Here is a 56,017-nt window from a genome sequence, read left to right on the forward strand (position 1 = left end):
TCATGCCGTAGCAGCCGAGCAGTCGCATCACCTCGCCCATCTCCGCCAGGAGCGCGCGCAGCGTGCGCGTGCGTTGGGTCAGCTGCGCGACAGCCTCGGCGCGCCGGTGCTGCGTCTCGGGCAGCGCGGTGAGCCGCGCCGCGGCGGCACGCAGCTCGGTCACGGCGGCGCCCGCGCGTTCGGGCGCGAGCGCGCGCTGCACCTCGTCGAGCGCGCCCGCCATGCGGTCGATCGTGTCGATCGCGTCGGCGAGCGTTTCCCCGACGCCGCGGAAACGCTCCTCCAGCCCGTGGGCGAGCGCGTTGAGCCCGTCGACGAGCTGCTCGATCGGTGTAAGATCGCGGTCAGGCGTGATCGGGGCCACCAGCATCCTTCCTCTCCTCGCTCAGCGCGCCGTGGCCTGAAGCAGCTCGCGCGCGATCCGCCCCAGCGGCACCACGCGATCGGCGGCACCGCGCGCGATCGCTTCTTTGGGCATGCCGAACACCACCGACGTCGCCTCGTCCTGCGCGATCGTGCGCGCGCCGGCCTGCTTCATCTCGAGCAGCCCGCGCGCGCCGTCGTCGCCCATGCCGGTCATGATCACGCCCACCGCGTTCGCGCCGGCGTTGCGCGCGGCGGAGCGGAACAGCACGTCGACCGAGGGACGGTGGCGCGCCACCAGTGGTCCGTCGCGCACCGCGACGACGTAGCGGGCGCCGTGCCGTTCCAGCAGCGTGTGGCGCAGCCCGCCGGGGGCGATCAGGACACGGCCGCGCATCACCGTGTCGCCGTCCGCCGCCTCGCGCACGTCGACCGCGCACAGGGCGTCGAGCCGCTGCGCGAACGCGCGCGTGAAGCGCTCGGGCATGTGCTGCACCACCACCATGCCGGGTGCGTTGGCGGGCAGCACCTCCATCACCGCACGCAGCGCCTCGGTGCCGCCGGTCGAGGCGCCGACGCAGACGACCATCTCGGTGGTGCGGCTCATCGCGTTGCCGCCGGGCGGGGGCAGCACCGCGTCGGCGGAGAGCTTGCGCGACGGCATCTCGCGCGGCGTCCTTGCGCTCAGCTTCGCGCGCGCCGCACCTTTGATCGTCTCGCGGATCTGCACGTGCGCGTCGGCGAGATGCTCGACGACCCCGATGCGCGGCTTGAGGATGACGTCGACCGCGCCCGCTTCCAGCGCCTGCAGCAGTGTCTCCGACCCCTCCTCCACCAGCGACGAGCACATCACCACGGGGATCGGCCGCTGCGCCATCAGCTTGCGCAGGAAGGTCAGGCCATCCATGCGGGGCATCTCGACGTCGAGCGTGATCACGTCGGGCAGCGACTCCTGGATGCGCCGCGCCGCCACGAACGGGTCGCTCGCGGTCGTCACCTCCAGCTCGGGATCGGCGGTGAGGATCGCGGTCATCGCCTGGCGCACGCTCGCGCTGTCGTCGATCACCAGCACGCGGGTCCTGCGCATCGCGCTCACGCCCGGGCGAACACGGTGCCCGCGACGGACACCAGGGGGAGATCGAGCCCGGCGATCGACTCGCTGTGCCCGAGGAACAGCAGGCCGCCGGGCGCGAGGCACTCGGCGAGCCGCCGCACCACCGCGCCTTGCATGTCGCGCTCGAAATAGATCAGCACGTTGCGGCAGAAGATCAGGTGCATCGGCGCGCCCACCGGATAATGTTGGTCGATCAGGTTCAGCGGCGCGAAGCCGATCGCGGCGCGCAGCTCGGGCACCACGCGCAGCTCGTCGCGTCGCCCGTCGAGCGCGCGGCGGAGATAGCGCTGGCGGAGCAGCGGCGGCACGGGATCGAGCTGCACGCTGGGGAAGACGCCGCGTCGTGCCACTGCCAGCGCCTCGGTATCGAGGTCCGTCGCGAGGATGCCATAGTCGGGCCCGCCGTGATCGAGCGCGAAGGAGTCGAGCAGCATCGCCAGCGTGTAGGGTTCAGCGCCGGTCGAGCAACCCGCGCTCCAGGCGCGGAGACGCGGCACGCCGGCGTCGCGCAGCCGCGGCAGTACCTCCGCCAGCAGATAATCGAAGTGGCGCGGCCCGCGGAAGAAGTCGGTCTTGTTGGTGGTCACCGCGTTGAGCAGGTGCTCGCGCTCGCCGGCGAGCCCGCCGCGCTCGAACAAGGTGGCGCAATAATCGGCCAGGCTCGCGTGACCGGTCGCGCGGACGCGCCGGCGTAGTCTGCCCTCCAGCATCGTCGCCTTCACATCAGGCAGGCGGATACCCGATTGCTCGAGGATATAGCCGCTCAGCCGGACGAAGTCGCGCCGCGACAGGCGATCCTCCGGCTCGGGCAGGCCGGCATAGTGCACCGGAAGATCGGGCGACCAGGGGATCATCGCTGGCGCGCGCCGTGGGGACGGTCAGGTCCGTCGCTCACGCCTCGGGCTCCCTGGCCAGCTTGTCGCGCCGCGGTGATGCCTCGACAACGAGGTCGATCGCCGCGCCGCGCTGCTGCCGAAGGCGGTCGCGCACGGTGGTCGCACTGATCGACCGCTTGAGCCGTGTCGAACGCAGCCGCGTCGGCGCGGCGCCGGGGTGAGTCGGGGCGACCGCCGATGCCGCCACCCCGGACAGGTCGAGCCGGAAAAAGCCGATCCGCTGCCGCAGCTCTTCCGCTTCGTCCGCGAGCGAGTCGGCGGTCGCCGCGATCTGCCCGCCCGCCTCGGCGCTCTGGTGCGCCACCTGATCGAGCTGCTGGATCGCGACGTTGACGTGCCCGGCGCCGAGGTCCTGCTCGCGGCACGCCGCGCTGATCTCGGCGACGAGCTCGGCGGTGCGGCGAATGTCCGGCACCAGTCGCGCGAGCATCTCGCCCGCGGTCGCGGCCGCCTCGCTGGTCTCCGCCGACAAGGCGCCGATCTCCGCCGCGGCGTCCTGGCTGCGCTCCGCCAGCTTGCGCACCTCGGCCGCCACCACCGCGAAGCCGCGGCCGTGCTCGCCCGCGCGCGCCGCTTCCACCGCGGCGTTGAGCGCGAGCAGATCGGTCTGGCGCGCGATCTCCTGCACGATCCCGATCTTCTCCGCGATGGCGCGCATCGCCCGGACCGCGGCCTGCACCGCGGCGCCGCTCGCCTCGGCGTCGCGCGACGACTGGCGCGCGATCGACTCGGTCTGCGCCGCATTATGTGCGTTCTGGCGCGTGTTGCTCGCCATCTGCTCCATCGCGGCGGACGCCTGCTCCGCCGCGGCGGCCTGTTCGGTCGCACCCTGCGATACTTGATCGGCCGCGGCGGACAGCTGCTGGCTACCCTGTGCGACGCGCTCCGTCGCCGCGGCGGCGTGGCCGATCGTGGCGCGCAATCGCTCGATCATGGTCGCGAGCGCGCGCCCGAGCTGGTCCCGGTCCGAGCGGGCGCGATGTTCGACGGTGAGATCGCCCGCGGCGACCGCCTCCGCCAACGCCGCGGTGGCGCGCAGGCTGAGCAGCATGGTGACCAGCGCGCGGCTGAGCAGATCCGCGTCCGACTGCGGGACCGGCTGCGCCGATAGATCTCCGGCCGCGACCTGTTCGGCGATACGGCCGATCGCCTGCATATTGCGGCGCATCAGGTCGATGTCATCGGCGAGCCGGTCGCTGAGCCCACCGTAACGCCGCGCCACGGCGGCGGTGGCGTCCCCGATCGACACCGCGCGCAGGGCCGCCGAAACGGCGCCGATCGCGTCGCGCACGGCGCGCACGCTGCCCTGCATCTGGCCGACCTCGTCGCGCCGTTCGGCGTCGACCGGGTCCGCGATCGTCGTCAGCTCCACCGCCACGGCGGCCACCGGCCGCGCCAGCGTGCGCGACAGCAGCGCGACGATCAGCAGCGCCGCCGCTGCGCTGGCGAGGGCGCCGGCGACGAGCTCGACCGGGACGAGACCGAAGATGGCATCCTGGCGGCGCCGCCGCTCCGCGCGGACGGCCGAGATCGCGGCCAATGCCGCGGCATGGCGCGCGCGCAGCTCGTCGAACAGATGTTTGCCCGCCCCCGTCCGCTCGATCTCGCGTGCGCGCTCGCGTGTGCGCTGGTCCGCCATCAGCCTGATCGCCGGCTCCGCCACCGCGCCGCGCCAGCGCAGCGCGGCGAGGTGCACCGCCTCGGCCTGCGCGCGGAGCGTCGCGTCGGCGCCCGCGTCAGTCGCCGCCGCGAGCGCGGCGCGCTCCAGCGCCGCGCCGCCGCGCTGATAGGCGTCGAGGAACACCGGCTCGGCCGCGAGCAGGTAGCCGCGATAGCCGGTCTCCTGGTCGGTGGCCGCCTGCATCATCGCGGCGACGTCGATGATCAGCTTGGAGTAGAGCCGGTTCTCGTCGCCGATGTGGCGCGCGCGGTCCGTCTGGACGAGCACGGCGCCGTCGCTGACGAGCGCCAGCAGCAGGATCGCCGCGACGCCGAACAGCAGTTTTCGCGCGATAGGAAGATCATCGATCAGTCGCATCATTCGATCGGCTCCGCGGGAGAGGCGGCCGGCGGTTCGCCGGCATGCTCCCATGATAGAGGACCGCCCCGCCCCGCCCGGCGCCCCGCGCGCGAAGTCGCGCTCTGTCTCAGCCGGGCGCGTCCGCTGAGGTGACCAGCAGCACCGCCTCCGCCTCGCCCGAGAAGATGCTGGCGAGGTCGAGCAGGATGGCGAAGCCTTGCTCCCCCCGCAGTACGCCCCGGATATGCTCGGCATGCCACCGCACCCCCAGCTCGGGCGGAGGCTCGATCGCCGCGGCGGCGTAGACGCGCACGTCGAGCACGCGGTCCACCATCAACCCCAGCGTCACCGACGCGGAGCGGTTCGGGATCCCTACCTCCACCATCAGCATCCGCGTCATCGGCGTCACCGCGATCGCGCTGAGCCCGAGTCTCAGCCGCAGGTCGATCACCGGGACCGAGGTGCCGCGCACGTCGATCAGGCCGCTCAGCCAGGTCGGTGCGTTGGGCACACGAAAGGGTGCGCGATGATCGAGGATCTCGCGCACCTCTTCCACCGGCAGCGCGAACTGCTCGTCTCCCAGCGCGAAGACGACCGCCTGGAGCGCCGCGCCGCTCATGCCGCGCGGCCGAAGTCAGCGTCCTCGCGATCCGGGCCGCCGCTGGTGAGATCAAGCGCGAAGCCCCGCACGCGCGCCGACTCGGGCGCGCGACGCACGGGCGCGGGCGCGCGGGGTGACGCCGATACCGACCGCGCGCCGCGGCGTGGCGCCGCGGTCGGCGCCGCCGCGCCGTCGACCTGGAAGAAGCTCATGCTCTGTTGCAGCTCCTCGGCCTGAGCGGCGAGCTCGTCGGAGGTGGTGGAGATCTGCGCGGCCGCGCCGGCGTTCTGCTGCGTCACCTGGTCGAGCTGCTGGATCGCCAGGTTGATCTGCCCGGCGCCGAGGTCCTGCTCGCGGCATGCTGCGCTGATCTCGGCGACCAGCTCGGCGGTGCGGCGGATGTCGGGCACCAGCCTGACCAGCATCTCGCCGGCCTCGCCCGCCGCCGCCACGGTGTCGCTCGACATGGTGCCGATCTCCGCGGCGGCGGCCTGGCTGCGCTCGGCGAGCTTGCGCACCTCGGCCGCCACCACCGCGAAACCGCGGCCGTGCTCGCCAGCGCGCGCCGCCTCCACCGCGGCGTTGAGCGCGAGCAGGTCGGTCTGGCGCGCGATCTCCTGGACGATGCCGATCTTCTCCGCGATCGTCCGCATCGCCCCCACGGCCCTCTGCACCGCCGCGCCGCTGCGCTCGGCGTCCTGCGACGATCGGTGCGCGATCTTCTCGGTCTGCGCGGCATTGTCGGCGTTCTGTTTGATGTTGGCGGCCATCTGCTCCATCGAGGCGGAGGCTTCCTCGGCCCCGGCGGCCTGCTCGGTGGCACCCTGCGACACCTGCTCCGACGCGGAGGACAGCTGCTGGCTGCCACCCGCGACCTGCCCCGCCGCCTGGCTCACCTCGCCGACCACGCCGCGCAGCCGCGCCACCATCGCCACCATCGCGTGTCCGAGCCGGTCGCGCTCGGACAGCGGCGTGTGCGCCACCGTGAGGTCCCCCCGCGCGATCGCGTCCGCCATCGCCGCGGTGCCGCGCAAGTTCGCGGTCATGCGATTGACCGCGTCGAGGAGGTCACGGATCTCGTCGTTGCCGCTGACCCGCACCTCCTGGTCGAGGTCGCCCAGCGCCACCGCCCCGATCGCGGCCGAGGCGGCGCGCAGCCCACGCGACACCAGCAGCGCGATCCACACCGCACCCGCGACGGCCACCAACAGCGCCACCCCCGCCGTGACCAGCAGCACCCAGCGCGACTGCGCGTAGAGATCGTTTGTTTCCCGGTCGGCCCGCTGCATCGCGGCTTTGTCGGTGTCGACGATCTGGTCGATCGTCGCGCTGATCTGGTCGCCCAGCTTGAGCCCCGGCCCGAGCGACAGCCGCGCCGCCTCCTCGTTCTGGTTGGCTACCCCGAGCGTGCGGATGCGGTCGTTGATCGACTTATACGCGACCCACTCGTCCTGCAGCTGCGCCCAGCGAGCCTTGTTCTCCGCGGAGGTGTCGACGATCCCCTCCTCCAGCAGGCGCTCGACGCGCGCTCGATCCTGACCGAGCCGGTCGTCGAACAACCGTGTCAAGGCGTCGTCGCTCGTCATCGCCATGTTCTTCTCCATGCGCATGACGTCGCCGAGCGCGTCGCTGAGCGTGAGCGAGCGCAGCGCGCGCTGCGTCGGGCCCGCGATCACCTGGGAGATGGCGGTGTTGAGCGTCCCCATCCGCGAGATCGCCACGCCGACGACGGCGAGCAGCAGCAGCGTGAGAGCGGCGAACGTGGTGACGAGCTTGAGCTTGATCGTGGCACGCATCTTCAGGATCCTCGGCGGGAGGGCGTCGCGGTGGTAGGTCAGCTGATCACGCCGCCTCGCGGGGTGGCATCGCACGTCGCGCTCAATCGGTCGCGACAGCGACGCCGAGTGCCGGGGCGAGGATCGCGGCGAGGTCGGGCAGCACGATCACGTCGTCGCGCCAGCGCACCAGGCGACGGACGTGGGCCTGCGGCCAGCGCATCCCCAGAGCAGGTGGGTCCTCGCTGCTCGCCTCGGCGAGTGTGACCACCTCGTGCGCGCGGTCGGCGCGCAACCCGAGCAGCGACGCCGCGACGCCGAGCGTGAGTTCGACCACGACGATGCGGCGGTCCGCCGTCACCGCGGAGGGCGGCATCGCGAAGGCGGCGCGCAGATCGACCAGCGGGACGATCCGTCCCCGGACGTTCACCAGCGCGTCGACCAGCGGGAGCGCGCCGGGCACCCGCGTCTCGGGCAGCGGGTCGACGATCTCGCGCACCAGCATCGCCTCGACAGCGAACGTCTCGCCGCCGACCGCGAAGGTGAGCACCTCGGGATTGCCGCGCGAGTCCCAGGCGAGATCGGCGGCGTCGTTCTCCGCCGCGACGGGGGCGATCGCGCTCATGCCGCCTCTCCCATCGCGCCCCGGCCGTGCTGCCCCCGTGCGATCAATCGTGGAACATCCAGGATAAGCGCGACGCCACCGTCACCCAGGATCGTCGCGCCCGAGAAGGTACCGAGGCTCAGGTGGAAGGGTGGGAGCGCCTTCACTACGGTCTGGTGGCTGCCGATGATCTGATCGACCACCAGGCCGATGCGCTCGCGCCGGTTCGCTACCACGACGATTTTCTGATGCGGGTCGGGCGCCGTATCGGTGGCGAACAGCTCGCGCAGCCGCAGGAAGGGGACGAGCCGATCGCGCAGCGTGATCAGGCAGCGCCCGACCGAGCGTCGGTCCGCCTCCGTGCTCAACTCGAGGCACTCCTCGACCGCCGCCAGCGGGATCACGTATCGTCCGGTTCCGACACGGACGAGCAGCCCGTCGATGATCGCGAGCGTCAGCGGCAGGCGCAGGGTGACCGTGGTGCCCTCGCCCTCGACGCTCGCGAGTTCGATCGTGCCGCGCAGCCGCTCGATCTCGCGCTTGACGACGTCCATACCGACGCCGCGACCGGAGAGCGTCGTCACCGCGCCGGCGGTAGAGAAGCCGGGATGGAAGATCAGGGCGAGCAGCTCGGCGTCGGCGAGCGTCTCGCCCGGCGCGACCAGCCCGCTCGTCTCGGCTTTGGCGCGCACGCGCTCGCGACTGATCCCGCGTCCGTCGTCGCTGATGGTGATGATCGCGGCGCCACCTGCCTGCGATGCGGTGAGCCGCACCGTGCCCGTGGCCGGCTTGCCGGCGGCAAGGCGCTCGTGCGCCGGCTCCAGCCCATGGTCGCAGGCGTTGCGCAGCGTATGGACGAGCGGGTCGAACAGTCGCTCGCCGACCGTCTTGTCGATCTCGGTCGCTTCCCCCTCGGTCTCGAGCGCGATCACCTTGCCGGTCTCGCGCGCGAGATCGTGGATCAGTCGCCGAAACCGTCCGAACAGGCTCGCCACCGGTACCATCCGCAGCACCATCATCGTGTCGCGCAGCTCGGCGGCGAGCCGCTCGATCTCCTCCGCGACCGAGCGCAGCAGCAGGTCGTGGCGGTCGCCCGCGATCTCGGTGAGCCGGCTCTGCGCGATAACCAGCTCGCCGACCCGGTCCATCAGCGTGTCGAGCCGCGCGGCGGGGACGCGGACCAGCTCTGCCTGCGCCCCGCGCGCGGCCCGAGCCGCCGCCCCGTTCGCGCCCGGGGCGACGGGCACCGCGGCGGGACGAGCCCCCGCCTCCGAGGGGACAAGCGGCGCGACGCTCAGCTCCATGTCGTCGAGCAGGAACAGGAAGACCTCGTCGATCGCCGCGCGGGGCACGTTCCCGCGCAGGAGCGCTTCCCATCCGACATAACAGTCGCGCTCGGCGAGCCGGTCGAGCGGAGGGATCGTCTCGCGTCGCGCCACCAGCGTGCAGTCGCCCAGCGACCGCAGCTCGTCGAGCAGCGCGAGCGCGTTGGTCCCGTGTGCCAGCGCCTGGCGCGGCAGCCGGAACGACAGTCGCCACGCACCGGTCGCGACGCTTGCCGCGGCGTGCCGCGACGCGACCAGCGCGGGATCGGGCACGTCGGCCGGCGTCGCGAGCCGCGCCAGGATCGCCTCGCCCGCGGCGGGTGCGGCATCGCCCTCGACCAGGGCGCGCATATGATCGCGCGCGGAGAGCACGGTGGCAACCAGCTCGGGCGTCGCGCGCGCGTGGCCCTTGCGGACACGGTCGAACACGCTCTCGATCTGGTGGGTGAAGGCGGCGAGCGCGTCGAAGCCGAACATCGCGCCCGAGCCCTTGAGCGTGTGCAGCCCGCGGAACACCGAGTCGATCAGCGCGGCGTCATCGGGCCGTTGGGTGAGGTCGAGCAGCGCCTGCTCGACCTGGTCGAGCAACTCGCTCGCCTCGGCGCGGAAGACGCCGGTGGGGTCCTCCGTGCTCACCGCCCCAGCACCTTCTGCACGACCCGGATCAGCTGCTCGGGCTGGAACGGCTTGACTAGCCAACCGGTGGCACCGGCGGCCTTGGCCTGTGCCTTGGCCTCCGCGTCCGACTCGGTGCTGAGGAAGATGATGGGCACGCCCGCCTGCGCGGGCTGCGCGCGCAGCGCGCGGATCATGCTCAACCCGTCCATGTTGGGCATGTTGAGATCGGTGACGATCAGGTCGAAGCGACTTTGCTCTGCCTTAACCAGTCCGTCGATGCCGTCGCAGGCCTCGGTCACGGCATAGCCAGCGCCGGTGAGGGCGATGCGGATCGCCATGCGCAGGCTGGCGCTGTCGTCGACGGTCAGGATCGAGGCACTCATCGCGGCAGTTCTCCGTGGAACCAGAAAACATGATCGTCGGCGTCGAAGCCGGCCGTGAAGCCCGAGCGCGCGAGCGCATCCGCGAGCGTCGCGCCGGCGGGTGCGGACAAGGCGAGGTCGGTGCCGTCGCGCGTGGCCTGGTGCCGCGCCGCCTCGACGAGCTGGAGCAGCGCGAGATCGGGTGCCGCCACCGCGGAGAGATCGAGACGGGTCAGCGCGCCGCGCGCGAGCGACTCACGCAGGGCGGCGGCGAGACGGTCGACGCTCGCCAGCGACACATCGCGCTCCGCCACGATCGTGGTGGTCATGCCGATCAGATCCTTTCCCAGGCGGCGCGCCGCCTCGACCCTCGACGGGCTCGAAGCGGCGCATGCGTCATCGACCCGCCCTGACGGACGAGAGCAACAAAGCGGCATCCGGCGCGAAAGCCTGGCTGGCGACCTGTCATCGGCGCGTCGCTGCGGGTCATCCTCACGACCGATCATTACCCTGTTTCTTCGACGAGCGCCGCTATCCCGCGTGATCGATGAAGCAGAGGCTGACAAACGTGCTGAGCACATGCCGTTTACGGCATCTTAGCAAGAAATTAGACGCCAGCGATGAACCTCGTCACCACTTCGGGTCAGCGTCGGGGAAGAGCGCCGATCTACGCGACCGTGATCGCGATGCTCCTAGATAGGGGAGTCACATCGCCAAATTGGGTTAGGTCATTTCGGCGACTTGGCCGATGTCGTCGAGCGGCACCGCCGCCTCCACAAGCAGCACCGCCACGCCGTCGCGCACCGGATAGCCGCGCCGTGCCGCGTCCGACACCAGCAGCCCGCGCGCGGCGTCGTAGCGCAGCGGCGTGCGCGTGGCCGGGCACACCAGCCGCACCAGCAGCCAGTCGTCGAGCATCGGCGGCACCGCCCCGCTCACTGCAGCGTCACCCGGTCCTCACCGTCGTGGCGGCCGAAGAACTGCATCAGCTGCACCAACAGCTCGGCGCGATCGGCGATGCCGTCGGCCTCGAGCAGCGCCTGTTTGGCCGCCACGTCGAACGGCGCGATCTGCGCGATGCCGTTGACGAGGCTGGTGTCGTCGAGCCGGCTCACGGCTTTCCAGTCGACCGCATAGCCCTGCGCAGCAGCGAAGCGCCGCGCCTCCAGCTCGAGCGACGAGCGCGCGCCGAGCGACAGCGTCTCGTCCGGCGGTGACGGCAGCAGCGCCGCCTCGATCTGGCGGAAGGGCGTGGTCACCTCGATCTCGCGCACGAGGCGGAACAGCGCGAGGCCCTGCAGGATCAGGTTGTAGCGCCCGTCCTCGAGCGCCTCGACCTCGGCGATGCGACCGACGCACCCTACCTCGAACAGCCCGGGCTTGCCGCGATCCTCGCTGTCCGGGCGCGGCTGGATCATCGCGATACGGCGGTCGCGCGCCATCGCGTCGGACACCATCGCGCGGTAGCGCGGCTCGAAGATATGCAGCGGCAGGTGCAGCTGCGGGAACAGCAGCGCTCCCGGCAGCGGGAAGATCGAGAGCCGCGTCGTCTCGCTCATCCGAACAGCGTCGCCGACAGCTTGCGCCGCTGCGCCGAGACCCAGGGGTCCTCGAGCCCCACCACCTCGAACAGCTTGAGCAGCTGCTGCCGCGCGGTGCCCTCGTTCCAGTCGCGCTCGCGCGCGACGATCGAGAGGAAGCCATCCGCCGCGGCGTCGCGATCACCCGCGGCCATACGTGCGTTGGCGAGATCGTAGCGCGCCTGAAGGTCGTCCGGGTCGGCCGCGACCGCCGCCTCGAGCGGTGCGAGATCGTCCACCGCGGGCGCCGAGCGTGCCAGTGCCAGCGCGGAGCGCGCGCGGGCGACGTCGGGCAGCGCCGCGACCTCCTCCGGCAGCGCGGCGATCGCTGCCTCGGCCTCGTCCACCTCACCCGCCGCGACCAGGGCGCGGATCCGGCCCGACAGCACGCCGGGATGCTCGGGCGCCATGTCGGAGAGCTGGTCGAAGATCGACAGCGCTCGCGCCGCGTCGCCCTCGACGAGCACCTGCTCGCCCATCGCGATCAGCGGCTCGAGCTCGGCCTCCTGCTCCTGCGCCTCGCCCCCGACGGGCAGCTGGCGGAGCAGCTGGTCGAGGATGGTACGAAGCTGGGACTCGGTGCGCGCGCTGGTCAGGTCGGCGACGAGCTGCCCCTGGAACATCGCGTAGACCGTCGGGATCGAGCGGATCTGGAACTGCGCCGCGATGAATTGGTCCTTGTCGGTATCGACCTTGACCAGCGCCACGCCCTTGTCGGCGTAATCGGCGGCGACCTTCTCCAGCACCGGCCCCAGCGCCTTGCAGGGTCCGCACCACTCGGCCCAGAAATCGATGATGACGAGGCTGGTCATCGAGGGCTCGACGACCTCGGACCGGAAGCGCTGCACGGCCTCCTTCTCTGCCGATGACATTCCTAGCGTGGCCAAGGGGCGCTCCTGCGATTGCTGGCAGCCCTTATGTGGGAAGGCCGCGGGGGATACAAACCCCCCCGGTCCGGCGCTGCGTCGAGCGGCGCTGGTCCAGCGGCAGCGAGCCTGAGCTTGATCACACGAAGGCTCGGCGTCCGACCCTTCCCGATGTGACATCCTGAACTCGCCTCAGGATCCACGGTGCCGCGAGCGCCTCGCGGTGCGAGTGCGCGAGACGATGGATCCTGAGACAGGTTCAGGATGGCGCCATTGATCGAGGCGAGACGCCGTCCTCAGAACGCCGCGGTGAGCGAGACCACCACGGTGCTGCCCGCGATCGTGCCGGTGCCGTCCTGCCCCTTGCTGAAGCTGGGCTGGAGATAGGCCGCCTCGCGCTCGGAGATGTTGGTGTCGATATAAGCGACGCCGAGCGTCAGCGGCGTGGTGGGGATCGCATAGTCGGCGCCGAGCATCCAGTCGACATACTCGCCCGTCGGCGCGACGCTGGTGGCGAATGGCCCCAGCCCCTTGTTGCCCTTCGAGGCGCCGATATGCCCCTTGGCGGTGAGCCCGGTGTTCGGGATCGCCGCGGCGACGTCGCCCCAGACGTAGAGGTTGTCGTTCTTGTCGCCGGGGCGGTCATAGACACCGTTCGCGGCCGAGGTGCCGTTGAGATACCAGTTGCCGAGCGCCTCCTGCTTGGGCGCGTAGGCGACGCCGGCGGTCAGCGAGGCGGGGCCGAGCGTACCCGACAGCTTGGCATAGGGCTCGATGAAGTCGGTGTTGTCGAAGCCGCCTGGGTACATGTACCACGTCGCGCCGACGTCGAGCGTGCCGCCGCCGACCGGGAACTTGTAGCCCGCGATCAGGTCGAGCTCCATGTTGGCGCCGCCGAACGTGCCCCAGCCGGCCAGGTTCGACCCCCAGGTGCCGATGTAGATCCCACTCTCATGCGCGATCGTGAAGCCGCCCTGCACCGCGAGGTTCTCGTCGGACTGCGAGACGCCGCGGAAGCGATAGTCGCTGACGAGGCCGACCGAGCCGGAGACGGTGATGGGCTTGGGTGGAGAAGTGTCCTGCGCGGCGGCGGGGACGGCGAGGCCGGCGGCGAGCAGCGCCGCTGCGAGACGAAGACGATACTTCATGGAACCTCCCTTGTGGCAGAGGCTCCTCCTGCTCGTGACCCGGGCTCGCTCTCCCCCGCGCCTGCGACAGGCGTCGGAAGGGCAGCCGCTTAGCCACCCTCCCGACCTATTCCAGCATTATTGCCAAATTGTTTCTGCTCGGTGTCAAAAGATGCTGCTGCACCCGCTCAGTGACGATGCTCCGCGAGTGTGGCGATCCTGCCACGCGCGCCGGTGATCTCCACTGTGGCGCCGGCGGCGCGGCGGCGCTGGAACCAGTCGCGCAGCATCTCCGCGCTGGTATGATCGACCGCGTCGAGCCGCGACGCGTCGATCCGCACGTTGGTGCCGGCGGGCACGCGGTCGAGCGTCTCGGATAGCTTGGGCAGGGTCACGAACGTGGCGGTGCCGTCGAGCGTGATCGCGTGCGACTCGCCGTCGCTCGCCTCGAACACCTTGAGGCGCAGCCGGCGCAGGTGCGGCACCAACTCGAGCATCGTCAGACCGATGCCGACCAGCACGCCGGTCAGCAGGTCGGTCGTCACCACTGTCACCAGCGTCGCCGCCCAGATCAGCACCGGCAAGGCGCCATAGTCGCGGAACAGGTGGGTGGCATGCTTGACGCTCACCAGTCGCATGCCGGTCACCACCAGCACCGCGCCCAGCGCGGCCATGGGAATGGCGGTCAGCACGAAGGGGAGCGCGGCGACGAAGCCGAGGATCCAGACCCCATGCAGGATCGACGACAGCCGCGTCGCCGCCTGCGCCTGGACGTTGGCCGAGCTGCGCACGATCACGCCGGTCATCGGCAGCGCTCCCGCGAGGCCGCACAGCAGGTTGCCGACGCCCTGCGCGCGCAGCTCCTTGTTATAGTCGGTGCGCACGCCGTCGTGCATCTTGTCGACCGCGGCGGCCGAGAGCAGCGTCTCGGCCGAGGCGATGAAGGCGATCGCCAGACCGGCAGCGAGGATCGAGGGGTTGAGCCAGCTCGCCAGTGCCGAGGCGCTCGGCGGCGCGATCGCACCGACGATCGATGCCGGAACCTGGACGCGCGCGACGTCGAGCCCCAGCGTCAGCGCCAGCAACGTTCCGACGACGACGCCGACGAGCGCGCCCGGCAGCAGCCGCAGCGACGTCGGGCGGAACTTCTCCCAGCCGATCATGGCCAGGATGGTCGCGACGCCGATCGCGAAGGCGAACTCGGTCGCCTGCAGGTTGCTCGACAGGCCGAACAGCCGTCCCGGCGCGGCGGCGAGGTTCTGCAGCCCGCTCGGCAGCGGTCGGTGATCGAAGAGGACGTGGAACTGGCCGACGACGATCAGCACGCCGATACCCGCTAGCATGCCGTGCACCACCGCGGGCGAGATCGCCTTGAACCAGCCGCCCAGCCGGAACACGCCCGCGACGAACTGGACGAGACCGGCGAGGATCAGGATCGGGCCGAGTGCGCCGATGCCCTGATCACGCACCAGCTCGTAGACGATCACCGCGAGGCCCGCGGCGGGCCCGCTGACCTGGAGCGGCGAGCCGGCGATCGCGCCGACGACGATGCCGCCGATGATGCCGGTGATCAGGCCCTTCTCGGCCGGGACACCCGAGGCGATCGCGATCCCCATGCACAAGGGCATCGCGACGAGGAAGACGACGATCGAGGCGGTGAGGTCGCGTCCGAGGAAGCGCACCGCTGGGATCGAGACGCCGGGACGCGCGGCCGCGGCGGTCGGCGAGGCGAGGCTGGCCATCAGGCCGCGAGCCGGCGCTGGGCGGGGAGGAGGACCGGCTGACACGCCGCGACCTCTCGACTGAACACGCGTCCGCTGGCGTCGTTCACGGCGGCAACCTCCTGGTGACTAATCGTCCAGGGGGTAGCGCCGCGCGGTGTCCCGCGTTCGGCCGGGGCGTGTCGTTGTGTTGCTCGACATGTGGCGGAGCACCGCACAGCGGTTCGCCAAGCATCGCGCCGCTCTCCTCCCGGCGTCATCCTGAGCTCGTTTCAGGATCCACCGAGCCGCCTGCCCACGCGCTGCGGCACCGGCGGGACAGTGGGTTTCTTCACCGGGGTCGGAGTGACGCCGATCCCCAAGGTCCACTCGGCCGCGACTCACCGGCCCGCTGCGCAGCGACGCCTCAGCGCCGCGGCAGCGCGATCTCCGCACGCAGTCCGCCCTCTGGACGGTTCGACAGCGTCAGCGTCCCGCCCTCGCCGGCGACCGCGGACTGGACGATCGACAGGCCCAGCCCGAACCCTACCGTGTCGCGCCCGCGCGCCGGATCGAGCCGGACGAAGGGCTCGAGCACGCGCGTGAGCTGGTCGTCGGGGATGCCCGGACCGTCGTCCTCGACGCGGATCGTCAGCGCCGCGGCACCGGGCACCAGCGTCAGCCGCACGCGCTCGCCGTAGTGGAGCGCGTTCTCGACCAGGTTGACCAGCGCGCGCTTGAAGCCGAGCCGGCGCACGCTCCACTCGCAGTGATCCGGCCCGTCATATTCGGCGTCGGCGCCGCGATCCTGCGCGTCGTCGATCACCGTCGCGCACATCACCGCCAGGTCGACCACGCTGGCCGGCTCGGGCTCGGCCTCGCCGCCGAGGAAGGCGAGCAGCGAGGTGATCATCGCCTCCATCTCGGCGACGTCGTGCACGATCGCCTCGCGCGCCTCCACCTGGGGCAAAGACTCGGTACGCAGCTGGAGCCGCGCCAGCGGCGTACGCAGGTCGTGCCCGACCGCGGCGAGCGCCTGCGTGCGCCCCACGATCAGCGCCTGGATGCGATCCTGCATGCGGTTGAAGGCGCCGATCACACGGCGCACCTCGCCCGGCCCGTCCTCCTCGACGGGCACGACGTCGCCGTGGCCGACTCGCTCGGCCGCGGCGGCGAGCCGGCGCAGCGGCAGCAGCACGCGGCGCAGCAGGATCCCGCCCAGCAGCATCAGCGCGATCGCGGGCACCATCGCCAGCGCGATCCGCTCGAACGCGAGGTTGATCGTCGCCACCGGCTCGAGCGTGCGGAAATACAGCCAGCTGCCGTCATCGAGCCGCAGCCCGCCGGTCACGACCGAGTGGCGCCCCGGCGTCTGGATGCGCAGCCGCAGGTCGGTCGCGGCGAGCGACGGCTCCCACTCGATCACCTGGCGCTGCATCTCGTCGAGCGCGGGAGCGATCGGCGGTGGCGGGGGCAGCGACTCGCTCCAGCGCAGTGCGTAGCGGTCGGTGGTGAGCTCGTCCGCCATCCGCTCGCGCTGGGCCGCCGGGCGCTCGGCGAGCAGGCGGCGGCTGATGACGAGATGCTCGGCGAGGCGATTGGCCTCGTCGTCGCGGACCGCGAATCGGCTCGCACGCTCGTAGAGCAAGGTGCTGGCGCCGAACTCGATCACCAGAGTCAGCAGCAGGATCGCCACCACCTGGCCGAGCAGGCCGAGCGCGGGACGGCGCAGCGAGCGCATGCGCGCGCGGGTCAGCCGCGCTCGACCGGGGCGTTGAGCATATAGCCGACGCCGCGCACCGTCACGATCGGTGCGGGCGCCCCCGCGCTGCCGAGCTTGCGGCGCAGCCGGCTGATCAGCACGTCGATCGACCGGTCCGAGCTGTCGCCCAGCCGCGTGCGGCTGAGCTCGATCAGCCGCTCGCGCGCGATCACGCGCTGGGCATGGTCGGCGAGCACGACGAGCAGGTCGAACTCGGCGCCGGTGAGATCGACGATCGCGCCGCTCGGCGAGCTCAGCTCGCGCCGCGGCAGGTTGATCGTCCAGCCGTCGAAGGTCAGCATGCCCTGGTCGCCCGCGCCGGCGCGTCGGTCGAGCGCGGGGCGGCGCAGCACGGCGCGGACCCGCGCGACCAACTCGCGCGTGCCGAACGGCTTGGCGATATAATCGTCCGCGCCCAGCTCCAGTCCGACGACCCGGTCGGTCTCGCTCGCGCGCGCCGACATGAAGATGATCGGCACGTCGCTCTTCTGGCGCAGCGAGCGGCACAGGTCGATCCCGCTAGTGCCGGGCAGCATGATGTCGAGTAGCACGAGGTCGACCGGCCCAGAGTCAAGCGCGAGCCACATCTCCGGCGCCGCGGACGCGGGGCGGACCGTGAAGCCGTTCTCCTGCAGTGCGCGCGCGGTGAGCATGCGGAGCGAGGGATCGTCCTCGACGAGCAGGATCGTTGGAGCGGTCATGCCAGCGGGACCTAAGGTCAGGGCTGATCGCGGTCAATTCGCGCGTGCGGCAGAAAAATGTGGCTGCGTGTAAAAAGCTGTTGCCGGGCGTCGGGGCCGCTGCTAGTGGCCGCGCCTCACCCAGCCGGTCCTCTCCACGAGGGCGGCACAGGCGCCAGAGCGGGCGTAGCTCAGGGGTAGAGCACAACCTTGCCAAGGTTGGGGTCGAGGGTTCGAATCCCTTCGCCCGCTCCAGTTATCCGATAGGATGCTGCGGTTCTCCCAGGCGGGTCCTGGCTTAGCGGACACAGGCACGTCGTCGGGACGCCCGGGACATCGCGGAGCCGGCGCGCTTCGCATCGCTTCGTCGCGCACACTCATGGCTCGCGCTCGTGGCCGAGGATCGCGCCATCCGTCGCGATCTGAGCGTCTTGGGCGCGACGATGCAGGACGATCGCGGCTCGACCGGTCGCACGCGCGTCGACGACATGTCCGGCTTGACCCGCGGCAGGTTGGCCATCGCCGATGCTCCCTCCATCTCCGGCCGAGGCAGCGAAGCCTAGCCGCCGGCCAGCAACATCATTCGGCGAGGCTGTGGATCATGCGCGCTCGCGCTCGACGCTCCGCGTGATCGCCGCCGCGGCGAATGCGCTTCGCCATCGAAGGCCTCGGAGCGCCCGGCGGAGCCAACCGTCGCCGCGCGCGCGAAGCCGCCGCGCCACCTCGCGGCCGTCGGGGTCGGGCAGGCCGATGTCGAGCACGACCGCGGCATAGCTGCCGAGCTCCAGCATCAGCAGTGCGTCCTCAACGGTCGCGACATGGTCGCTCCCATAGCCCGCCTCCCCCAAGAGCCGGCGCAGCAGCGTGACCAGCTCGTCATGGTCCTCGACGATCAACAACCGCACGCGCGCACTCGCCCGCCCGTCGCAGGACTGGCGTACGCCGCAGGGCCTGGACCCCGTCGAAGCGTCGCCGCTCTGGCGCCGCGACCGAAGCGATCGATCATGGCCACCATGGTCACCCGGATGCGCCACCGCGTGCCCCCTCCTGCTCTCGCGCGCCCACCGCGGATCGCGCTGTTCTCAAGCAACTAATATTATGTTCGCGACGGTGCCTACCGCGCGCTCCGCCGACTGCAGCGAGCTGGAGCACCGCGGCCCACCCGCACGGGTCTACCCGCCGCCCGCGCGCGTACCCGCCTTCGCGACCCGCCGCCGCGCTCGTCCCGGTCCCCTCGATCCGCGACGGCCTGCGCCGCTTCACGCCCAGCCTGATCCACGTCACCGAACCGCGACCGTTGAAGTCCCCACGATCCGATGATGGGTCATGTAGGTCTGCCGCGGTGTCTCCAATCGCCTCGGCACGCGCGCCGCTCACCGCGGCAAGGTGGCGCGCCGATGCGAAAGTCGGAAGTGTAGCAAGATGAACCGGCTAGAGCAGGCACATTACACGAACCTTACCGCTTTGTGGAACAGCGCACCTGAGCACGCCAGGCGAGAGCCGCCTGGAACTGCATGCACGCTTCGCCGTTTACTTCCCACTCGATCGGTTCACATCATTACAACGAGGAGGCAATCATGGGCGAGTTCACTGACAAGCTCGATGCTGCGGGCAACAAGATTGCCGGCAAGGCGAAGGAACTCTTCGGCGACGCGACTGACAATGATCGCATCAAGGCTGAAGGCGAGGCGCAGCAACTCAAAGGCACCGGTCAGGACGTCAAGGGCAGTGTCAAGGGCGCCCTGAACGACAAGATCTAACGATCCGGCTCGACGATTGCAGCTGTGCCGCTCTTGGGGTGCAGCTGCGGTTGTGGCTTGCCATGACGGGTACCAACACCCGAACGGGTCTGGCATTTTTCGTCATCAATCACAGTGTGACAAATATATATATAACATCAGGATAGTAGCGGTCGAGCGTCACAGCGCCATCACAGCAGATACGGTGGCTGTTTCCACGAGGCATTGATGCGATCGGCTGCGTTCAGCTCGCCTCCGCGGTCGTGGAACGTCATACGATAGGCGGAGACACGCACCTGCCAGTGCAGCCTAAGCCGCTGCTTCAGGCGCCTCGGCGTAGAAGAGCCGGCTCAGCGCCTTTTACCAGATATCGGTCTTCGATCTCCCTTGCCAGTTGGGATCGAGCGCGACGTGTGTCGTCCCGGCCGAGGGAGCGGCGCGGCCCCTCGAATCTCAGCCGTCGGCGCTGCCCTACGGCGCGACGATAACGCCGTCTTTCATGACCGCTCGCACGCGGCGGAGCGCGGCGAGGTCGCTGGTGGGATCCCCGGCGACCGCGACCAAGTCCGCGAGCATGCCGGGCTTCACCGCGCCGAGACGGTCGCCGACCCGCATCCAGCGCGCGTTGCCCGAGGTAGCGGCGACCAACACCTCGGCCGGCGTCATCCCACCCGCCGCCATCAGCGCCATCTCGCGCGCGTTGCTGCCATGCGCGTAGACGCCCACGTCGCCGCCCATGCAGATCGGCACACCGGCCGCACGCGCGCGACGGAAGCTCTCGCGCGCGGCCCGAACCGCCGCCGGTGCCGGCTCCGCGCCGGTCCATCCGCGGTAGCGCGCGCTCGCGTCCGCGGCAGCCAGTGTCGGGCACAATGTGATCTTCCTCGCGGCCATGCTGGCGAAGATCGCCGTCGTTCCGCCATAGCCATGTTCGATCGTGTCGACGCCGGCCTCGATCGCGCGGCGCATGCCCTCGGGCGTAGACGCGTGCACCGCGACGGGACGTCCGGCGTCGTGCGCCGCCGCGACCGCTGCCCTGATCTCGTCCAGGCTCAACGTCGGGCGCGAGTCCTCGCCTGCGCGCCAGCGATAATCGGCGTAGAGCTTGATCCAGTCGGCGCCGGCGGCGATCTGCCGCCGGACCGCGGCCACCATCTGCTCGACCCCCGACACTTCCTCCGCGCCCTGCGGGATCGCCACGCCAGGCTCGAAACCTTTCGGGCCATAAGCGCCCAGCGCGACGATCGCGCGCGTGGCGACGCTCAGGCGAGGTCCCTCGATGATCCCCTGATCGATCGCCTGCTTCACGCCCACGTCGGCGTAGCCCGCCCCTTCGGTGCCGAGGTCGCGCGCGCTCGTGAAGCCGGCGCGCAGCGTGGCCTTGGCGTTGGCGACCGCGCGCGCGGTGCGGAGTGCGAGCGGTTCGTGCAGGACCTGATCGTCCCAGCTCGCCTCGTCATAGGGGTGGAGGAAAAGGTGACCATGGCCTTCGATCATCCCCGGCATCAGCGTGTCACCGGTGAGGTCGACGACGCGCGCGTTCGACGCGACGGTCAGGTCGGGACCGACCGCGACGATGCGCTCGCCGCGCACCAGCACCTGCCAGCCGGCGTGCACCTCGCCATCGATGCCGTCGAACACGCCGGCAGGCCGCAACAGCAAGGGTGCCGGGTCGATCGACGGTCGCGCACCGAGCGTCGCCGCGGCATTGGCGAGCAGCAGTGCCGTCGCGAAGGCCACCACTCGCCTGATCATCGTCTGCTCCCATCCACGACGCCGCCGTATCTCCTAACCCTCTGCGCTGCCCGTGCATACCATCGCGTCCGGCGACCAGCATGGGGAAGGCCATCGCTGCGGCCGACACCCCTTCACGCCTGCCACTCAGGCCACGCCGGTCACGACGAGGCCCGGGCCGGGCGAGCGGCTAGCCCGGGGCGATAGGTGCCGACGAACGGAGACGATGGCCATGGTGGCGGGCGGGTCGCTGTGTCACTCGTGCGGCTATGTCCGTCTGGCGGAGCCGATCGCGGCAGAGGCGCGCGACCCCGCGGTGCCGCTCGTCAGGTCGGAGACGACACGTGCGTCGGCGACCTAGTGTCGTCGAGCGCTTCCCCTCAGATCTGCGCTTCTGAAGCCACCTTCGTCGGGGCCGATCGGGATCTGGCGGAGATCTGCACGGGGTCGCTGCCCGTCGCGGAACGAGGCTCGCACGGTGGCGTTAGCAAGTTACTCCCCGCGCGCCTCAACCCGCCGTCAGATGGCGTGGTCACGACCTTTCGCCCGCCGGCGACCGCGCTGAAGCAGAAGGAACATGTGTTTGGCGATCAGGGCGCTTCTCTTCGACATCGATGGCACGTTGGTCGACAGCAATGAGCGGCACGTCGATGCCTGGCAGGAGGCGTTCGCCCGGGTCGGCGAGCGGTTCGACCGTGCGCAGATCCACGATCAGATCGGCAAAGGTACCGACATGCTCGTGCCAGCGCTGCTGCCGGGGCTGGACGATGACGCCGTGACGAGACTGGGTGAGGCGCATGGTGCCATCTTCAAGGAGCGGCACCTCGCGACCGTGGTGCCGTTCGCGCAGGCGCATGCGTTGCTTCGGCACGTGAGCCAGCGCGGGCAGAAGGTTGTTCTCGCCTCGTCGGCCTCGGGCGGGGAGCTCGACCATTACCTCGACCTACTCGACGCGCGCGATCTCGTCGCTGCGACCACGAGCGGCGACGACGTCGAGAAGACCAAGCCGGCACCCGACATCGTCGGTGTCGCGCTCGGCAAGCTCGCCGGTGTCAAGCCGGCCGAGACGCTGATGGTCGGCGACACGCCGTACGACGTCGAGGCGGCGGCTCAGTGCGGCGTGCGCACGGTAGCGGTGCGATCGGGGGGCTTCGCTGATGAGGCACTCACCGCAGCCGGCGCGATCGCGATCTACGACGACGTGGCCGCCTTGCTCGCAGGCTATGAGGCCTCGCCGCTCGGTCGCTCGGGTGAGGCCTGACGCATCGCTGGACGAAGCGGACGTCGCGGCCTCGTACCCGCGTGCCCTCGTAAGCGAGCCGCCGCGTGATCGGCAATGGCCAGCCGAGACCGTCGCGGAGGCGATCCCCAGCGGCGGTGTTAATCTGAATGCCCTCCTCTACGTTGCCGCGGGATCCGGGCCGCACCCCTGCGTGCTGCTGCTGCATGGCCTACCGGGAAACGAGCAGAACGTGGACTGCGCGCAGTCGATGCGGCGGGCGGGGTGGAACGTCCTGACGATCCACTATCGTGGCTCGTGGGGCGGCCCCGGCAGCTTCAGCTTCGGGCATTGCCTCGACGATGCGGCGGCGGCGCTCGAGTGGCTCCAGCGGGAAGGAAGGGGCGGGGAACGCCGCATCGATCCCGACCGCATCGTTCTGGTGGGTCACAGCATGGGTGGGTTCGTCGCCGCGCACGTGGCCGCCTCGCACCCGGACGTACGCGGCGTCGCGCTCCTGTCGGGCGTCGACCTAGGCGAGGCGTTCGGACGCGGCGACCGCAGCGATGTCGGCGCGATCGACTCGAACGTCGGCGTCAGCGCGGGACTTCACATCCTGGCGGGTACCTCGCCGGACGCGCTCGCTCGCGAGGCGCGGGACCACGCGAGCGAATGGAGCCTCGCCTCCTATGCCGCCGCGTTGGTATCGCGGCCGGTCCTGCTGATCAGCTCTGACGACGGCCTCGCCCAGGGCAGCGACTCGCTGGCCGACACGATCGAATGTCGTGGCGGCACCTCCCTGGGGCGGACGCATCTCGCCGATGATCACAGCTACTCCAACACACGCGTCGCCCTCCAAACGCGCCTGCTGGATTGGCTGGCGACGTTCGAGCGCCGTGACTAGCGGCGCTGCGATCGCCTCTCGCGTGTCCACGCCCGGTCCGACGTTCAGTGCCGCGCACCCGAGAACAGGTTGATCACCACCGTGCCCGCCAGGATCAAAGCGATGCCGAGCAGCGCCGCCCCGTCGAGCCGCTGGCGGTACACCAGCGAGCCAACGAGTGAGATCACCACGATGCCGATGCCCGACCAGATCGCATAGGCGATGCCCATCGGAATGACGCGCAGCGCGACGGAGAGACAGTAGAAGGCAGCGACATAGCCCAGGATCACGACGAACGAGGGCAACGGTCGCGTGAACCCGGCCGCCGCCTTCAGCGCCGAGGTGGCGACGATCTCGAACCCGATCGCTCCCGCGAGATAGAACCAGTGCAATGGCGCCCCCTGCTCCCCGCGCGCGACGGTAGCAGCTCAGCGCCATCTCGTCGCACCTGGCGACGCTGGCGGCCATGTCGCGCAGACGTCGCCTGCCGCGGCGCGATCCGTGTCGTCGTCCCGAGACCCGTCGCTCGCTCCCGTCCGTTACCCGCCCCCCATCGTGCTCGTCGCGTTGACGCGCGGAACGGGTGACGCCAGAGGCGCGCGATGCCCTTCCGTTTGTTCCAGCCCCTGCTCTCGGGCGCGCAGCTGCGCGAGCGGCTGATCGCCTGCCTCGGCGCCGCGATCGGCATCGCGCTGACCGCGCTGCTCGGCGCGCTGCTGGTGCGCGACACCGACCTGCCGCTGATCGTCGCGCCGCTCGGTGCCTCGGCGGTGCTGGTATTCGCGGTGCCCGCGAGCCCGCTCGCGCAGCCCTGGCCGGTGATCGGCGGCAACACGCTCTCGGCGCTGGTCGGCGTCGCGATCGGCCGGCTCGTGCCCGACGTCGCCCTCGCGGCCGGGCTCGCCGCGGGCGCCGCGATCCTGGTCATGTCGCTGGCGCGCTGCCTCCACCCGCCAGGGGGCGCCGCGGCGCTGACCGCGGTGATCGGCGGGCCGACGGTTCATGCCGCGGGCTTCGGCTTCGCGCTGCTGCCGGTGGCGCTCAACTCGGTGACGCTCGTCGCGGCGGGCCTGCTGTTCCGTCGGCTGACGCGGCGCTCCTACCCGCATCGCCCCGCCGCCCCCGTCGCGGCGGGACTGCACGCCGCCGACATCGACGCCGCGCTCGCCGACCTGCACGAGAGCTTCGACATCGCGCCCGCGGACCTCGACGCGCTGCTCACGCGCGCGGAGTGGCACGCGGCGCGACGCCGCGCCGCCCCGCCCTCGCCCCCGCGCCGATAGGTCCATCCGTCGCCGCGTCGCCGGCGATGGACAGCGCGCGTGGGACGCGGCACGCCGGTGACCATGAAGAGCGAGGCGAACATCCGAGTCGGCATCGGTGGCTGGACCTACGAGCCGTGGCGCGCCACCTTCTATCCGGAGAAATGGCCGCACAAGCGCGAACTCGACTATGCCAGCCGGCACGTCACCGCGATCGAGGTGAACGGCACCTTCTACTCCTCGTTCAAGCCCGCCACCTTCGCGACCTGGCGCGAGAGCGCGCCCGACGGCTTCGTCTTCGCGCTCAAGGCGTCGCGCTACTGCGTCACGCGCAAGGTGCTGGCGGAGGCGGGCGAGTCGGTAGAGCGCTTCGTCGGGCAGGGGATCACCGAGCTGGGCGACAAGCTCGGCCCGATCCTGTGGCAGATGGCGGCGACGCGGAAGTTCGACGCGGACGACCTGCGCGCCTTCCTCGCGCTGCTGCCTGCCAAGCAGGACGGCATCGCGCTGCGCCACGCGATCCAGGTGCGGCATGAGTCATTCGCGGTGCCCGAGTTCGTGGCGCTCTGCCGCGCCGCAGAGGTGGCGATCGTCCACGGCGACTCGGCCGACTATCCCGCGCTCGCCGACGTCTCGGGCGACCTCGTCTACGCCCGGCTGGAGGACGCGCGCGAGGAGGAGCCCGCCGGCTACACGCCGGCCGCGCTCGATCGCTGGTCGACGGTGGCGCGCGACTGGGCGGCGGGGAAGAGCCCCGACGGGCTGCCCTATGTCGCCGAGCCAGCGCCGGTGCGGCCGCGCGACACGTTCGTCTTCATGATCAACGGCGCCAAGGTGCGCGCGCCGCACGCCGCGATGGCGCTGCTCGTGCGGCTCGGGCGGACGCCGGCACAGGCCGGATGAGCCGGGTCGGGCGAGCGGCCCGACCCGGCCGACGCGGTCACGCGATCGTGTCGCGCCGCGCGTACCCGCCCGCGGTGACACGCGGCGAGGCACCGAAGAGGCGGCCGCCGCGGTGCGCCCCGTGTCCGCCGCTCTCCGCCGAGGCATGATGCGGGGCACTGGCGCCGCTCGCGTCATAGGTCGTGAATAGCGGAAGCAGCGAGGCGGTCAGGCTCTGGGTGGCCGCCGAGGCCGATCGGGCGAGCTGGGCGACGCCCGCGCCCTGATCGCCCGCCACCACCGCAGGGGCGGCGTTGCTCGCCGCGACCGCGCTGGGGCTTCCCGTCTCCGCCGCGGAGACGGACGCGAGGTGAGATGAGCCGGCCAAGCGCGACGCTTTCGCCCGCTCCTCCGCCTCGACGTTGAGATCTAGCACGTGCTCATATTGAGCAACGCTATTGTACTTGTATTGCGAAGCGATCCGGTCCGCGGAGATTGTTCCATCAGCGTTGAAGATGGATTTAGAGCGATTTGATGTTAGCACATTTGCATTTTCAAACGTGTATATTTTTTTGTCGTCGTCGGAAAGGGAATGAAACCAATCGCGCGCAATACGCGCGTATTCTACGATACCCTCAGTACTAGCGTGAAATCTAGACATTAATTGCTCATGCAGCTCTTCTGCTCTATCACCCAGGGGTGACGCGAACCATCTAGCGTTTATCTCTTTCACTTCTCTGGAAATAGGTTTGTTGATTTCACCAGGTTTAATTAAAAGATGATCTTTCGACCAGAAGAGGAATTCCGCAGCATTCAGAGCTCTCAGCTTTTGGTCCAACGTGTATTTACCAGTTTCATCGGTAGCGATGTCGGTGAATTCCTTATATCGCGCGATGATCTCCTTGCTGCCCGGTTGCTTGGCAGCCTCTTGGGCAGTTGCGGTGCCATCGGCCGGTCGCGATGCGACCGTTGCAGTTGTGACGGGGGCGGCGCCGATGGCGGACACGGTGGAGATGCTAGTCATGACATATACCTCATCGATAGAGCGAGTCGGAAGTCAGCGCGCCGACGACGTCGAGATCGCATTGATCACCGGGTAAGCGGTGAACCGGCCGGTCGCCGAGTTGGTCTCGCTCTTCAGCGTGCACTCGTATCGCTGCGGCGTCGTCTGCGTGTTGCCGTTGTACGTCTCCGCCGCGGTGAAGTAGAAACGATATTCCTGCCTGCTCTGCGACCAGGTCACGCCGGCGTAGAAAAAGCAGCCGTAGTGATCATCATCCCGCCACTCCTTGTTGCCGCTCCAGCTTGTTGTGCCGGTGACGTGGACATAACCCTGCGCCGTCCCGCCATTCGGCTTAATCTCGGTAGGCCATCTCTTGTCCCCGTCCGGGAAAGAATCGCCTTTATGCTCCGTCAGCGTCAACGAGCCGTTGTTGGTGAAGTAGAAGTCTCCGCCCGTCCACTCGCTCGACTGAGCGAGAGCGGCCCCGGGTGTTGCCAGGGTGAGGAGAGCGGCGAGGAGACCTGTCGCGGTCCTGCGCATCACATTACCTCCATGCTGTCGTAGCAGCGCTGCTACCGCCTCATTCTAGGCAGGGCCGCCCGTCGCCGCGCGCGACGGCGCGCGCGCGACCGAGCGCCCGCGCGATTGTCGTTGCGCGTGAGCGGGATGGAGTTACCCGGATCGGTGATGGGCACGCGCGCCCGCGCACGCGCCGGCGAACGAGCGCGCTATAAGGTTACGCCGCGCGCGCCGCCCGGCTCACCCCAGCCGATCGCGCAGGTCGAGCAGCGCCAGCGCCGCCTTGGCCGCGGCGCCGCCCTTGTCGAGCTGCGCGGGATCGGCGCGAACGATCGCCTGTGCCTCGTCCTCGGTAGTGAGCACGCCGTTGCCGATCGCCACGCCGTCCATCGTCAGCGCCATGATCCCGCGCGCGCTCTCGTTGGCGACGATCTCGAAGTGATAAGTCTCGCCGCGGATCACCACGCCGAGCGCGACGAAGGCGTCCCAGCGCCCGCGCTCGGACGCCAGCGCGATCGCGCCGGGCAGCTCGAGCGCGCCGGGCACGGTGAGCACCTCGCAGCTATGCCCCGCGGCCTCGATCGCGCCGCGCGCGCCCGCCACCAGCAGGTCGTTGAGATGGTCGTAGAAGCGCGCCTCGACGATCAGGATATGCGCCATGCTGGTCTCCGTTGTGTGCTGGTGTGACGGTGCTGCCCAAGCAGGTGTGCGCCCCGGCACTGCGCCATCCCGCCGTAATCCCAAACCTACCCTGTCATCCCCGCCAAGGCGGGGATCCAGATGCGCTGCCCCTGGCGCCTCTTGCCCTTGGCCATACCGCTGGCGTGTCGTCGAATCGTGTCCCGATGCCGTTCAACGCCACGTCCGTCAGCGCGCCTGGATCCCCGCCTTCGCGGTGATGACGAGCAAGGAGGTACGAGCGGGTTGGATCATCAGCCTTCTTCCACCCCTCAGTCGATCTCGCGCTCGCCGACGATCGACAGGCCATAGCCGTCGAGCCCGACCAGCGTGTGATGCGTGTTGGTCAGCAGCACCATGTCGTGGACGCCGAGCTCGGCCAGGATCATCGCGCCGACGCCATAGTCGCGCAATTCCTCCATATCGACCGTCACCGCCTCGCCCGCCTTCATCCGCACCGCGGTGGTGAAGGCGTCGGCGCGGTGGCGGTTGATCACCACGATCACCCCCGCGCCCGCCTCGGCGATGAGCTCCATCGAGCGCGACAGCAGGTGGCTGCGCTGGCTGTCCTCGCCGAACATGTCGGCGAAAGGCGATAAAGCGTGCATCCGCACCAGCGTCGGCTTGCCCGGGTCGACGCGGCCCTTCACCAGCGCGATCTGCTCGGTGCCGGTCGCCTTGTTGCGATAGGCGCGCACCGTCCAGTCGCCGCCCCAGCGGCTGGTGAAGGGCGCCTCGCTGACCAGCTCGACGAGATGGTCGTGGCGGCGGCGATAGGCGATCAGGTCGCGGATCGTGCCGACCTTGAGATGGTGGAATTGCGCGAAGGTGACGAGATCGTCCAGCCGCGCCATCGTGCCGTCCTCGTTCATGATCTCGCAGATCACGCCGGAGGGATTGAGCCCGGCGAGCCGTGCGACGTCGACCGCGGCCTCGGTGTGGCCCGCGCGCACCAGCACGCCGCCGTCGCGCGCCACCAGCGGGAAGACGTGACCGGGCGTGACGATGTCGTCGCGCGCCTTGGTCGAGTCGATCGCCACCGCGATCGTGCGCGCGCGGTCGGCCGCGGAGATGCCGGTGGTGACGCCGTCCCTCGCCTCGATCGAGACGGTGAAGGCAGTCTCGTGGCGGGTGCCGTTGTTGCGGCTCATCAGGTCGAGCCCGAGCTGCTCGACGCGGCTCTTGGTCAGCGCAAGGCAGATCAGCCCGCGGCCGTATTTGGCCATGAAGTTGATCTTCTCGGGCGTCGCCATCTGCGCGGGGATGACGAGATCGCCCTCGTTCTCGCGGTCCTCGTCGTCGACCAGGATGAACATCCGGCCGTTGCGCGCCTCGTCGATCAGTTCCTCGGGTGAGGAGAGATAGCCGTGGCGCAGCCGCGCCAGCGCCGCGGGCTCAGCGACCACGATAATGCTCCATCCGCTGGAGATAACGCGCGAGCACGTCGATCTCGATGTTGACCGCCTCACCCTCGGCGAGCGCGCCGAGCGTGGTCACCGCCTGGGTGTGCGGGATCAGGTTGACGGTGAAGCGCGTGCCGTCGGCGAGGTCCTCCACCGCGTTGACGGTGAGCGAGACGCCGTCGACCGTCACCGAGCCCTTGGGCGCGAGGAACGGCGCGAGCTCGCCCGGCACGCGGAAGGCGATGCGGCGCGAGTCGCCGTCGACGGTGATCGCCTCCACCGTCGCGACGCCGTCGACATGGCCGGTGACGATATGGCCGCCGAGCTCGTCGCCCAGCTTCATCGCGCGCTCGAGGTTGAGGCTTCGCCCCTCGGCCCATTGCGCCGGCGCGGTGCGGCTGAGCGTCTCGTGCGAGACGTCGACCGCGAACCAGCCGCCCTGCCCGTCCTCATGCGGTGCCTTGTCGACCACGGTGAGGCACACGCCCGAGCAGGCGATCGACGCGCCCAGCTCGATCGTGGCGACGTCGTAGGCGGTGTCGATCACCGCGCGCGTGTCGCCGCGCTGCGCGATCTGGCGGATGGTGCCGATGTCGGAGACGATGCCGGTGAACATGATGACCTCTCAGCCGCGCTCGTAGACTTCGAGCCGATCGCTGCCAAGCTGGCGCGAGTCGGCGAGCCGCCAGCGCGCGTGCGCGTCGCCCAGCGCGGCGAGTCCGATGTCGGGCAGCGTGCGCCCGCCGCCGATCAGGATCGGCGCGCGGTAGAGCAGCAGGCGGTCCACCAAGTCCGCGCGCAGGAAGGCGGCGGCGGTCCGCGCGCCACCCTCGACGAGGAGGTGGTCGGCGCGGAGGGCGGCGATGGCCGCGGGGGTGGTGATCCAGACGGAGTCGCCCCCACCCTTCCCATCGCCTACGGCGATGGGCGCCTTCTCGCTCCCAGCGGGAGAGGGAGGAAGGCGCGTAGCGCCGGAAGGGTGAGGGTCTCCGGCCGCCTCAGCCCCCGACGACAGCACCACCCGCAGCGGCGCCCGCGCCTCCAGTCCCGCGAGCCGCACGTCGAGCCGCGGCCGGTCCGCCTCCCAGGTGCCGCGCCCGACCAGGATCGCCCCGTGGCGCGCGCGCTCCAGATGCGCGTGCGCGCGCGCCTCCCGCCCGGTGATCCACTGGCTGCGCCCGTCCGCCATCGCCGCGGCACCGTCGAGCGACAGCGCCAGCTTGAGCGTCACGTGCGGTCGCCCCAGCGTGCGCCGCGTGAGGAAGCCCGCCATCGCCCGCCGCGCCGCGTCCGCACCGCGGCCGAGCTCGACCGCGATCCCCGCGACGCGCAGCCGCGCGAGGCCGCTGCCGTCGGTGCGCGGGTCGGGGTCGCCGAGCGCCACCACCGCGCGCACGATCCCCGCCGCGACGAGCAGGTCGGCGCAGGCGGGGCCGCGCGGGCTGGCATGCGCGCAGGGTTCGAGCGTGACATAAGCGGTGGCGCCTCGTGCGCGCGCGCCCGCCTGATCGAGCGCCATCGCCTCGGCGTGCGGGCGACCGCCGGACTGGGTCCAGCCGCGGCCGACCACCGTCCCATCGCGGACGAGGACACAGCCGACGTTCGGATTGGGATAGGTGCGCGCGCGCGTCCGTTCGGACAGCGCGAGCGCGGCGGCCATCCAGCGGGCGTCGGCGGCAGAGTCAACGCGCATCGGCACGCCACCACAAGACGGACCTCGACCGAAAGCGCATATCCCACCCTTTGCCGTCACACCGTCGCAGGCCGGAGTCTAGTTGCGGGACGTTAGCGGCGCTCACTGCGCTCTTCCCATCTGGGCCTCGGCCTCCGCCGGGGCGACGGAGAGCCCGGCAACAACCCCGGCGCCCCTCCGATCAGATTCCCATCGCGTTGAGCTTGTCATCGAGCCGCTTGAAGCCCTGGCGCAGCTTCTCCTCGCGCGCGCGCTGCTCGCGCTGGGCGATCTCGCGCTTGGCCTGGTCGATCTGCTGCTGCGCGACGATCTGGGCGTCGGTGCGATCCAGCTTCCACTGCTCGAAGTAAATGATGTTGGGCTTGTATTCCTTCTCGAAATACGAATCGTGGAAGAACGCCCAGACGAGAAAGCCGGTGATCGCCACCGACAGCGCCAGGAACCCCCATTCGTAGCGCTCGCGCGTGTGAAAGAACAAGCGGAGGTCACGCGCGGCGCGCAGCGGCGACAGTCGGGCAAAGAACTGCATCGCCGTGATATAGGGCCTCAGCCGCCGCGGTTCGAGTCCGCCGCGGCAGCGAGCCGCGCGAGCGCGCGGTCGCGCCCGATCAGCGGCAGCAGCGCGGCCATGTCGGGGCCGTGGTCGCGCCCAGTGAGGGCGCGACGCAGCGGCAGGAACAGCGGCTTGCCCTTGCGCCCGGTCGCCTCCTTGAGGCGGGCGGTGAGCGCGTGCCATGGGTCGCTCGCCCAGTCGATCGCGCGCGCCGCCGCGGCGCTCTGGGCGAGATAGGCCGAATCCTCGGCGGCAGCGGGCACGTCGATCGGTCCCTCGATCACGCCCCACCAGTCCGCCGCCTCGGCGACGGTGGTGAGGTTCGGCCGCACCGCGTCCCACGCCGCCGCGTCCATCCCCGCGGGCAGCCGATCGGCGACGAGCGCGAACGGCAGCTGGTGGACGATCCGCGCGCTCAGCTGCGCCAGCTCGGCCTCGTCGAAGCGCGCCGGCGCGCGGCCGAAGTGCGCGAAGTCGAGCGTCTCGATCAGCGGTGCGGTATCGACGAGCGGCTCGACCGGCTGGCTGGTGCCGATCCGCCCCAGCAGCGACAGCACCGCCGCCGGCTCGATCCCGCTCTCGCGGAAATGGTCGACACCGAGCGAGCCGAGCCGCTTCGACAATTTGCCCTCGCTCCCGGTCAGCAGCGCGGCGTGCGCGAAGGCGGGCGCGGGCACGCCCATGGCGGCGAACATCTGCAGCTGGAGTGCGGTGTTCGATACATGGTCCTCGCCGCGCACGACGTGCGTGACGCCGAGATCGGCGTCGTCGATCGCCGAGGGCAACATGTAGAGCCACGAGCCGTCGGCGCGGCGCACGACGGGATCACTCATCGTCGCCGCATCGAAGCGCTGCGGCCCGCGCACCAGATCGTCCCATTCGATCGGCGAGTCGTGGTCGAGCCGGAAGCGCCAGTGCGGGCGCACGCCGTCCCGCTCGAGCGCCGCGCGCTCGGTGTCGGTGAGGCGCAGCGCGGCGCGGTCGTACACCGGCGGCAGCCCGCGGCCGAGCAGCACCTTGCGCCGGAGGTCCAGCTCCTGCGCGCTCTCATAGGCCGGGTAGATCCGCCCCGCCGCGACCAGCGCGTCGAACCGCTGCTGGTAGAGCGCGAACCGCTCCGACTGGCGCACCGCCTGGTCGGGCACCAGCCCGAGCCAGGCGAGATCCGCGCGGATCGAGTCGACGTAGCGCTCCTCGCTGCGCTCGGCGTCCGTGTCGTCGACGCGCAGCACGAAGCGGCCGCCGTCGCGCCGCGCCAGCATCCAGCTGTGCAGTGCGGTGCGGATGTTGCCGACGTGGAGGCGGCCGGTCGGAGACGGCGCGAAGCGGGTGACGGTGGAAGCGGCGGGCTGGGTCATCGTCCTCGCGCATACGCGCCGCCCCTTTCCCTCGCCAGCCCCCCAGCCTAGAGCGACCGGCGCGAAGGGGTGTTCTCGATGAAATTGATGACCGGCAATTCCAACCTGCCGCTGGCGCGCGCGATCTCGGACTATCTCGAGGTCCCGCTGACCGAGGCGCTGGTGCGCCGCTTCGCCGACGAGGAGATCTTCGTCGAGATCATGGAGAACGTGCGCGGCGAGGACGTGTTCGTCGTCCAGTCGACCAGCTACCCGGTCAACGACAATCTGATGGAGCTGCTGATCATGATCGACGCGCTGAAACGCGCGTCGGCGAAGCGGATCACCGCCGTGCTCCCCTATTTCGGCTACGCGCGGCAGGACCGCAAACCCGGGCCGCGCACCCCGATCTCGGCCAAGCTGGTCGCCAACCTGCTGACCACCGCGGGCGCCGACCGCGTCCTGTCGGTCGACCTGCACGCCGGGCAGATCCAGGGCTTCTTCGACATCCCGACTGACAATCTCTTCGGCGCGCCGGTGATGTCGCAGGACATTCGCGCGCGCTTCGGCGAGAAGAACCTGATGGTGGTCTCGCCCGACGTCGGCGGCGTGGTGCGCGCGCGGGCGCTGTCGAAGCGGCTCGACAACGCCCCGCTCGCGATCGTCGACAAGCGCCGCGAGCGGGCGGGCGAGTCCGAGGTGATGAACATCATCGGCGACGTCGAGGGGCGCTTCTGCGTGCTGATCGACGATATCGTCGACTCCGCCGGCACGCTCTGCAACGCCGCCGCCGCGCTGCGCGAGGCGGGCGCGGAGGGCGTGGTCGCCTATGTCAGCCACGGCGTGCTCTCAGGCGGCGCGGTGGCGCGGGTGGAGGGCTCGGCGCTGCACGAGCTGGTCATCACCGACTCGATCGGCAACCACGAGGCGATCGGCGGGGCGGCGAAGATCCGCCACCTCACCATCGCGCCGCTGCTCGCCGAGGCGATCCGCCGCATCGCCGACGAGTCGAGCGTCAGCAGCCTGTTCGACTGAGACAGCGGCGCAGGGCGTCCCGGAGGATGAGGCCGTGCTCCTGCGCACGCAGGAGCCCAGAGCCGCGAGCGTCGCCCTTCGTTACCCTGGGCTCCTGCGTGCGCAGGAGCACGCCTGACGATAGACCAGATACGCGCCCCAGCCGCCGCGCTCAACTCACTCCCAGCCGCCGCTCCATCTCCTCGAGCGGGACGCCCTTGGTCTCGGGGAAGTAGAGCGCCACCACGACCAGCTGCAGCAGCATCATCGCGGCGAAGACGTAGAAGGGCAAGCTCACCGACATGGCCGCCACCGTCGGGAAGGCGGCGGCGATGATCGCGTCCAGCCCCCAGTGGGTCGAGGCGCCGACCGCGCTGCCGCGCCCGCGCACCGCGGTGGGGAAGACCTCGCTGATATAGACCCAGATCACCGCGCCCGTGCTCGGCGCGAAGAAGGCGATGAAGCCGATCAGCGCGGGCAGCACGATCCAGCCCGGCAGCGTCCCGCCGAGCGCCAGCCCCGCGACGGTGAGGCTCGCCGCCATCCCGGCCGAGCCGACCATCAGCAGCGTCTTGCGCCCGAGCCGGTCGATCAGCAGCATGCCGACCGCGGTGAAGATGCCGTTGACGATCCCGATGATGATCGCCTGCACGTCGGCCGACAGCGCGCCCCCCGCCGCCGCGAAGATGTCGTTGAGATAATAGAGCAAAGCGTTGATGCCCGAGAGCTGGTTGAAGCCCGCGACCAGCAGCGCCAGCGTGATCGGCTTGCGGTGGCGCCGCCACGACAGTCTCTCGCCGCTCGGCTTGGCGGCGAAGCCGGCGTGGATCGCGGCCAGCTCCTTCTCGGCCTGCTCCTCGCCCATCCCGACTCGGGCGAGCGCGTCGCGCGCCTCGGCGACGCGACCCTTGGCCATCAGCCAGCGCGGCGAGTGCGGGATGCGCAGCAGCAGCAGCAGGAAGACGATCGCGGGCGCGGCCGAGACGCCGAACTTCCAGCGCCAGTCGTCCGCCCCCAGCACCAGCGCGGCGATGATCGCGTTCGACACATAGGCCAGCAGGATGCCGAGGATGATGTTGAACTGGAACGCCGCGACCAGCCCGCCGCGGCGCGCCGGCGGGGCGATCTCCGAGATATAGACCGGCGCGAGCACCGACGAGCCGCCCACCGCCAGCCCGGCGATGACGCGGAAGAAGACCAGCGACTCCCAGCTCCACGCCAGCCCACAGCCGATCCCGCCGGCGACGTAGAACAGCGCGAGCACGCGCAGCGTGTCGCGGCTGCCGAAGCGGTCGCCCGGGATGCCCGCGAACAGCGCGCCGATCAGCGTGCCCCACAGCGCGGAGGAGACGGTGATGCCGAGCCAGAAGGTGTCGAGCCCGTAGGCGCGCGTCAGCGACACGGTGGTGCCCGAGATCACCGCGGTGTCGAACCCGAACAGCAGTCCCGCCAGCGCGGCGGTGACGATGCAGGCGAGCAGCCCGGCGTTGAGCGGCGGCGCGCGGCCGCCGGTGTGGTCCGGTCCTGTCGCCGTCACCGCCATCAATCCTGTCCTTCCCTCAATCTGCGAAACCGCTCAGCAGGCTGGCGACATTGGCACCCAGCGCGTCCACCGCATAGCCGCCTTCCATCACGATCGCGCACGGCAGCCCGGTCGCGGCCACGTCGCCCGCCAGCACCGCATAGTCCGGGGTGGTGAGGCGAAAGTGGCTGATCGGGTCGCCCTCCCACGTATCCGCGCCGAAGCTGAGCACGAGGACGTCGGCGCCGAAGGCGGCGATCGCGTCGAGCGCGCGCGCCTGCGCGGCGCGGAACCCGGCCAGCGCGGTGCCGCGCGGCAGCGGCAGGTTGAGCGTCGCGCCCTCCCCTTCGCCCTCGCCGCGCTCATCGGCATGGCCCCAGTAGAAGGGATAGTCGCTCGCGGGATCGGCATGGACCGAGGCGTAGAAGACGTCGCCGCGCGCGTAGAAGATGTCCTGCGTGCCGTTGCCGTGGTGATAGTCGATGTCGAGCACCGCGACTCGCCTCCGTCCCGCATCGCGCGCGGCCTGCGCCGCCACCGCGGCGACGTTGACGTGGCAATAGCCCCCGCAATAGTCGCGCCCGGCGTGGTGGCCGGGGGGCCGGCACAGGGCGAAGGCCGCGCGCTCGCCGCCGAGGACCGCATGGGCGGCGGCGAGCGCGGTCTGCGCGCTCCAATAGGCAGCGTCCCAGGTCCCGTCGGTGATCGGGGTGGTCGCGTCGAAGGCGTGCGCACCGAGCAGCGCGTCGACGCGCGACAGCGCCAGCGGGCGCCGGCCGACGATCGGGAAGGCGTAGGGGATGGCGTCGCCCGGCCGCCCCGCGGCGCGCCACAGCGCGGGCGCGTCGCGGAGGAAGTCGAGATAGGCGGCGTCGTGCACCGCCGCGATCGGCGCGCGGTCGCGATCGGGCGGCGGCTCCGCCCCGCCGATCGCGGCGAGGATCATCGCGGCGCGCTGCGGGACCTCGGCATAGGCGGTGAAGGCGCCGTTGTGCAGCTCCAGTGCGGGCGCGTGCAGCGCCTGCTGCGGCGCGTAGAAGCGCTTCATCGCGGGCAGCGTTGCGCAATTAGCCGAAACACTGCGTCCCCTTCCCCGATTGATACGACCTCGTGGGTGAATGGCGGCAGCGCGTCAAGCAAGCGGGTCACCGCTACGCTTTCCCGCGCCCGCGACGCGGCCTAAGGGTCGTGCCCATGGACCAGCCGACCAGCGCCACCTCGCTCGCCGCGGCGCGCGCGCATCCGGAGACGGGCGCGGCGGCGTTCGTCGCCTTGGTGGTCGCCAACAGCGCGCTCGCCTTCGGGCCGCTGTTCGTCCGGCTCGCCGACGTCGGCCCGGTCGCGGCCGCCTTCTGGCGCATGGCGCTGGCACTGCCGCTGCTCGGCGGCGCCGCGCTCGTGGCGGCGCGACGCACGCGCGGGATCGCCCCTATAGCACCCACGCCTGCCTCGGCGCGGCGCTGGTGGTTGCTCGCGCTCGCCGGGCTCGCCTTCGCCGCCGACCTCGGCACCTGGCATGCCGGGATCCTGCAGACGACCATGGCCAACGCCACGCTGCTCGGCAACTCGGCGACCTTCCTCTTCCCGCTGTGGGGCTTCCTGGCGGCGCGGACCTGGCCGACGCGGTGGCAGGGACTGGCGCTGCTGCTCGCCGCGGCGGGCGCGGCGCTGCTGATGGGGCGCTCCTACCAGCTCGACCCGCGGCAGCTCGGCGGCGACCTTCTGTGCGTCTGCGCGGGGGTGCTGTACGCGATCTATTTCATCCTGATGTCGGACGTGCGCCGCGCCATGGCGCCGCTGCCCGCGCTGGCGCTCTCGTCGGCGGCGTCGCTGCCGCCGCTGCTGGTGATCGCGCTCGCGCTGGGCGAGCGGATCGTGCCGGGGAACTGGACCCCGCTGCTGGGCGTCGCACTGGTCAGCCAGGTGATCGGCCAGGGCTGCATGATCTACGCGCTCGGGCGCGCCTCGCCGCTGGTGATCGGGCTCGCGCTGCTGATCCAGCCGATGGTCGCCACCGCGGTGGGCTGGGGCTGGTTCGGCGAGACGCTCGGCGGGCCCGACCTCGTCGGCGTGGCGATGATCGCGGCGGCGCTGGTGCTGGTGCGGCGCGAGCGCGCGGGTGCTAGGCCGGTGGAGACGCTACCGGCGGGCGATCGGGTGACGGAGGAAGCGTGATGAGCAGTGACGATGCCGCGGCGATCGCGCCGCAAGACCTGACGCTCGACGAGGTGCGCGCGCTGCTCGCCCCCGCAATCGCAGCCAACGCCGCCTTCGACGGCTGGGACGACGCCGCGCGCGACCTCGCCGCCGAGAGCCACGACGTCGACACGGACGTCGCGCGGCTCGCCTTCGCCGACGGGCCGGTGGCGATGATCGACGCCTGGTTCGACCATGTCGACGCCGCGATGGCGCGCGCGCTGCCGCCCGAGCGACTCGGCGCGATTAAGATCCGCGGGCGAATCACCGCGCTGATCGAGGCGCGGCTGGCGGTGCTCGCACCCGAGCGCGAGGCGCTCCGGCGCGCGCGCGCGGTGTTGGCGCTGCCGCAGAACGTCGCGCGCGCGGCACGACTCGGCTGGCGCAGCGTCGACCGGATGTGGCGGCTCGCGGGCGACCGCGCGACCGACTACAACCATTACACCAAGCGCGCGATGCTGCTCGCGGTCTATGCCGCGACCACCACCGTGTTCCTCGACGACGAGAGCGAGGCACACGCCGACACCAGCGCCTTCCTGGCGCGGCGGATCGACGGCATCATGCGCTTCGAGAAGAGCAAGGCGACGTTCCAGCAGCGGGCGATCCGACGCCCCAGCCTGAGCCGCTTCGTCGGGCGGCTGCGCTACCCGGTCGTCTGACCCGGCGCGGCGACAAGGCGTCACAGCTTATTGATAATCAGTTGCATGCGCCCTATACCGCTGGCGTGACCTCGCTCCGCTCTCCCGCTCGCGCCCGTCATGAGGCTGATTCGCTGACGCTCGAGACGCTGCCGCGTCGACGCTCGGCGACGGTGGGCGCGATCGAGTGGGCGCGGCTCGCCTCGCCCGAGGCGCGGCGGCTGCGCGAGCTCGGCTTCGACGAGGGCGTCGCGATCGAGGTGCTGCACCGCTCGCGGCTGGGCAGCGGGCCGATCGCCTGCCGGATCGGGCGGATGACGGTGGCGCTGCGCCGCGCGGTGGCACGCGCGATCAGCGTCTCACCCGATCCGCTGCCGGCGGAATGACCCGCCGCTCCTGATGGAACTCCCGCCGCTGGTCGCGATGGTCGGCAACCCCAATGCCGGCAAGAGCGCGCTGTTCAACGCGCTGACGGGAGCGCGGCAGAAGGTCGGCAACTATCCCGGCGTCACGGTGGAGCGCCACTCGGGCCGGCTCGCGCTCGATGACGGCCGCCCGGTGGAGCTGGTCGACCTGCCCGGCGCCTATAGTCTCGACCCCGCCTCACCCGACGAGCGAGTCACGCGCGACGTCGTCACCGGCGCGCAGGCGGGCGAGCGGCTGCCCGACGCGCTGCTGGTGGTGATCGACGCCTCCAACCTCGACAACCACCTGCGCTTCGCGATGCAGCTGATCGCGCTGGGCCTGCCCGTGGTGGTGGCGCTCAACATGGTCGACCTCGCCGAGCGCGACGGGCTGGTGCTCGATCCCGCGGTGCTCGAGCGCGAGCTGGGCGTGCCGGTGGTGCCGACCGTCGCGGTGCGACGCCGCGGCATCGATACGCTGCGCGGCCAGCTCACCGCGCTGGTCGGCGACGCCTCGACGGCGGCGGGGCTGCGCCGGCTGCGCGCCTCGGACGGTAAAGTCGACGACGATATCGTCACCCTCCAGCGCCGCGCGCGCGTGATCGCGGCCGCGGCGACGGTGAGCGAGACGCCGGTGCGGCGCTGGAACCACATGCTCGACTCGGTCGCGCTCCACCCCGTCCTCGGGCCGGTGCTGCTGGTCGCTCTGCTGTTCGTGATGTTCCAGGCGGTGTTCAGCTGGTCGGAGGCGCCGATCGGCTGGATCGAGGGCGGTTTCGCCGCGGCGGAGGCGTGGCTCAAGAGCGTGCTGCCCGACGGCTTCCTGCGCTCGCTGCTGACCGACGGCGTGATCGCGGGCGTGGGCGCGGTGGTGGTGTTCCTGCCGCAGATCCTGATCCTGTTCCTCTTCATCCTGGTGCTGGAGGCGAGCGGCTACATGGTGCGCGCCGCCTTCCTGATGGACCGGGTGATGGCGCAGGTGGGGCTCTCCGGGCGCGCCTTCATCCCCTTGCTCTCCAGCTTCGCCTGCGCGGTGCCCGGGATCATGGCGACGCGCACGATAGAGGACGAGAAGGACCGGCTCACCACGATCCTGATCGCGCCGCTGATGACCTGCTCGGCGCGGCTGCCGGTCTATACCATTATCATCGGCGCCTTCATCCCGGCGCGGCAGGTGCTGCCGTTCGTGGGCTTGCAGGGGCTGGTGCTGTTCGCGCTCTACCTGCTCGGCATCGTTGGCGCCTTCGTCGCCGCGCTGCTGCTGCGCCGCACCGTGACCAAGGGCGAGTCGTCGGGCTTCATGATGGAGATGCCCAAGTACCAGATGCCGCGGCTGCGCGACGTCGCGCTGGGGCTGTGGAGCCGCACCGAGATCTTCCTCAAGCGCGCCGGCACCACCATCGCGCTGACCACGGTGGTGCTGTGGGCGCTGCTGAGCTTTCCCCAGGCGCCGTCCGGGCAGAAGCAGGTCGAATATTCCATCGGCGGTCGCATCGCGAGCGGGCTGGAAGTGATCGTACGCCCGATCGGCTTCAATCACGATATCGCCCTGGCGCTGATCCCGACGATGGCGGCGCGCGAGATCGCGGTCGCGGCGATCGGCACGGCTTATGCGATCGACGATACCGAAGACGCCTCGGGCGCGAAGAGCCTCGTCGATCATCTGCGCGGGCGCTGGTCGCTGCCGACCGCGCTGGCCTTCCTGATGTGGTTCGTCTTCGCGCCGCAGTGCATCTCGACGATCGCGGTGACGCGGCGCGAGACCAACGGCTGGCGGTGGCCGCTGTTCATGATCGGCTACCTCTTCGCCGCCGCCTATGTGATGGCGGGGATCACTTATTGGCTGGCGGTGGCGGCGGGGCTGTGACTATCTAGGCCATCGGTCGTCGACCCGCCTCGCGCGGGGGCGCCGCGGGACGCCGGCGCTGGCCGGCACTCACCAGCAGGCGCCGGCGGTACCGGCGCGCAGAGGATTCGATGGCAGGCAGCGTCAACAAGGTCATTCTCGTCGGCAATCTCGGGCGCGACCCCGAGTCGCGCTCGTTCCAGAACGGCGGCAAGGTGGTGAATCTCCGCATCGCCACATCCGAATCGTGGAAGGACCGCAACACCGGCGAGCGCAAGGAGAAGACCGAGTGGCATTCGGTCGCGATCTTCAACGAGGGGCTCGCCAACGTCGCCGAGCGCTTCCTGCGCAAGGGCTCGAAGGTCTATATCGAAGGCCAGCTGCAGACGCGTAAGTGGCAGGACCAGCAGGGCAACGACAAATACTCGACCGAGGTGGTGCTGCAGGGCTTCAACTCGGTGCTGACGATGCTCGACGGCCCACAGGGCGGCGGCGCTGGCGGTGGTGGCCGCGACGACTTCGGCGGCGCTGACGATTTCGGCGGCGGCGGCAGTGGTCGCGGCGGATCGCGCGGCGGTGGCGGCGCTGCCGGCGGCGGCGCCGGTGGTAGCGGCGGCGCGGGTGGCGGCGGCACCCGCGGCGGCGGCTTCGGTGGCGGCTTCGCGGACGACCTCGACGACGACGTGCCGTTCTGACCTGACGCGGGCGGGGATCGAACGCCCTTGGACGCCTTGGATCTGCTTTCCAGTGAAGCGGTGGGTGGAGGACGAGCCGCGTCGGTCGTCCCCCTTCCGCTCCCGCCGAGGATCGATGCGAGGTGTTACCCCCCACTGCTGCCGTGCGCAGGAGCGGAGGATCTCGCGCACCGCCGAGCCTTGCTCTGCTTGGCGCTGGGTTCCGGCTTGCGCCGGAACACGATCGCTTCATCGGTAAGCCGCGCACTGTCACCGCGCGCGCGGCGGGGAGCGCCCGACAGCGCGCCGCCACCATCGCGTGTCTCCGGCAGCGCGCGTTCCCTCGGACCGGCCCACCCGGCGCGCTCCACGCCCGCGAGGGGGATCGGCGCTGCTGTCTGCTCGTCAACTCGTCATCATCGTCCGCGGTTCGTGGCAGCCGATGGGTTCCGCGGGTCGACGCCGGCCGGCCGCTGCCGCAGCATCCTCGCTGGTATACGTCCGATGACGTATCACGTCCGCCGAGCTTTTTCGTCACAAGTGCCGCAGCTTGACGGCGCGAGGACGAGATGGACGGGGTTCGAGTCGGCAGAAGGGTGATCGGTGCGCAATCGCCGGTGACGGTGGGGTGGGAAAATATCCCGAAGGTCGAGGGCGGCCCGCTGCGCCTCTTCTTCTTCACCTGGTTCCAGCCGACGATGTTGTTCGCGCTGATCGCCTTCTGGTATTATGCGCCCAACTCGATCGCCAAAGCCTCCACCGCGGTCGGCATTGGCATCGGCTTCAAGATCCTGCTGCTCGGGCTGGAATGGCTCGCGCCGCGCCACGAGAGCTGGCGGCTGACGTGGAAGGAGCTGACGGTCGACCTCTTCTACGTCAGCCTCGGCTACACCGTGCTGCGCCTGATCGAGGGCTTCATCGGCAGCGACGCGGTGATCGAGGCCGTGCAGGGCTCGTTCGACTGGCACAAGCTCGCCTGGTTCATCGGCCTGCCGCTGCTGCTGCAGGCGTTCATCATCTCGTTCGTGTTCGACTTCGGCCAATATTGGATGCACCGCGGCATGCACAATTGGTACCCACTCTGGGTAACGCACGCGCCGCACCATTATATCACCCAGCTCAACGTCAATAAGGGCGCGGTCGGCAACCCGGTCGAGCTCTTCCTCATCGGTCTCGGCATCGGCGGGCTGTTCGACTTCCTGCCGCGCGCCGCGCTGCTCGCCGGCAGCCTCGGGCTGGCGGTCGGCACCTACCAGCACATCAACGTGCGCTTCAACTCGCCGCGGTGGTGGCGCTTCCTGTTCAACACCACCGAGCATCACAGCGTACACCACTCGCGCGACTATGAGGCGAGCCGCAGCAACTACGCCAGCACGTGGGTGGTCATCGACCGCATGTTCGGCACCTGCGTCGACGGCGAGGCCGAGCTGCTCGGCATGGAGGGCGGTCGCCCGATGTCGATCCGCGAGACCATGGTCTATCCCTTCGCCGATGCCTGGCGGACGCTGAAGGAGCGGCTCGGCCGGCGCTCGGTGATGCCGGCGGAATGACGCCATCGCCGCCGCGATCAGAGGAACAGCGATGAACCACCGCTTGGTACAGTGGATCTGGCATGTGAGGGGAAGCCTGGCGCTTTCTCCCGGACAGACGAGCGACGACGTCTTCGAACGCCTCGACCCGCTGTTCCGCGAACCCGGCACCACGCGCCGGCGCGACGGTAGCCGGCTGAGCTTCCACAAGCGCGACCAGGCCGCGCAGGACCGCATGGCGGTGTTCGACGGCGGCGAGCTGCGGGTCGAGAGCGGTGCCGAGGCGCCGGTCCTGCGCTACCATCTGACCAGCCGCGCGCTGCTGTTCTGCTTCCTCGCGCCGCTGCTCTTCCTCGGCGTGGCGCGGCTCACCGTGCTGGTCGGCGAGTATAACAAGCCGACGGCCGCCGAGATCGCGGCAAAGGAGAAGCGCGAGGAAGCCAAGGCCAAGCTGCCGATGAGCGCGATCGACAAGTTCCTGGGCGCGCCCGCGCCCGAGAAGCCGAAGAAGAAGGACCCTAAGGCCAAGGCCGACGACGACAAGCCGGCGCCGACCGCGGCCTATGTCTTCGCGGGCATCTTCGCGACGCTCTACCTGGTCGGGCGGATCGGGCAGGCGCGGCTGGTAAGACGACTGTTCAAGGCGCGGCTGTCCCCGGTCTAGCGACTGATCCCTCTCGTCCGAGCGGTCAGTGTGCCCCGGCGGACGCAGGAGCCCCAAGGATGACGTTCGCGGCCATGGGCTCCTGCCTGCGCGGGAGCACGCCGGGTCAGACAAGGTGAGCCGCGCGATCACCCAGGTCGCGGCGCCCGTCTCCGGACACCTCATCGATCGCCACTGCGTTGCGCCTGACCCGCCCGCCCGTAAGATAAAGCCGTGCGGGCGAGCGGGAGCGGGCTGTTGGTGGATCGAGGAGCGGTGCTGGACAAGCATTTCGCCAGTCGGGTCGACTGGAACCTGCTGCGCACCTTCGTCGAGATCGTCCGTGCCGGCGGCATCGGCGCCGCGGCGCGCAAGCTGCACAAGCAGCAGCCCAGCATCAGCGCCGCGCTGAAGCGGCTGGAGGAGCAGGTCGGCGTCCAGCTGCTCGAGCGCTCGGCCACCGGGATCAAGACCACCGCGGCGGGCAGCGCGCTGCTCGGCCTGTGCGAGGAGATGCTGGAGACGGCGCGCATGGTGCCGCATCAGGTCGCGCAGGCGACACGGCGGGTCGAGGGCGCGGTGCGGATCCAGCTGATCTCGGCGGTCGCCTCGCCCGAGTTCGACGAGTCGATCGCCAGCTTCCACCGCCGCAACCCGCACATCCACATCGAGCTGCGCGTGTCGCCGTGGCGCGCGGTGCTGGACGCGCTGGAGCAGGGCGAGGCCGAGATCGGCGTCGGCTATGACAGCAACGTGCGCGGCGGCCTGCTCTACGAGCCGCTCTTCGTGGAGCGCCAGCAGCTCTACTGCGCGCGCAGCCATCCGCTCTTCGGTCACCGCGTCGAGCGGCTCGGCGAGCTCAAGGACGAGGGCTTCGTGCTCACCGGCGAGGACGAGCTCGACACCGTCACGCGGCTGCGCCGACGCTACCGGCTCGGCGCGCGCGCGACCGGCCGCGCAGAGGACATCAACGAGGCCAAGCGCCTGATCACGCTGGGTGTGGGGATCGGCTTCCTCCCTGTGATGGCGGCACGGCAAGCGGTGGAACAGCGCCAGCTCTGGCCGTTGCTCCACCCCGACATGGAGCCCTTCTACGACATCTTCCTGCTCGCCCGCGCCGAGGGCACGCGTGACACCCCGACCCAGCTGTTCCTCGACGAGGTGCTGCGGCGGCGCCGGGCGCAACACCGGCCATAGATGAGGTTGATGGCTTTCATCATCATTTTCGATCTTCATCGATGAGCTGCGGGCCGGCAACCTATGCCTGACGATGCCGCCCCGGTCTCGCCGCCTCGCTTGAACCCGCATCGGGCCGGAGGTTGGGTGACGGCGGCGAGGCGATGACGGGGGTTCGCGAATGGCAGCACGACGATGGTTCAGCGGCGTAGCGGCGGTCGCGCTGGCGCTGGCGCTGACCGGCTGTGGCAGTGGATCGTCCGGCCCGGGCGGCGATACGGCAGCGGCGGCGAAGAAGGACTTCACCATCGGCTGGTCGATCTACACCGGCTGGATGCCGTGGCCGTACGCGCAGCAGGCCGGCATCGTGAAGAAATGGGCCGACAAATACGGCATCAACATCCGCCTGGTGCAGGTCAACGACTACGTCGAATCGGTGAACCAATATGCCGCGGGCAAGCTCGACGGCGTGGTCTCGACGACGATGGACGCGCTGACCATCCCGGCGGCCGGCGGCCGCGACACCACCGTGCTGCTGATCGGCGACTATTCGGACGGCAACGACGGCGTCGTGCTCAAGAACGCGCGCTCGATGGCCGACATCAGGGGCCGCTCGGTCAAGCTGGTCGAGCTGTCGGTGTCGCACTTCCTGCTCGCGCGCGGACTCGAGCAGAGCGGGATGACGCTCGCCGACGTGAAGACGGTGAACACGGGCGACGCCGACATCGTCGGCGCCTTCGCCGCGCCGAGCGTCGACGCGGTCGCCACCTGGAACCCGCAGCTCGCCACGATCCGCGCGACCAAGGGCGCCACCGAGGTGTTCGACAGCTCCAAGATCCCCAACGAGATCCTCGACACGCTCAACGTCAGCACCGAGACGCTGCGCGCCAACCCGAACCTGGGCAAGGCACTGGCGGGCATCTGGTACGAGACGATGGCAGTCATGACCCGCGACGATGCGGCGGGCCGCGCCGCACGCGCCGCGATGGCCAAGGCCGCCGGCACCACGCCGCAGAGCTTCGACGATCAGCTCAAGACCACGCACCTCTACGCGCGCGCGCAGGACGCCGCGGCCTATGCCGCCAATCCTGACCTCGTCACCGTGACCGACCGCGTGCGCCAGTTCAGCTTCGCGCACGGGCTGTTCGGGCCGAGCGCGAAGTCCGTGGACGCGATCGGCATCAGCTTCGCCGGGGGCAAGTCTCTGGGCGATCCCAAGAACGTGAAGCTGCGCTTCGATCCCAGCTACATGAAGATGGCGGCGGACGGGAAGCTGTAGCCGCGCAGCCGGCCGATCGGGCGACGGGCGCCGGACCAGGCGGTCGCGGCGATCGAGCAACCATGCCCGCGATCAACGGGGGCGACGACGGGAACGAGATGAGCATAGGACGCGACCACAGCGACGGATCGGGCAACGGGCGGCGGACCACCGCGCCCGCGGCAGGTCGCGCGTGACCCGTCTGGTCGACCTGCGCCCGCGCCGCGGCGCGCGCCTGCTGCTCGGGGCGGTGCCGATCGTGGCGCTGCTGCTCGTCTACCTGGTCGCCTCGCAGGCGCGCCACGCCGCCAACCCCGCGGACAAGCTGCTGCCCACCTTCTCCGCCATGGCGGAAGCGATCCACGGCTTCAGCACCGACCGCGACCCCGCCAGCGACCGCATCGTCATCGTCGCCGACACGCTGGCGAGCCTGTACCGGCTCGGCCTCGGCCTCGCCATCGCCACCGGCAGCGCGCTGGTGCTGGGGCTGCTGCTCGGCGTCGTGCCGCTCGCCCGCGCGCTGCTCGGCCCGGTGATCGCTATCATCGCGGTGATCCCGCCGGTGGCGGTGCTGCCGATCCTGTTCATCGTGCTCGGGCTGGACGAGGCGTCGAAGATCGCGCTGATCGCGATCGGCGTCGCGCCCTTCATGACGCGCGACCTCACCGGCTTCGTCACGGGGCTGCCGGCGGAGCAGATCGCCAAGGCGCAGACGCTCGGCGCCAACAGCTGGCAGCTCGCGCTGCGCGTGGCGCTGCCGCAGCTGATGCCGCGGCTGATCGAGGCGCTGCGGCTGTCGCTGGGGCCGGCCTGGGTGTTCCTGATCGCGGCCGAGGCGGTCGCCGCCGACGTCGGGCTCGGCTACCGCATCTTCCTGGTCCGGCGCTATTTCGCGATGGACATCATCCTTCCTTATGTCGCCTGGATCTCGCTGCTCGCGATCGCCGCGGACGCGCTGCTGCTGCTGGTGAGCCGCCGCGCCTTTCCCTGGGCGCACGGGGGCGGCCGATGAGCGCGCTGGTCGAGCTCCGCAACGTCTGGGTCGAGTACGGCGACAAGATCGTGCTCGAGCGCGTCTCGCTCCAGCTCGTCGAGGGTGGCTTCGTCGCGGTGGTCGGCCCCTCGGGCGCGGGCAAGAGTACGTTCCTGCGCCTGATCCTCGGCCAGGAAGCGCCGACGCGCGGGCAGGTGCTGCTCGGCGGCACCCCGATGCGCGCCGAGTGCGGGCCGGATCGCGGCGTGGTGTTCCAGCGCTACTCGGTGTTCCCGCACCTCACCGCGCTGCAGAACGTGCTGTTCGGGATCGAGTGCGCCGGCGCGCCGCTGACCGCTCGGCTGTTCGGCGCGCGCCGCCGCGCCGCGCGCGACACCGCCGTCGAGATGCTCGCCGCGGTCGGGCTCGAGCACAGCCTGCACGTCTATCCCGCGCAGATGTCGGGCGGGATGCAGCAGCGGCTGGCGATCGCGCAGGCGCTGGTCAAGCACCCGCGCGTGCTGCTGCTCGACGAGCCGTTCGGCGCGCTCGATCCCGGCATCCGACTCGACATGCACGCGCTGATCACGCGGCTGTGGCAGGAGCACGGGCTGACCATCCTGATGGTCACGCACGACATCGGCGAGGCGTTCAAGCTCGGCACGCGCGTGCTCGCCTTCGACAAGCGCCGCCACGACCCGCACGCGCCGCACCGCTACGGCGCCACCGTCACCTACGACCTGTCGCTCGACCGCAAGACCCTGCCGCCGCCGGCGCTGGTCGAGGCGCTCGGCGGCGACGACCTTCCGCAGAGAGACTTGGCATGACGACCAGCACCGCCGATCCCGCCGGCGCCCGCGACCACGCCCGCGCCATGGCCGGCACCCGCGTGGAGGCAATGCCCACGCTCCCCGCCGCGGCCGATGACGCGCCCGCGGGCGTGGTGTGGGAAGAGACGATCGCACCCGGCGGCTATGCGGCGCGGCGACTGGCGCGCGGCACGCGGCTGCGGCTGGTCGACGTCGCCGGCGACGCCTGCGCCGCGATGCTGCTGTTCAACGCCGACATGCCGACCGAGCGGCTCAACGTCGCCGACACGCTGAAGGTGCAGTGGAACGGCTATCTCGGCGCGGGACGGCTGCTGCTCTCCGACATGGGGCGCGTCATGATGACGATCCTGGAGGACGGGGCGGGCACGCACGACGCCTTCTGCGGCGCCTCCACCGCCGCCTCCAACGCGCGCGCTTATGGTGACGGCGCCAATTACGGGCCGCATCCGAACGCGCGCGACCGCTTCATGCTCGCGGTCGCCAAGCACGGCCTGGGCCGCAAGGACGTCCACCCCTGTGTCACCTGGTTCAAGGGCGTCCGCGTCGCGGCGGACGGCGCGACCGAGCCGCAGGTCGGGCCGTTCGCGCCCGGGCGCACGCTGCTGCTGCGCGCCGAGATGGAGGTGATCGTCGTCCTCGCCAACTGCCCGCACGTGCTCGACCCCCGCCCCGACTACACCGTCACGCCGCTGCGCGCGACCGCGTGGCGCGGCGCGCCCGCCGCCGCGGACGATCCGATCCGCGTGTCGACGCCCGAGGGCGAGCGCGCCTTTCTCAACACCGACGATCTCTATGCGCGCTGAAGGGAGCGACATGAGCCTTGACCTTCCCCTCCCCGGCACGCTCCGCCACGACGAGGTGGTGCCCGCGCGCGCGCCGTGGATGCACCGCGTCCATGCCGGCGAGACGCTGCGCATCATCGACCTCGAGGGCAACCAGGCGGTCGACTTCCTGATGTACGCCGCGGACGACGACGCCGAGCGCTACAGCGCGCAGGACACGATCGCGGCGCAGCGCAACATCTTCCTGCGCGAGGGCGCGGTGCTGCTGTCCAACGAGGCGCGCGCGATGATGACGATCACCGCCACCAGCGTCGCCTATCACGACACGATCGGCGGCGCCTGCTCGTGCGAGTCGAACACCTTGCGCTACGGCCACCACACCAAGGCGCAGCACAGCTGCGTCGACAATTTCCTCGACGCCAACACCCGCGCCGGCCGCGGCAAGCGCGACATGGTGTCGAACATCAACTTCTTCATGAACGTGCCGGTCGAGCCCGACGGCACGCTCGGGATCGTCGACGGCATCTCCGCGCCGGGTCTCACGGTGGAGCTGCGCGCCGAGATGGACGTGATCGTCGTCGTCTCCAACTGCCCGCAGATCAACAATCCCTGCAACGGCTTCGACCCCACGCCCGTGCGCATGCAGGTGATCGGCTGATGTTCACCAAGGTCCTGATCGCCAACCGCGGCGCGATCGCCTGCCGCATCATCCGCACGCTCAGGGAGATGGGCGTCGGATCGGTCGCGGTGTTCAGCGACGCGGACGCCGGCTCGGCGCATGTCGCGCAGGCCGACGAGGCGGTCCGCATCGGCCCCGCCCGCGCGGCCGAGAGCTACCTCGACGTCGAGGCGATCCTCGCCGCGGCGGAGGCGACCGGCGCCGAGGCGATCCACCCCGGCTACGGCTTTCTCTCGGAGAACACCGCCTTCGCCGAGGCCTGCGCGGCGCGGGGGATCGTCTTCATCGGCCCGACGCCCGACAATATCCGCGCCTTCGGGCTCAAGCACACCGCGCGCGACCTCGCCGCCGCGCAGGGCGTGCCGCTCGCCCCCGGCACCGACCTGCTCCGCGACGAGGCCGCCGCGCTCGCCGCGGCGGAGCGCATCGGCTATCCGGTGATCCTCAAGGCGACCGCGGGGGGCGGCGGCATCGGCATGAAGGTGTGCGCCGACGCCGCCGACGTGCGCGACGGCTTCGCCACGGTGGCGCGGCTCGGCGCGGGCAATTTCGGCGACGGCGGCGTCTTCCTCGAACGCTATGTGGCGCGGGCGCGCCACATCGAGGTGCAGGTGTTCGGCGACGGCGCGGGCGATGTCGTCGCGCTCGGCGAGCGCGACTGCTCGCTCCAGCGGCGTAACCAGAAAGTGGTGGAGGAGACCCCCGCCCCGCTGCTCCCGCCCGCGACGCGGCAGGCGCTGATCGACGCCGCGGTGCGGCTCACCGCCGCCGCCTCGTACCGCTCGGCCGGCACGGTCGAGTTCCTCTACGACGCCGAGCGCGACGATTTCTTCTTCCTCGAGGTCAACACCCGGCTCCAGGTCGAGCACGGCGTGACCGAGCAGGTCACCGGGGTCGACCTGGTCGAGTGGATGGTGCGTGGCGCCGCGGGTGACTTCGGCTTCCTCGACGGGTTCGTCGCGGCACCGCGCGGCGCCTCGATCCAGGTGCGCCTCTACGCCGAGGACCCGGCGCAGGATTATCGCCCGAGCTCGGGCCGGCTCGTCGGCGTCACCTTCCCGGACGGGCCGCGCGTCGACACCTGGGTCGCGGCGGGGACCGAGGTGTCAGCCTGGTACGACCCGATGCTGGCCAAGCTGATCGTCACCGCGCCGACGCGCGACGCCGCGGTCGCCGCGATCCAGGAGGCGCTCGACCGGACGAGCATCGCCGGGATCGAGACCAACCTCGACTGGCTGCGCACGGTGGTGCGCTCCGACGTCTTCACCAGCGGCGCGGTGTCGACGCGCGCGCTCGCCGACATCGCCTACATGCCGCGCACGATCCGCGTGCTGGCGGGGGGTGCCTCGACCACGGTGCAGGATCATCCCGGTCGGCTCCATCTGTGGCACGTCGGCGTGCCGCCCTCGGGGCCGATGGACCCGCTCGCCTTCCGGCTGGGCAACCGGCTGGTCGGCAACGCCGATGACGCCGCCGGGCTGGAGATCACCGCGGCCGGGCCGACCTTGCTGTTCAACGCCGCGGCGCGCGTCTGCCTGACGGGCGCCGACTTCGGCGCCACGCTCGATGGCGTGCCGCTCGGCTGCTACGCGCCGATCGACGTCGCCGCGGGGCAGACGCTCAAGATCGGGCGGGTCACCGGCGCGGGGATGCGCGGTTATATCCTGGTCGCGGGCGGGCTCGACGTGCCCTTGTTTCTCGGCAGCCGCAGTGCCTTCACCTTGGGCGAGTTCGGTGGCCACGCCGGGCGCGCGGTGATGACCGGCGACACGCTGCACCTCGCGCGCACCCCGGCCCCTCTGCCAGTCGGGGGGACGCTCGCTCCCGCCGACCGCCCCGCGATCACGCGCGAGTGGACGCTGCGCGTGCTCTACGGCCCGCACGGCGCGCCCGATTTCTTTACCCCCGGCGACATCGCGATGCTGCGCGAGACGGCGTGGAAGGTGCATTACAATTCCAACCGCACCGGCGTCCGCCTGCTCGGCCCCAAGCCAGAGTGGGCACGGACCGACGGCGGCGAGGCCGGGCTGCACCCGTCCAACATCCACGACAATGCCTATGCGATCGGCGCGGTGGACTTCACCGGCGACATGCCGATCATCCTCGGGCCGGACGGGCCGTCGCTCGGCGGCTTCGTCTGCCCCTTCGTCGTCGCGCAGGCGGACCTGTGGAAGGTCGGCCAGCTCGCCCCCGGCGACAGCGTCCGCTTCGCGCCGATCGACGAGGCCGGCGCCGCCGCCGCCGAGCGCGCGCAGGACGCGCTCGTCGCCACCCTCGGCGGCGCGATGAGCGAGCCCGCGCCACTAGACGACGCGCTCGGCTCGCCGGTGCTCCACCGGATCGCGGCGGAGGGCGTGCGCCCGGCGGTGACCTATCGCCAGCAGGGCGACCGCAATTTGCTGGTCGAATACGGGCCCATCGTGCTCGACCTCGAGCTGCGGCTGCGCGTCCACGCGCTGATGCTCGAGGTCGAGCGGGGCGATCTCCCCGGCATCATCGACGTGACGCCCGGGATCCGCTCGCTCCAGCTCCACTATGACAGCCGGCTGCTGTCGCAGGCGGCGCTGCTCGAGGCGCTGGTCGCCGCGGAGGAGCGGCTGGGCGGGCTCGACGACTTCGAGATCCCCTCGCGCGTCGTCCACCTGCCGCTGTCGTGGCAGGACCCGGCGATCTACCAGACGATCGACAAATACATCGAGTCGGTGCGCGACGACGCGCCCTGGTGCCCCGACAACATCGAGTTCATCCGCCGCGTCAACGGGCTGGACAGCATCGACGAGGTCGAGCGGATCGTCTTCGACGCCGAGTATCTCGTCATGGGACTGGGCGACGTCTATCTCGGGGCGCCGGTGGCGACCCCGATCGACCCGCGCCACCGCCTCGTCACCACCAAATACAATCCGGCGCGCACCTGGACCCCGCCCAACGTCGTCGGCATCGGCGGCGCGTACATGTGCATCTACGGCATGGAGGGGCCGGGCGGCTATCAGCTGTTCGGGCGCACCATCCAGGTGTGGAACGCGTGGCGGCAGACCGACGCCTTCCGCGACGGCAAGCCCTGGCTGCTGCGCTTCTTCGACCGCGTGCGCTTCTTCCCGGTCAGCCACGACGAGCTGACGGAGTGGCGGCGCGACTTCCCGCTCGGCCGGCGCGCGATCCGGATCGAGGAGGAGGTGTTCCGCCTCTCCGACTATCGCGCCTTCCTCGCCGACAACGCCGGGACGATCGAGGCCTTCCAGGCACGGCGCCAGGCCGCCTTCGACGCGGAGCGCGCCGCCTGGGAACGCGACGGCGAGTTCGACCGCGTCGCCGCGCTGAGCGAGGAGGCGGACTCCGCCGCGAGCGACAGCGAGATCGTGCTGCCCGACGGCTGCGAGATGGTGGAGGCACCGTTCGGCGGCAGCCTATGGAAACTGCTCGTCACCGACGGCGCGCGCGTGAGCGCGGGCGACACGATCGCGATCATCGAGGCGATGAAGATGGAATCGGCGGTGATCAGCCCGGTCAGCGGGGTCGTGCGCGGCATCTACGTGCAGGAGAAGCAGGCGCTCTCGCCGGGGCGGGCGATGCTGGCGGTGGAGGTGGCATGAGCGACCTGCGCTTCGAGATCGGCCCCATCGCCACTGCAGTCAACGCCCGCGCGACCAGCGCGGTCGCGGTCGCGCGCGAGGCGCTGGCGCGGATCGCCGCCTATGCCGCGGTGCAGCCCGCGGTGTGGATCACGCGACTCGACGAGGAGATGGTGCTGCGCGCCGCCGCCGCGGTCGACGCGCGCGTGGGGGCAGGCGAGACGCTGCCGCTCGCGGGCGTGCCCTTCGCGATCAAGGATAATATCGACCTCGCCGCGGTGCCGACCACCGCCGCCTGCCCCGACTTCGCCTATACGCCGGGTGAGTCCGCGGAAGTGGTCGAACGCCTGGTCGCGGCGGGCGCGGTGCCGCTGGGCAAGGCCAACCTCGACCAGTTCGCCACCGGGCTCAACGGCACGCGCAGCCCCTATGGCGCGCCCGCCTGCGTGTTCAACCGCGCCTATGTCAGCGGCGGTTCCAGCTCGGGGTCGGCGGTGGCGGTCGCGGCGGGGCTGGTCGCCTTCGCGCTCGGCACCGACACCGCCGGGTCGGGCCGCGTCCCCGCCGCCTTCAACGGGTTGATCGGGCTCAAGCCGACCAAGGGGCGGTGGAGCACGACCGGGCTCGTGCCCGCCTGCCGCACGCTCGACTGTATCACCGTGCTCACCCACACGATCGCGGACGCGCGCATCGTCGACGCGGTAGTCGCGGGCTTCGACCCGGCCGATCCCTACTCCCGGACCGGCGAGGAGCGCGCGCTCGCGCCGCGCCACATCGGCGTGCCGCGGCCCGACCAGCGGCTCTTCCTCGGCGACGCCGCGGCGGAGCGGCTGTACGAGCGCGCGCTGGCGACGCTCGCCGCGCAGGGCGCCGAGCTGGTCGAGCTCGACATGACGCCGCTGCGCGAGGCGGCGATGCTGCTCTACGGCGGCCCGTGGGTGGCGGAGCGGGTCGCCGCGGCGCTGCCGCTGCTCGACGAGCGCCCCGCGGCGTTCGACCCGACCGTCCGCGCCATCCTCGAAGACGGGCGTGAGACCAGCGGCGTGGACGTGTTCCGCGGCCAGTATCGCCTCGCCGAGCTGCAGCGCGCCGCGGAGGCGATGTGGCAGCGCGTCGACCTGCTCGCGCTGCCGACCGCGCCGACGATCTATCGCATCGCGGAGATGCGCGCGGCGCCGGTCGCGCTCAACAGCAACCTCGGGCTCTACACCAATTTCGTGAACCTGCTCGACATGGCCGCGCTGGCTGTGCCGGCGGGCTGGCGCGACAATGGCACCGGCTTCGGCGTCACCCTGATCGCGCCGGCGTGGAGCGACACGGGCCTGCTCGACGCCGGGCAGGCCTATCTCGACGCCGCCGCGCTGCCCCCTCCCTCTCCGCTCCACATCGAGGACAGAATGGACACAGTGAAGCTCGCGGTCGTCGGCGCCCATCTCGAGGGCATGCCGCTGCACTGGCAACTCACCTCGCGCGACGCGCGGCTGGTCGCCGCCACCACCACCGCGCCCAGCTACCGGCTCTACGCGATCGCGAACAGCACCCCGCCCAAGCCCGCGCTGATCCACGCCGCCGACGGCGCCGCGATCGCGGTGGAGGTGTACGAGCTCGACGTCGCCGCCTTCGGCAGCTTCGTGGTCGAGGTGCCCGCGCCGCTCGCGATCGGCTCGGTGACGCTGGCGGACGGGTCGGTCGTCAAGGGCTTCGTCGCCGAGCCGCGCGCGATCGAGGGCGCGCGCGACATCACCGCGCTGGGCGGCTGGCGCGCCTACATCGACGGCCTCTCCCGCCCGGCCGGGGCGTGACCGCCGCGGCCGACCCCTTCGACGGCGCGCCGCTCGGCCCCGAGCCCGCCGCGCCCGCGCGCGCGCTGGCCGAGCTGCGGCGCGCGCGGGAGTCGGCCGAGGCGGCCAACGAGGCCAAGACGCGCTATCTCGTCGCGGTCAGCCACGAGATCCGCTCGCCGCTCAACGTCATCTACGGCTACGCCCAGCTGCTCGAGCGCGACCACCATCTCTCCGGCGCGGAGGCGGGCACGATCATCCGCCGCTCGGCCGAGCATGTCACCAACCTGGTGGAAGGGCTGCTCGAGATCTCGCGGATCGAGAGCGGGGTGCTGACGATCCGGCAGGACCTCGTCGACCTGCGCGCCCTGCTGCAGCACGTCGTCGACATGTTCCGCATGCAGGCGAGCGCCAAGGGGCTGACGCTGACGCTCGACGTGCGCGACCGGCTGCCCGAGCAGGTCAAGGCGGACGAGAAGAGGCTGCGGCAGATCCTCATCAACCTCGTCTCCAACGCGATCAAATACACGCCCGCGGGTCAGGTCACGCTGGCCGTGAGGTACCGCAGCCAGGTCGCCGACATCGAGGTGATCGACACCGGCATCGGCATCCCGCCCGCGGACCTCGAGCGCGTGTTCGAGCCGTTCGACCGCGGCAGCCTCGCGGCGGCGCAGCGCCAGCCCGGCATCGGGCTCGGCCTCGCCATCACGCGCGTGCTCGCCCGCGTGCTGGGCGGCGACGTCGCGGTGACCAGCACGCCGGGCGCCGGCAGCACGTTCCGCTTCCGCGCCATGCTGCCGTCGTCCGCCGCGCCGGTGCGCGCGAGCAGGCGGCGCGGGCGGATCATCGGCTATGAGGGACCGCGTCGCACCGTGCTGGTGATCGACGACGACCCGGGGCAGCGCCACATCCTGCGGGCGCTGCTCGGCGGGCTCGGCTTCGTGGTACACGCCGCGGCGGACGGCACGGAAGGCATCGCGCTCGCCGCCGAGGTCACCCCCGACATCGTCCTGCTCGACATCCAGATGCCGGGGCTCAACGGCTGGCAGGTCGCCGAGCGGCTGCGCGCGGTGCACGGCGCGGCGCTGCGCATCGTGATGGTCTCGGCCGACGCCCATGCCTTCCGCGCCGGCGGGGACGATCGCAGCAGCCACGACGCCTTCGTCACCAAGCCGGTCGAGCTGGACAGGCTCGTGGCGCTGATCGGCACGCAGCTCGGGCTGCGCTGGGAGGAGGCCGAGCCGGTCGCGCCCGCCGCTCCCGCCCCCGCCACGCCCGAGGCCGGTCTCCCGCCCGACGCCGCACCGTTGCTCGCGCGCGTGCGCGAACTCGCCGAGGTCGGCCATGTCCGCGGCGTCGAGCGCGCGATCGATGATCTCGCGGGCGCGGTCCCCGCCGCCGGCGCGCTCGCGGCGGTGCTGCGGCGACAGCTCGGCGACTTCGACCTGCGCGCGCTGCTCGGTACGATCGACGATGCGACGCGCTGACCCGGCCGACCCGCCGCGACCCGTCGTCCTGGTGGTGGACGACACGCCCGAGGCGCTGCGCTTCCTGACCAGCACGCTGGAGGACGCGGGCATGACCGTGCTGATCGCGATCGACGGGCTGGCCGCGCTCGATCTGCTCAGGCGCGTGACCCCCGACCTGATCCTGATGGACGCGGTGATGCCGCAGCTCGACGGCTTCGAGACGACGCGTCAGATCAAGGCCAATTCCGCCTTCCAGCACCTCCCGATCATCTTCATGACCGGTCTGACCGAGACCGAGCACGTCGTCCGCGCGCTCGACGCCGGTGGCATCGACTTCGTCAGCAAGCCGATCGAGATCGACGAGCTGCTGGCGCGCATCCGCGTCCATCTCGCCACCGCGCGCGTCGCGCACGGCAGCCAGCTCGCGCTCGACACCAGCGGGCGGCCCGCGCTCGCGGTCGACCGGGCGGGCGAGCCGCAATGGCTGACCCCGGTCGCGGGCGCGATGCTCGAGCGGCTGTTCCCCGGCTGGTCGGCGGCCTCGGGCATCTTGCCGCCGCCCTTCGCCGCCGCGCTGCGCCAGCTCCAGGCGAGCGCGCCGGCACCGGGCGCGCGGATCAGCGTGTCCGTCGGCGAGCGCACGCTGGAGGCCGGGCTGCTGCGCTGCACCCCCGCGGCGCAATGGGTGTTCCGCCTATCCGAGCGGCACGAGGGCGAGGAGAAGACGATCCTCGCC

General features: G+C 70.9%; 55 protein-coding genes and 1 tRNA gene (2 of these 56 running past the window's edge). 26 read left to right on the plus strand and 30 right to left on the minus strand.

Annotated features, from left to right (window positions below; genetic code table 11):
- From K7957_RS09040 to K7957_RS09120, 17 genes are all read right to left on the minus strand, one after another.
- Positions 1-370, minus strand: the 5' portion of a protein-coding gene (locus tag K7957_RS09040) for a coiled-coil domain-containing protein (protein ID WP_223011620.1). The gene continues 1,358 nt to the left of window position 1, outside the view; only the first 370 of its 1,728 coding nucleotides appear in the window; its start codon is at positions 368-370; its stop codon lies off the left edge, out of view.
- A gap of 15 nt (positions 371-385) precedes the next feature.
- A complete protein-coding gene (locus K7957_RS09045) occupies positions 386-1,450 on the minus strand; it encodes a protein-glutamate methylesterase/protein-glutamine glutaminase (RefSeq protein WP_223011621.1) in 1,065 nt (354 codons plus the stop codon).
- 5 nt (positions 1,451-1,455) lie between these two features.
- Complete coding sequence (locus K7957_RS09050; protein WP_223011622.1) at positions 1,456-2,331, minus strand: CheR family methyltransferase; 876 nt, start codon at positions 2,329-2,331, stop codon at positions 1,456-1,458.
- Positions 2,332-2,368: 37 nt separating this feature from the next.
- A complete protein-coding gene (locus K7957_RS09055; RefSeq protein ID WP_223011623.1) occupies positions 2,369-4,411 on the minus strand; it encodes a methyl-accepting chemotaxis protein in 2,043 nt (680 codons plus the stop codon).
- A 109-nt stretch (positions 4,412-4,520) separates the two neighbouring features.
- Positions 4,521-5,012: a chemotaxis protein CheW gene (locus tag K7957_RS09060; RefSeq protein ID WP_223011624.1), complete on the minus strand. Its 492-nt coding sequence runs from the start codon at positions 5,010-5,012 to the stop codon at positions 4,521-4,523.
- Positions 5,009-6,790, minus strand: a complete 1,782-nt coding sequence (locus tag K7957_RS09065; protein WP_223011625.1) for a methyl-accepting chemotaxis protein — start codon at positions 6,788-6,790, stop codon at positions 5,009-5,011. Before K7957_RS09065 ends, K7957_RS09060 begins: the two co-directional genes overlap by 4 nt.
- An 82-nt stretch (positions 6,791-6,872) precedes the next feature.
- Positions 6,873-7,394, minus strand: a complete 522-nt coding sequence (locus tag K7957_RS09070) for a chemotaxis protein CheW (RefSeq protein WP_223011626.1) — start codon at positions 7,392-7,394, stop codon at positions 6,873-6,875.
- On the minus strand, positions 7,391-9,334 hold the full coding sequence (locus K7957_RS09075) for a chemotaxis protein CheA (protein ID WP_223011627.1): 1,944 nt from the start codon (positions 9,332-9,334) through the stop codon (positions 7,391-7,393). The genes K7957_RS09070 and K7957_RS09075 overlap by 4 nt, the downstream gene beginning before the upstream one ends.
- Positions 9,331-9,699 carry a response regulator gene (locus tag K7957_RS09080; RefSeq protein ID WP_223011628.1) on the minus strand — a complete coding sequence of 123 codons (369 nt, stop codon included), beginning with the start codon at positions 9,697-9,699 and terminating at the stop codon, positions 9,331-9,333. The genes K7957_RS09075 and K7957_RS09080 overlap by 4 nt, the downstream gene beginning before the upstream one ends.
- Complete coding sequence (locus K7957_RS09085; RefSeq protein WP_223011629.1) at positions 9,696-10,007, minus strand: STAS domain-containing protein; 312 nt, start codon at positions 10,005-10,007, stop codon at positions 9,696-9,698. Before K7957_RS09085 ends, K7957_RS09080 begins: the two co-directional genes overlap by 4 nt.
- A 394-nt stretch (positions 10,008-10,401) precedes the next feature.
- Positions 10,402-10,596: a Trm112 family protein gene (locus K7957_RS09090; protein ID WP_223011809.1), complete on the minus strand. Its 195-nt coding sequence runs from the start codon at positions 10,594-10,596 to the stop codon at positions 10,402-10,404.
- A 17-nt stretch (positions 10,597-10,613) separates the two neighbouring features.
- Entirely contained in the window at positions 10,614-11,237 is a 624-nt protein-coding gene (locus K7957_RS09095; RefSeq protein WP_223011630.1) for an LON peptidase substrate-binding domain-containing protein, read from the minus strand.
- On the minus strand, positions 11,234-12,130 hold the full coding sequence (locus K7957_RS09100; RefSeq protein WP_223011810.1) for a tetratricopeptide repeat protein: 897 nt from the start codon (positions 12,128-12,130) through the stop codon (positions 11,234-11,236). Before K7957_RS09100 ends, K7957_RS09095 begins: the two co-directional genes overlap by 4 nt.
- A 290-nt stretch (positions 12,131-12,420) precedes the next feature.
- Complete coding sequence (locus K7957_RS09105) at positions 12,421-13,272, minus strand: TorF family putative porin (protein ID WP_223011631.1); 852 nt, start codon at positions 13,270-13,272, stop codon at positions 12,421-12,423.
- Positions 13,273-13,439: 167 nt separating this feature from the next.
- Positions 13,440-14,993: a SulP family inorganic anion transporter gene (locus tag K7957_RS09110; RefSeq protein ID WP_223011632.1), complete on the minus strand. Its 1,554-nt coding sequence runs from the start codon at positions 14,991-14,993 to the stop codon at positions 13,440-13,442.
- Positions 14,994-15,378: 385 nt separating this feature from the next.
- Entirely contained in the window at positions 15,379-16,692 is a 1,314-nt protein-coding gene (locus tag K7957_RS09115; protein WP_223011633.1) for an ATP-binding protein, read from the minus strand.
- Positions 16,693-16,703: 11 nt separating this feature from the next.
- Positions 16,704-17,414 carry a response regulator transcription factor gene (locus K7957_RS09120; protein ID WP_223011634.1) on the minus strand — a complete coding sequence of 237 codons (711 nt, stop codon included), beginning with the start codon at positions 17,412-17,414 and terminating at the stop codon, positions 16,704-16,706.
- Positions 17,415-17,573: 159 nt separating this feature from the next.
- Between K7957_RS09120 and K7957_RS09125 the strand changes: the two genes are divergently transcribed.
- Together K7957_RS09125 and K7957_RS09130 are read left to right on the plus strand one after the other, a co-directional pair.
- Positions 17,574-17,648: transfer RNA gene (locus K7957_RS09125), tRNA-Gly, on the plus strand.
- A 137-nt stretch (positions 17,649-17,785) separates the two neighbouring features.
- Positions 17,786-17,956 (plus strand): hypothetical protein, encoded by a 171-nt coding sequence (locus K7957_RS09130; protein WP_223011635.1) that lies wholly within the window; start codon positions 17,786-17,788, stop codon positions 17,954-17,956.
- Between the two features lie 36 nt (positions 17,957-17,992).
- Here the strand turns inward: K7957_RS09130 and K7957_RS09135 are convergent, their stop codons facing one another.
- Positions 17,993-18,298: a response regulator transcription factor gene (locus K7957_RS09135; protein ID WP_223011636.1), complete on the minus strand. Its 306-nt coding sequence runs from the start codon at positions 18,296-18,298 to the stop codon at positions 17,993-17,995.
- A 672-nt stretch (positions 18,299-18,970) separates the two neighbouring features.
- Here K7957_RS09135 and K7957_RS09140 point away from each other — a divergent pair.
- Positions 18,971-19,153: a CsbD family protein gene (locus K7957_RS09140; protein ID WP_223011637.1), complete on the plus strand. Its 183-nt coding sequence runs from the start codon at positions 18,971-18,973 to the stop codon at positions 19,151-19,153.
- Between the two features lie 450 nt (positions 19,154-19,603).
- Here K7957_RS09140 and K7957_RS09145 read toward each other — a convergent pair whose 3' ends face one another.
- The gene (locus tag K7957_RS09145) at positions 19,604-20,887 is read right to left on the minus strand and encodes a metal-dependent hydrolase family protein (protein WP_223011638.1); all 1,284 of its coding nucleotides are present in this window, start codon (positions 20,885-20,887) and stop codon (positions 19,604-19,606) included.
- Between the two features lie 205 nt (positions 20,888-21,092).
- Here K7957_RS09145 and K7957_RS20545 point away from each other — a divergent pair, with 205 nt between their 5' ends.
- From K7957_RS20545 to K7957_RS09155, 3 genes are all read left to right on the plus strand, one after another.
- On the plus strand, positions 21,093-21,227 hold the full coding sequence (locus tag K7957_RS20545; RefSeq protein WP_281422846.1) for a hypothetical protein: 135 nt from the start codon (positions 21,093-21,095) through the stop codon (positions 21,225-21,227).
- 222 nt (positions 21,228-21,449) lie between these two features.
- Positions 21,450-22,127, plus strand: a complete 678-nt coding sequence (locus tag K7957_RS09150; RefSeq protein ID WP_223011639.1) for an HAD family hydrolase — start codon at positions 21,450-21,452, stop codon at positions 22,125-22,127.
- The gene (locus K7957_RS09155) at positions 22,090-22,989 is read left to right on the plus strand and encodes an alpha/beta hydrolase family protein (RefSeq protein ID WP_281422847.1); all 900 of its coding nucleotides are present in this window, start codon (positions 22,090-22,092) and stop codon (positions 22,987-22,989) included. Before K7957_RS09150 ends, K7957_RS09155 begins: the two co-directional genes overlap by 38 nt.
- A 44-nt stretch (positions 22,990-23,033) precedes the next feature.
- On the opposite strand, the gene K7957_RS09160 is transcribed toward K7957_RS09155, so the two are convergent.
- A complete protein-coding gene (locus tag K7957_RS09160) occupies positions 23,034-23,360 on the minus strand; it encodes a DMT family transporter (protein WP_223011641.1) in 327 nt (108 codons plus the stop codon).
- Positions 23,361-23,570: 210 nt separating this feature from the next.
- Here K7957_RS09160 and K7957_RS09165 point away from each other — a divergent pair, with 210 nt between their 5' ends.
- Positions 23,571-24,251, plus strand: coding sequence for an HPP family protein (locus K7957_RS09165; protein ID WP_223011642.1), 681 nt, complete (start codon positions 23,571-23,573; stop codon positions 24,249-24,251).
- Between the two features lie 63 nt (positions 24,252-24,314).
- Positions 24,315-25,133: a DUF72 domain-containing protein gene (locus K7957_RS09170; protein WP_223011811.1), complete on the plus strand. Its 819-nt coding sequence runs from the start codon at positions 24,315-24,317 to the stop codon at positions 25,131-25,133.
- A 37-nt stretch (positions 25,134-25,170) separates the two neighbouring features.
- Here the strand turns inward: K7957_RS09170 and K7957_RS09175 are convergent, their stop codons facing one another.
- The 8 genes from K7957_RS09175 to K7957_RS09210 form a co-directional block, all read right to left on the minus strand.
- Positions 25,171-26,136, minus strand: a complete 966-nt coding sequence (locus K7957_RS09175; RefSeq protein WP_223011643.1) for a hypothetical protein — start codon at positions 26,134-26,136, stop codon at positions 25,171-25,173.
- Between the two features lie 33 nt (positions 26,137-26,169).
- Positions 26,170-26,655, minus strand: coding sequence for a hypothetical protein (locus tag K7957_RS09180; RefSeq protein WP_223011644.1), 486 nt, complete (start codon positions 26,653-26,655; stop codon positions 26,170-26,172).
- A 219-nt stretch (positions 26,656-26,874) separates the two neighbouring features.
- Positions 26,875-27,294 carry a 6,7-dimethyl-8-ribityllumazine synthase gene (gene ribH / locus K7957_RS09185; protein ID WP_223011645.1) on the minus strand — a complete coding sequence of 140 codons (420 nt, stop codon included), beginning with the start codon at positions 27,292-27,294 and terminating at the stop codon, positions 26,875-26,877.
- A 290-nt stretch (positions 27,295-27,584) separates the two neighbouring features.
- Positions 27,585-28,718: a 3,4-dihydroxy-2-butanone-4-phosphate synthase gene (gene ribB / locus K7957_RS09190; protein ID WP_223011646.1), complete on the minus strand. Its 1,134-nt coding sequence runs from the start codon at positions 28,716-28,718 to the stop codon at positions 27,585-27,587.
- Complete coding sequence (locus K7957_RS09195) at positions 28,708-29,331, minus strand: riboflavin synthase (RefSeq protein WP_223011647.1); 624 nt, start codon at positions 29,329-29,331, stop codon at positions 28,708-28,710. Before K7957_RS09195 ends, ribB begins: the two co-directional genes overlap by 11 nt.
- A 9-nt stretch (positions 29,332-29,340) precedes the next feature.
- Entirely contained in the window at positions 29,341-30,408 is a 1,068-nt protein-coding gene (ribD, locus tag K7957_RS09200; protein WP_223011648.1) for a bifunctional diaminohydroxyphosphoribosylaminopyrimidine deaminase/5-amino-6-(5-phosphoribosylamino)uracil reductase RibD, read from the minus strand.
- Between the two features lie 181 nt (positions 30,409-30,589).
- A complete protein-coding gene (locus tag K7957_RS09205; RefSeq protein WP_183922448.1) occupies positions 30,590-30,937 on the minus strand; it encodes a hypothetical protein in 348 nt (115 codons plus the stop codon).
- A 17-nt stretch (positions 30,938-30,954) separates the two neighbouring features.
- On the minus strand, positions 30,955-32,319 hold the full coding sequence (locus K7957_RS09210) for a glutamate--tRNA ligase (protein WP_223011649.1): 1,365 nt from the start codon (positions 32,317-32,319) through the stop codon (positions 30,955-30,957).
- 78 nt (positions 32,320-32,397) lie between these two features.
- On the opposite strand from K7957_RS09210, the gene K7957_RS09215 reads away from it, so the two are divergent.
- On the plus strand, positions 32,398-33,333 hold the full coding sequence (locus tag K7957_RS09215; protein ID WP_183930684.1) for a ribose-phosphate pyrophosphokinase: 936 nt from the start codon (positions 32,398-32,400) through the stop codon (positions 33,331-33,333).
- Between the two features lie 151 nt (positions 33,334-33,484).
- Here K7957_RS09215 and K7957_RS09220 read toward each other — a convergent pair whose 3' ends face one another.
- Both K7957_RS09220 and K7957_RS09225 read right to left on the minus strand, forming a co-directional pair.
- Complete coding sequence (locus K7957_RS09220; RefSeq protein ID WP_223011650.1) at positions 33,485-34,855, minus strand: sugar porter family MFS transporter; 1,371 nt, start codon at positions 34,853-34,855, stop codon at positions 33,485-33,487.
- 16 nt (positions 34,856-34,871) lie between these two features.
- Positions 34,872-35,882, minus strand: a complete 1,011-nt coding sequence (locus tag K7957_RS09225) for a histone deacetylase family protein (protein WP_223011651.1) — start codon at positions 35,880-35,882, stop codon at positions 34,872-34,874.
- Between the two features lie 146 nt (positions 35,883-36,028).
- Here K7957_RS09225 and K7957_RS09230 point away from each other — a divergent pair, with 146 nt between their 5' ends.
- The 17 genes from K7957_RS09230 to K7957_RS09310 all read left to right on the plus strand — a co-directional run.
- Positions 36,029-37,009, plus strand: a complete 981-nt coding sequence (locus K7957_RS09230) for a DMT family transporter (RefSeq protein WP_223011652.1) — start codon at positions 36,029-36,031, stop codon at positions 37,007-37,009.
- Entirely contained in the window at positions 37,009-37,689 is a 681-nt protein-coding gene (locus tag K7957_RS09235; protein ID WP_223011653.1) for a COQ9 family protein, read from the plus strand. The genes K7957_RS09230 and K7957_RS09235 overlap by 1 nt, the downstream gene beginning before the upstream one ends.
- Positions 37,690-37,754: 65 nt before the next feature.
- Positions 37,755-38,054 carry a FeoA family protein gene (locus K7957_RS09240; RefSeq protein ID WP_343228356.1) on the plus strand — a complete coding sequence of 100 codons (300 nt, stop codon included), beginning with the start codon at positions 37,755-37,757 and terminating at the stop codon, positions 38,052-38,054.
- 13 nt (positions 38,055-38,067) lie between these two features.
- Positions 38,068-39,939, plus strand: coding sequence for a ferrous iron transporter B (gene feoB / locus K7957_RS09245; RefSeq protein ID WP_223011654.1), 1,872 nt, complete (start codon positions 38,068-38,070; stop codon positions 39,937-39,939).
- A gap of 110 nt (positions 39,940-40,049) precedes the next feature.
- A complete protein-coding gene (gene ssb / locus K7957_RS09250; protein ID WP_223011655.1) occupies positions 40,050-40,613 on the plus strand; it encodes a single-stranded DNA-binding protein in 564 nt (187 codons plus the stop codon).
- Positions 40,614-41,161: 548 nt separating this feature from the next.
- Positions 41,162-42,142, plus strand: coding sequence for a sterol desaturase family protein (locus K7957_RS09255; protein ID WP_223011656.1), 981 nt, complete (start codon positions 41,162-41,164; stop codon positions 42,140-42,142).
- 64 nt (positions 42,143-42,206) lie between these two features.
- On the plus strand, positions 42,207-42,785 hold the full coding sequence (locus tag K7957_RS09260; RefSeq protein WP_343228357.1) for a hypothetical protein: 579 nt from the start codon (positions 42,207-42,209) through the stop codon (positions 42,783-42,785).
- Positions 42,786-42,998: 213 nt separating this feature from the next.
- Complete coding sequence (locus K7957_RS09265; RefSeq protein ID WP_425517186.1) at positions 42,999-43,961, plus strand: LysR family transcriptional regulator; 963 nt, start codon at positions 42,999-43,001, stop codon at positions 43,959-43,961.
- A 160-nt stretch (positions 43,962-44,121) separates the two neighbouring features.
- Positions 44,122-45,219 carry a putative urea ABC transporter substrate-binding protein gene (locus K7957_RS09270; protein WP_223011658.1) on the plus strand — a complete coding sequence of 366 codons (1,098 nt, stop codon included), beginning with the start codon at positions 44,122-44,124 and terminating at the stop codon, positions 45,217-45,219.
- Between the two features lie 172 nt (positions 45,220-45,391).
- A complete protein-coding gene (locus tag K7957_RS09275) occupies positions 45,392-46,210 on the plus strand; it encodes an ABC transporter permease (protein WP_223011659.1) in 819 nt (272 codons plus the stop codon).
- Positions 46,207-46,998, plus strand: coding sequence for an ATP-binding cassette domain-containing protein (locus tag K7957_RS09280; protein WP_223011660.1), 792 nt, complete (start codon positions 46,207-46,209; stop codon positions 46,996-46,998). Before K7957_RS09275 ends, K7957_RS09280 begins: the two co-directional genes overlap by 4 nt.
- The gene (locus K7957_RS09285) at positions 46,995-47,804 is read left to right on the plus strand and encodes an urea amidolyase associated protein UAAP1 (protein ID WP_223011661.1); all 810 of its coding nucleotides are present in this window, start codon (positions 46,995-46,997) and stop codon (positions 47,802-47,804) included. The genes K7957_RS09280 and K7957_RS09285 overlap by 4 nt, the downstream gene beginning before the upstream one ends.
- Before the next feature lie 10 nt (positions 47,805-47,814).
- Positions 47,815-48,441 carry an urea amidolyase associated protein UAAP2 gene (locus K7957_RS09290; RefSeq protein WP_223011662.1) on the plus strand — a complete coding sequence of 209 codons (627 nt, stop codon included), beginning with the start codon at positions 47,815-47,817 and terminating at the stop codon, positions 48,439-48,441.
- Positions 48,441-52,052, plus strand: a complete 3,612-nt coding sequence (gene uca, locus K7957_RS09295) for an urea carboxylase (protein ID WP_246616851.1) — start codon at positions 48,441-48,443, stop codon at positions 52,050-52,052. Before K7957_RS09290 ends, uca begins: the two co-directional genes overlap by 1 nt.
- Positions 52,049-53,833, plus strand: coding sequence for an allophanate hydrolase (gene atzF / locus K7957_RS09300; RefSeq protein WP_223011663.1), 1,785 nt, complete (start codon positions 52,049-52,051; stop codon positions 53,831-53,833). The genes uca and atzF overlap by 4 nt, the downstream gene beginning before the upstream one ends.
- A complete protein-coding gene (locus K7957_RS09305; RefSeq protein WP_343228358.1) occupies positions 53,830-55,299 on the plus strand; it encodes a hybrid sensor histidine kinase/response regulator in 1,470 nt (489 codons plus the stop codon). The genes atzF and K7957_RS09305 overlap by 4 nt, the downstream gene beginning before the upstream one ends.
- Positions 55,286-56,017, plus strand: partial view of a response regulator transcription factor gene (locus K7957_RS09310; RefSeq protein WP_223011664.1) — the 5' portion only. The gene runs 198 nt beyond the window's last position; only the first 732 of its 930 coding nucleotides appear in the window; the start codon lies at positions 55,286-55,288; the stop codon falls past the right edge of the window. The genes K7957_RS09305 and K7957_RS09310 overlap by 14 nt, the downstream gene beginning before the upstream one ends.

It is taken from the genome of Sphingomonas yunnanensis (assembly GCF_019898765.1).
In the GTDB taxonomy this organism is placed as follows: Bacteria; Pseudomonadota; Alphaproteobacteria; order Sphingomonadales; family Sphingomonadaceae; genus Sphingomonas; species Sphingomonas yunnanensis.

What these genes read in the sequence shown, in the direction of transcription:
- K7957_RS09045 (WP_223011621.1), bottom strand. Translation starts at nt 1,450, where the DNA reads ATGCGCAGGACCCGCGTGCTGGTGATCGACGACAGCGCGAGCGTGCGC.
- K7957_RS09050 (WP_223011622.1), bottom strand. Translation starts at nt 2,331, where the DNA reads ATGATCCCCTGGTCGCCCGATCTTCCGGTGCACTATGCCGGCCTGCCC.
- K7957_RS09055 (WP_223011623.1), bottom strand. Translation starts at nt 4,411, where the DNA reads ATGCGACTGATCGATGATCTTCCTATCGCGCGAAAACTGCTGTTCGGC.
- K7957_RS09060 (WP_223011624.1), bottom strand. Translation starts at nt 5,012, where the DNA reads ATGAGCGGCGCGGCGCTCCAGGCGGTCGTCTTCGCGCTGGGAGACGAG.
- K7957_RS09065 (WP_223011625.1), bottom strand. Translation starts at nt 6,790, where the DNA reads ATGCGTGCCACGATCAAGCTCAAGCTCGTCACCACGTTCGCCGCTCTC.
- K7957_RS09070 (WP_223011626.1), bottom strand. Translation starts at nt 7,394, where the DNA reads ATGAGCGCGATCGCCCCCGTCGCGGCGGAGAACGACGCCGCCGATCTC.
- K7957_RS09080 (WP_223011628.1), bottom strand. Translation starts at nt 9,699, where the DNA reads ATGAGTGCCTCGATCCTGACCGTCGACGACAGCGCCAGCCTGCGCATG.
- K7957_RS09085 (WP_223011629.1), bottom strand. Translation starts at nt 10,007, where the DNA reads ATGACCACCACGATCGTGGCGGAGCGCGATGTGTCGCTGGCGAGCGTC.
- K7957_RS09090 (WP_223011809.1), bottom strand. Translation starts at nt 10,596, where the DNA reads ATGCTCGACGACTGGCTGCTGGTGCGGCTGGTGTGCCCGGCCACGCGC.
- K7957_RS09095 (WP_223011630.1), bottom strand. Translation starts at nt 11,237, where the DNA reads ATGAGCGAGACGACGCGGCTCTCGATCTTCCCGCTGCCGGGAGCGCTG.
- K7957_RS09100 (WP_223011810.1), bottom strand. Translation starts at nt 12,130, where the DNA reads ATGTCATCGGCAGAGAAGGAGGCCGTGCAGCGCTTCCGGTCCGAGGTC.
- K7957_RS09105 (WP_223011631.1), bottom strand. Translation starts at nt 13,272, where the DNA reads ATGAAGTATCGTCTTCGTCTCGCAGCGGCGCTGCTCGCCGCCGGCCTC.
- K7957_RS09110 (WP_223011632.1), bottom strand. Translation starts at nt 14,993, where the DNA reads ATGGCCAGCCTCGCCTCGCCGACCGCCGCGGCCGCGCGTCCCGGCGTC.
- K7957_RS09115 (WP_223011633.1), bottom strand. Translation starts at nt 16,692, where the DNA reads ATGCGCTCGCTGCGCCGTCCCGCGCTCGGCCTGCTCGGCCAGGTGGTG.
- K7957_RS09120 (WP_223011634.1), bottom strand. Translation starts at nt 17,414, where the DNA reads ATGACCGCTCCAACGATCCTGCTCGTCGAGGACGATCCCTCGCTCCGC.
- K7957_RS09140 (WP_223011637.1), top strand. Translation starts at nt 18,971, where the DNA reads ATGGGCGAGTTCACTGACAAGCTCGATGCTGCGGGCAACAAGATTGCC.
- K7957_RS09145 (WP_223011638.1), bottom strand. Translation starts at nt 20,887, where the DNA reads ATGATCAGGCGAGTGGTGGCCTTCGCGACGGCACTGCTGCTCGCCAAT.
- K7957_RS20545 (WP_281422846.1), top strand. Translation starts at nt 21,093, where the DNA reads ATGGCCATGGTGGCGGGCGGGTCGCTGTGTCACTCGTGCGGCTATGTC.
- K7957_RS09155 (WP_281422847.1), top strand. Translation starts at nt 22,090, where the DNA reads ATGAGGCCTCGCCGCTCGGTCGCTCGGGTGAGGCCTGACGCATCGCTG.
- K7957_RS09165 (WP_223011642.1), top strand. Translation starts at nt 23,571, where the DNA reads ATGCCCTTCCGTTTGTTCCAGCCCCTGCTCTCGGGCGCGCAGCTGCGC.
- K7957_RS09170 (WP_223011811.1), top strand. Translation starts at nt 24,315, where the DNA reads ATGAAGAGCGAGGCGAACATCCGAGTCGGCATCGGTGGCTGGACCTAC.
- K7957_RS09175 (WP_223011643.1), bottom strand. Translation starts at nt 26,136, where the DNA reads ATGACTAGCATCTCCACCGTGTCCGCCATCGGCGCCGCCCCCGTCACA.
- K7957_RS09180 (WP_223011644.1), bottom strand. Translation starts at nt 26,655, where the DNA reads ATGCGCAGGACCGCGACAGGTCTCCTCGCCGCTCTCCTCACCCTGGCA.
- ribH (WP_223011645.1), bottom strand. Translation starts at nt 27,294, where the DNA reads ATGGCGCATATCCTGATCGTCGAGGCGCGCTTCTACGACCATCTCAAC.
- K7957_RS09195 (WP_223011647.1), bottom strand. Translation starts at nt 29,331, where the DNA reads ATGTTCACCGGCATCGTCTCCGACATCGGCACCATCCGCCAGATCGCG.
- ribD (WP_223011648.1), bottom strand. Translation starts at nt 30,408, where the DNA reads ATGCGCGTTGACTCTGCCGCCGACGCCCGCTGGATGGCCGCCGCGCTC.
- K7957_RS09205 (WP_183922448.1), bottom strand. Translation starts at nt 30,937, where the DNA reads ATGCAGTTCTTTGCCCGACTGTCGCCGCTGCGCGCCGCGCGTGACCTC.
- K7957_RS09210 (WP_223011649.1), bottom strand. Translation starts at nt 32,319, where the DNA reads ATGACCCAGCCCGCCGCTTCCACCGTCACCCGCTTCGCGCCGTCTCCG.
- K7957_RS09215 (WP_183930684.1), top strand. Translation starts at nt 32,398, where the DNA reads ATGAAATTGATGACCGGCAATTCCAACCTGCCGCTGGCGCGCGCGATC.
- K7957_RS09220 (WP_223011650.1), bottom strand. Translation starts at nt 34,855, where the DNA reads ATGGCGGTGACGGCGACAGGACCGGACCACACCGGCGGCCGCGCGCCG.
- K7957_RS09225 (WP_223011651.1), bottom strand. Translation starts at nt 35,882, where the DNA reads ATGAAGCGCTTCTACGCGCCGCAGCAGGCGCTGCACGCGCCCGCACTG.
- K7957_RS09230 (WP_223011652.1), top strand. Translation starts at nt 36,029, where the DNA reads ATGGACCAGCCGACCAGCGCCACCTCGCTCGCCGCGGCGCGCGCGCAT.
- K7957_RS09235 (WP_223011653.1), top strand. Translation starts at nt 37,009, where the DNA reads ATGAGCAGTGACGATGCCGCGGCGATCGCGCCGCAAGACCTGACGCTC.
- feoB (WP_223011654.1), top strand. Translation starts at nt 38,068, where the DNA reads ATGGAACTCCCGCCGCTGGTCGCGATGGTCGGCAACCCCAATGCCGGC.
- ssb (WP_223011655.1), top strand. Translation starts at nt 40,050, where the DNA reads ATGGCAGGCAGCGTCAACAAGGTCATTCTCGTCGGCAATCTCGGGCGC.
- K7957_RS09255 (WP_223011656.1), top strand. Translation starts at nt 41,162, where the DNA reads ATGGACGGGGTTCGAGTCGGCAGAAGGGTGATCGGTGCGCAATCGCCG.
- K7957_RS09270 (WP_223011658.1), top strand. Translation starts at nt 44,122, where the DNA reads ATGGCAGCACGACGATGGTTCAGCGGCGTAGCGGCGGTCGCGCTGGCG.
- K7957_RS09280 (WP_223011660.1), top strand. Translation starts at nt 46,207, where the DNA reads ATGAGCGCGCTGGTCGAGCTCCGCAACGTCTGGGTCGAGTACGGCGAC.
- K7957_RS09285 (WP_223011661.1), top strand. Translation starts at nt 46,995, where the DNA reads ATGACGACCAGCACCGCCGATCCCGCCGGCGCCCGCGACCACGCCCGC.
- K7957_RS09290 (WP_223011662.1), top strand. Translation starts at nt 47,815, where the DNA reads ATGAGCCTTGACCTTCCCCTCCCCGGCACGCTCCGCCACGACGAGGTG.
- uca (WP_246616851.1), top strand. Translation starts at nt 48,441, where the DNA reads ATGTTCACCAAGGTCCTGATCGCCAACCGCGGCGCGATCGCCTGCCGC.
- atzF (WP_223011663.1), top strand. Translation starts at nt 52,049, where the DNA reads ATGAGCGACCTGCGCTTCGAGATCGGCCCCATCGCCACTGCAGTCAAC.